This is a genomic window from Ensifer sp. SSB1, from assembly GCF_016652895.1.
In the GTDB taxonomy this organism is placed as follows: Bacteria; Pseudomonadota; Alphaproteobacteria; order Rhizobiales; family Rhizobiaceae; genus Ensifer.
The window spans coordinates 10,971-64,435 of the sequence record NZ_JAEPRP010000016.1 but is presented as its reverse complement, the minus strand read 5'-3'; the positions used below and the strand labels follow the sequence as shown (position 1 = coordinate 64,435).

Below are 53,465 nucleotides of genomic sequence, written 5' to 3'. Positions count from 1 at the left end.
AGCAACTGACGCATGGCGAATACACTGCTGGCCGGCACGAAGATGCCGCCGGCCAAGGCAAGATAGACGGCCTCTATGCACACATCAACGCTGACGGAGGAAGGGATGTAGCCCTTCGCGCCACATTCAAGCGCCTTCATGATTTGGCCAAGCTCGTCCGTGTCTGCCAGGACGATGACCGGCGCCGGCTCGAATTCCGACGACAATCTGCGAATTTCTTCGGCGACGGTCGGTTCAGATGCCTTTCTGCCGCCGATGTTCAAGAGGATCGCAGACAGTTTAGGCCAATGACTGTGTCGCTGCCGCCATTCCTCGATTGATCCAAGGGCCAGCACACGGATCTCCGCCTTGTGGGCGACAATGCTTTGTGCCAAGCATTGCCGGTCAAGCGCACGACCGTCGATGATAACCAGCAAGTGTTCCTGCTGTGCTGATGCCTCTTGGCGCACCCCGGCAGTTTGGAAATGTTCGCCGGACAAGTGCACGGTATCGTTAGATAATTGCTTTCCATTCGATTTTTTTAAGATCATAATTACATTACTCCCCGACCCGTAAATATTCAGGCCGCGCGCGACGATAATTCCCTCAGGGTTGCGCTACCAGGCCTTGAAAAATACTTCGGTTAATACTTGGAGAGCTTGCCGACGCATTAACTTGACGGAGACTCTCCGCTAAAAATCGTCTCAAAACACGCTTACTCTACAACAATCAATATATTAGAGACTACTACAAAGGGCGGCTGCGGAATACGATCAAATTGGGGTGTTGCGGATGAAAAAAGAAGTACGCCGCGGGCGTCGGCTGCTTTGAAATAGGTATCAGACATAGCAATTAAGTACTATGCGCTGGTCGCCTGCCCTTCCATCCAAGGGCGCCGCTCGATCGCGACACGATTACCGTTAGCACGTGCCGGTCGGAAAGCTCCGGTGCAAGCAAGTATGGCGAGCTCAGTGCCGCGTATTGCTTTTCGGAGCGAATTTCGTGCATGCCATGGCGGGTCGCAAGGGCGTGCGCATGGCCGCGACATACTCATCGGTCAATTCGAGCAAGGCCACGGCTATTTCGTCCCAGGACCATCCGGCATGCTCGGCAAACTCCGTCAGAATCCGGAATTGATCGCTCATTGCCAACTGACACTCGAAATCGCGTTCGGCACCGCCGACGACTTTGGTCTCGATCGTTTTCACCATTGTTCCTCCTGTTCGACAAGTAAACTCTGAGGAACGACCGCGGGTTCCGGCGAAGTTGACAGCTTTGCCCGCAATCCGTCGAATAGAACCCGTGACCAAAGTTCGGAAAAGCGAGAGATTTCTCGCCCGATAGGCAGCCGGGCCGGAACCTCTAAGAATAGATCACGCGCTGCCGTTATGACTTCTTCGGAACCATTCTCGCGATCAACGGTTGGGCTCCCACAAGTTAGGAGGCTTGATCATGAAGAAAATCATCCTGGCAAGTGTTATCGCGGGCCTGTCCTTCGGCGGTATCGCTGTAGCGCAGACAACCGTCGTCGTGCCCGGTGAAGTCAAAACCTATGTCCTTGAGCAGAGCGGCCCTTCCGTCGTCTATCAGGGCGACATTGTCGTGGGAACGCGCCTTCCAGATACCGTCGAGGTCCACACGATCCCGGATCAACCTACCTACGGCTACGTGGTTCTCAACGACCGGAGAGTGCTGATCAATCCGCAGACCCGCGAGGTCATCGAGGTCCTGAAGTGATCGTCAGCTCAAAACATAAATAGCGGAAGGACAGTAAGATGCTTGGAACCGTACTGCTGATCATCCTGATCCTGCTGTTGGTCGGTGCAATTCCCGCATGGCCCCATTCTTCGAATTGGGGCTACGGGCCATCCGGTCTTGTGGGCGTTCTGGTCGTCGTACTGTTGGTCCTCTTGTTGATGGGGCGGATCTAATTGGAAACAGGCCAGAGCGCGTCACCGGCTGAGCCCGACCTTGTCTACGTTTCAGACAAGGAGCCGGGCTACAGCCGGCGGCGTGTAGAAGGTGGTTTTTGCTATCGCCGTCCAAACGGCGCCACCTTGAAAGATCCTGGGATCATCGCCCGCATCGAAGCGCTTGGCTTGCCGCCAGCCTATGAGCGTGTCTGGATCTGCATGAACAAGAACGGCCACCTCCAGGCGACCGGCTTTGACGCGCGCGGGCGAAAACAATATCGCTATCACGAGGCGTGGCAGAATTTGCGAAGTCTCGCCAAGTTCGACCAGCTTCAAGCCTTTGCCAAAGTGCTGCCACGGATGCGCCGAACCGTGCGCAGACACATGGATGGGCCGATCGACGACCCGACCACGGTTCTTGCGACGCTGGCTGCCCTGCTGGACCAGGCGCCGCTTCGCATCGGGAATTCGAGCTACGTCGAACAGAACGGCAGCTACGGCGCCGCCACGCTTCTCAAACGACATCTCAGCATCCGCGACAACCGTATCGAACTGAACTTCAAGGGCAAGGGCGGGCAACGCATCCGCCGGCGGCTGCGCAGTCCCAGACTGCAACGGATGCTGGAGGAGATTGCCGAGCTTCCCGGACGCCAGCTCTTCGTGTCGGTGGGGCCTGACGGCAAGGCCCAGCCGATCGAGTCCGGCCGCTTTAATCGCTACCTTGCCGATGTTTCCGGCGCGCCGATTTCCGCCAAGACCTTCAGAACCTGGGCAGGAAGCGTCGCCGCCTTCGCGGTCGCGCGAGAAGCCCTGCAGGAAGGCCTGCGCCCAACAGTCAAGCAAATGTGCGAAGCCGCGGCGGACGTCCTCCACAACACGCCCGCCGTTTGCCGCAAGAGCTATGTCCATCCGGCCATTCTCGCCCTTTCCAAACCGGGCGGAGCAATTCCGCGTGGCAGCCGCAACGCAAAGGCGCCGAACGGCCTTCGCGCTGACGAAGCTGAGCTTGCCCGGTTTCTGAAAAGACACGGGGCAAAGACGTCGCGATAGGGCCGAGACGTCTCGCTCGAGCATCCCTTCGTTGGCGCTTCGCCGACTAACCGGTGGCTGGCTCAACGTCGCCCGTGACGGGAGCCCGCCGACATATCCCCACGACCGGCACCGGTCTTGGCCTATGAACCTGCAACCGCTCTCTCTCCCCTTCGATACTGTGATCCGGGGTGGAACAAAGTCACCGAGTGCGGGTTGGAGGAAGCTTTTCTCCAGGAGAAACCTTTGCACACCACCGGGCAAGATAGAAGCGCAGCCATACGCCCGCAGGAAATGGCGATGCTGCAGGACGTGCTCAATCAACTGTTGAGAGAGAAGAACATCTCGCCCGCGGACACGCGGGCGGAAACCCTTGCGGCGCGCATCATCGAACTGTTTCGATCGGGCGTCCGCGATCCGGAGGCTCTCAAGCTGATGGCCGGATAGAAAACGAAGCCCAAATGCAGCATGCCGGCTGCGCGCCGGCCCGGCGAAGCAAATACCGGCAACCAATGGCGCGCTAGCCGGTTCGGCTGCCGGAGGAGTGCACGGTGATGCGCAAGGAAACGCCAGCGCGCGATGATCCATACAACCCGCCTCTTGGCAATTCTGCTGCGGACAATCATCCGCTCGAAGGCCAATTGGCAACGTTGCGGCAAATGACGAGAGAACTCGAGCACGAGATCGACGACATCCTTGCGGATGCGCGTGAACTCGTTGGCTCAGCGCCCGGCGTAAACCGCGCGAAGGTGATCAAGGCGCTCGTTGCCGACAAGCGTAAGAAGCTTCTTCGCCTGCAATCCTACCTGGTGATGCTTGAGGAGCGCGTGAACCGCGAAGCGATCGGCTCCCACTGAACAGCCGACCCTTTGCCGAAGGCACCACCGCTCTTCCCTGGAGATGGAAATGCCCAGTCTATTGCGTTTTCTCATTTGGCATCTGTCGTCCGGTTTCCTGCTGGGCGCATTCACCGCTCTGGTGATTGCGGCTCAAAATCCCGAGATACTGGGCCACAGGGGCGCAATCGAGCCTCTCGCTCTTGCCATGCAGGTTTTCGCCTTTGGCGCCTCATTCGCCATGGGCAGTCTCGGCACGGCCTTGATGGGCAAAATCGATTGATCTCAACGAGCTGTAGCCGCGTGCTTGCAAGCGCTTGGTCGCGCCGCGCTCGCTGGGGATATCAATCCAAGCTCACTGGCAGCGTTTCCGACAGGGAACAAAAAACGGCTTCGAGCACTTGGGCACGCATACGCAGTACCCTGCGGATCGGCGTGGCCTGCGGAGGAAACACCAACATCACACGATATCAGGAGATCGAGATGGCACAGCACCAGCCCGCTTCCTACGAGAACAAACCGCGCGCACCTGCCAAACGAGGGCGCGCACGGATCATCAATCCGTCGGAGGCCGTTTATCACGGGCACTACGATCTTGCGGAATTTATCGCGATGTATAGTTTGACGCCGCTGGACGCGCGGGAGATCTTCGCGCGCATCGGCCCGGCCCGCAGCGACCTCGACAGATACATGAAAGCACACCGGCAAGATATGGCGGGGTGATTGCGAGAACTCCAGCGCACTATGGCTCCTCGGTCGCCGCCGGTGCGGCGGCCGCATGATAGGGCTCCAGGAAGCGATCGGCCGATCCTGCCAGCCGCCACCGTAGCATTCCATCGCCGCAGGCTACGTCGACCGTCGAGCTCAGCGCCTGCGCCGCGCTGCGCCTCAGCACCACCGCGCCGAACCCGGATTGCGGCATGCTCGGGCCTTCGGCTCCCGGCAGAACGCGCTCTTCCCAGGTGATCGAGAAACCGCGGATCGGTCCGCGTTCGGCAAGGGTCCACCGCACGGAGATCGCGCCGGCTCCCTCTTTCAGTACGCCGCTGCGCAACGAATTCAGCGCCAGTTCGTGGATCGCCATGCCAAGGTTCTCGATTGCGACCGGCACCAGCGCCAGAGAGGGCCCTTCGGCCTGGCATATGTCGCCCGGGTGAAACGGCGCCATCTGTGTCTCTACAAGGTCTCCGAGATCGGCGCCTTTCCAGTCGGCAGAGGCAATCAGATCGTGAGAGGCCGCCAGGGCCCAGATGCGTTCCTCGATACGCTTCTGGAACGTGGCGGCATTGGAAGCCTCGCTGCGGCTCTGCCTGATCATTGCAAGGATAATGGCGTACTGGTTCCTGACCCGGTGGTTGACCTCGCGCAGGAGAAGGCGAATGCGTCGTTCCTTTTCTTTGGTCGACGTGATGTCGCGCGCAACCATCGATGCCCCGACGATCTTGCCTGCACCGTTGGGAATAGGCGAGACGGTCAGCGAAACGGTAACGTAGCTTCCGTCCTTGCGTTGGCGCACCGTCTCGAACGGCTCGATCCGCTCCCCTCGCCTGAGGCGCTCGAGCAGTTTCATCTCTTCTTCGTGAAGGTGCGGCGGGATAATCGTGAGGATAGACTGCCCCATCATCTCATCGGCAAGGTAGCCGAAGAGCCGCTCCGCCGTCACGTTCCAGGTGCGGACCGTGCCGTCCAGATCCTTGCTGACGATAGCATCGAAAGACGATTCCACCATCGCAGCGAAACGCGCCCGAAGGACATCGTCGGCGACAGCGTCCTCATCAAATAGGCGTGACGGCATCGGTCTGCTCGCTTCCGGCCGGACATTCTTTGTGGGTTCGTATTGCCTGGCCCAGCTACTACGTCCCAAACTCCCAAATTGTTCCGCTGCATGGGAGTTCGGCGCCCACTTTCATGGAGCTCGGGCGCATCAGCGCGAACTGCGATCTTCTACCGACTTGCGTTGGGCGGCTGCCTTTTCTTGGAGCGAACCCGAGATCCTCTGCCACCCAATGATGGCTGGCTGCCAAAGTGGGGCATAGCAACGGGCCGCTTGGCAACCAGGCGGCCCGTTGCTTGCATGATCAGGCCAGGATCACGACAACTTCCAGCGATGAAGGGTCGACGATGACGATCCGGCCATCGGCCAGGACGAAGAACAGGTAACCTTCGTAGGCCGGGACAATCCTGACGATGCGGCCCGGCAGCGGTTGCAGCTTGACCTTGGTGGTCCGGGGCACGACGACGCCGACCGAGACATCGAAATCGACATCGATAGGCCTGACCTTCTCCTCCTTGATGACCTGAGTGATCTCGGTCTTTTGTTCGACCGTCACTTTGGTCGTGGACTTGGCGCTCTGTCCTTGGCCAGACGGCTTGGACTTGCTTTGGCCAGACTGCGTGGCTTCACCCTCCTTGGCGGGTTGCTCGTTGCCCGATTGCTGGCTTTTGCTTGCGTCGTTCTGCTTTGCCGCACCCTCTTGTTCCTGGGTTTGGTTCTCGGCGCCGACTTTCTTTCTGTCAGTCTTTTGCTGCTCAGTTGTCTGACCTTGCTGTGCTTTCCCTTTCCCCTGCATCTCAGGCTGTTGGCTCTGTTCCCCACCGCCCTTTGGGCATTCCGTACCAACGGGACATTTGCTCGACTGACCTTGGGCTGGCTGTTCGGCGGCCTGCCCCTGAGCGGGCTGTTCTGTCTGGGCGAAGGCCGGGACGCCCATGGTACCAAGGCTCAAGGCCAGGGCACTTTTGACAAGGATATTGGTCATTGGAACTCTCCAACTTGTTCATCAGCACTGGCGCCCAAACCATCATGCTTTCCTAATGTTCCGGAGGATCAAGACAGAGCAAGGGCCTGGAGAGAACCAATTCGGCATCTGCGAGTTGGGGTGGCGTCTCAAGATTGAGGAGGATCCATGAATGGACTGGAACCGTATCGAAGGGAATTGGAAGCAGGTCAAAGGCAAGATCAAGGAGCAGTGGGGCAGGCTCACCGACGACGATCTTGACCAGATCGCCGGCAACCGGGAGCAGCTCGAAGGCCGAATTCAGGAGCTCTACGGGATCGAAAGGGACCGCGCCCGCAGCGAGGTCGATGATTGGTACGGTCGCCAAACCTGGTAGGTCGTGGTTCATCTGGCATGGCCGCCCCGGAGCACACGCAACCCCAGTGCGGCCTGCCTAAAAGAATGAGCGCCTTAGTGGCCATCATTCAGCCTTCGGTCGTCATTGACCTTCCTCTCTGGAACTCCATGGGCCAGAGGGCTTGCCGCAGCCCCTTGTGCAGTGCATTCTTTCGTGGGTCCGCATTTCTCAAATCGGACCTTAGTCCTATAGGACTTGGCAAAGGTCTTACCCACTTGGCGCGCACTCAAATCTCAGAATATTCTAATGCAACTATAGCGTCACCCAGCACCGCGGCTGCGGTCCATTGGTGTTGGTGACTTCGGGACCAATTTGCGCCGTGGCACCAATTGGCACCCCGAATGCATCAATGGAGCCGTGAAGCTGCACATGCAGGAGCAATAACGACGAAAGGCGACTGCCATGGAGCCCATGCCACTGGCTCAGGTGTCGCTGGCCTAACAATGAGAATCTATACCGCTTTTGCTGCCGGAAAGTTTGTTTGCAGGGCGACAACGTCTAGTTCGAATCAATAGCTTACATTCCCGAACTGATATGCGGTGGGGCCGGTAGCGAGCCGGCATATATTTCGTACCTTTTTTTTGCGGTCAGAAGCGAGTGAAAATGAGCGAAATCCGTTCGCTTGAACGTGCGGACATTCCAGCGATTGCAGGCATGTTCCAGCGGGTGTTCCGTAATGACCAGGGCCGACCACCGCCGGCACTTGCCGATTACATGCAGCAGCTCTACCTCGACGCCCCCGGCTGCGATCCCGAGATACGCCCGCTTGTGCACGTCAACGACAACGGCGCCATCTCCGGTTTCGTCGGCGTCAACGTCCTGCCCATGCTCCTGAATGGCCGCCGGCTGCGGGCAGCGATCTGCGGCTCGCTGATGGTCGAGGATCACGAGAACGATCCCTTGGCCGGGGCGCGCATCCTCAAGGCCTTTCTCGCCGGCCCGCAGGATCTCTCTTTCAGCGAAACCGCAAGCGACGTCTCGGCCCAGATGTGGACGCGCCTTCGGGGTGTCGTCCTGCCGCAATACAGTCTCGATTGGGTGCGCGTCATCCAGCCCGCGTCCTTCAGCCTAAGCGTTGCGTCGAACCGCATCGGGCCGGCGCGGCTCGCAGCGCCCATTGCGCGTGCCGTTGACGGCGCTTACCGCAAGCGGATGGCGCCGGGCGAACAACGCTGGTCCGCCGTGTCAACCGCCGGCACAAGCCAGGCCGGCTTCACAGCTCAGGAAACCGATCGCAACGGCTTTGCCGCCGTGGTCGATCGCTTCATCGGACAGTTCCCGCTGCGCCCCGACTGGGCTGAAGGGCAACTCGACTACATTCTCGGCGATGCGGAGCAGAAGCCCGAACACGGCACACTTGTCTACGCGCTGGTCACGACACGCACCGGCACGCTCGTCGGTGCCTTCGCCTATTACGTTAGAGCCGGGGAAATCGGAAGGGTCCTGCAGGTGCTGGCGCTGCCCGGCCAGGCCGGACCGGTTATCGACTGCCTGGTCGGTCACGCCGCCAAACGCAACCTTCCGGGCCTCAGGGGTCGGACGCAGCCAGCACTGATGGAAGCCATGCTCGGACGCCGGATTGCGTTTGTCCATGTCTACTCAACCGTCCTCCACTCCCGTGATCCGGCCATCATCCAAGTATCCCGGGAAGGACAAGGGTTCTTCAACGGCATTGCCGGAGAACACTGGTGCCGCCTGATCTCCGGCACCTTCAGTTAACATGGCACTGCGGCACCGCTTGCTTCGAGTTCGTCCGCTATGCCGGACTCCATGGGGCAACTCCGTCATTGGTCAGTCTGGGCTCGGCTGCATATTCCAGCAGCGAGGCACCAGAAATGTATACGCAATCGGTATTCGTCAGCCCCCTGCAACATTGATGCGACATCGATCAAAGGGACGCTTTCTTGCTGCTTCGTCACGAGAACATTCGATGGGGGGGCTTAGCGAAGAGCAACCCAGCGTCACTGGCTTAATTCCATGAAGAGGTATAGATTGACCGGCCGGTCGTGGCCCCAGAGCCGACGGCCGGGAATGACTGCATGGGAGGTCGGGCGATTGAAGCTTGTCTCCTCCAAGAAGGTTCGTGGGTCGAGGCCGATATCGGCGATGTCCCGCGCGAAACTGAGAGCGTCAACTGGAAGATGGGCCGGAAATCGCGGCCTCCAGGGAGGTTTCAATGCAGCGGGCAGTCAATGATATCAACGGCCAATGGAATTCAACCGAGCTTGAAATGCTCCAGCGAACATTCGACCGCGTCTGCCTGTGGCAGAACATCCCGCCCAACAGTCTGCGTGCAGGACGGCTGGTTCGTTATCTCAACGATCAGCTTCGTGGCGGCATCTGCGACGAGGGCACCCTGTTTGAAAACGCCATGTTGCTGGAGCGAGCGCGTTCCGAGGCGACGTCCTTCCCCCGGCGCGGCGCACCGATGCGTGTACTCAACTAGCTCCGCGCCATCGCAGGGAGCGTGAGGCCTGTGTTTTGCGGGGCGAAGTGTTTCCGCCACCAACGGGCCGGCGCGACAAGTTGCCATGACCTCAATCGAAATCGTCCCGGCTTGCCAGGACATGAACCCGGCTAGCCGCGACATGTGAATGGGCGGGAACAAATCCGGCGCGCAGGCGATTGAGTGGTCATGAAAAAAATGATCCTGCCGACAGCGCTGTTGATGCTGTTTTCCGCCGGTGTGGCCTCAGCCCAAGCCCTTCTGCCGGATGCGATCAACACTGCTCCGATCGCACCTACTTCATTGGCACCGAAGACGGGCGCTTCGGATCAACCCGATCCCGCCATCGTTCGGCTTCAAGTTCTCCTGGACCGCGCGGGTGCATCACCGGGCGTGATAGACGGTTTTGACGGTGAGAACGTTCTCAAGGCGATTGCAGCCTTCGAGGCCATGCAGGGTCTGCCCGCAGACGGCAAACTCGATCCCGATGTCATCAGGCGCCTTACGGACGAGGCGCTCGTGGTGCAGCCCTACCTCGTTTCCGAAGCAGACACCAAGGGGCTCGTTGCCACGATCCCTGAAGACTATTCCGAGCAGGCGAAAATGGATCAGCTCGGATTTACGAGCGTCGCGGAGAAGCTCGCCGAGCGCTTTCACATGGACATCGATCTCCTCAAGGCGCTCAATGCCGCCTCGACGTTTTCGGTTGGCGACACGGTGTCCGTCGTGATCCCCGGTGCGCCAAGGAAAGGCACGGTCAAACGCATCGAAGCCCATCGGCGCTCCGGCCAACTCATGGCCTTCGCCAGTGACGGCAACCTGATCGCAGCCTATCCGGCCACAATCGGGAGCCGGGAGACCCCCTCGCCCTCCGGGACGCACAAGGTCAAGGGGGTCGCTCACATGCCTCCCTATGTCTACAATCCGAAGATCAACTTCCGGCAGGGCGACAACCGCAAGATCCTGACCTTGCCCGGCGGCCCGAACAACCCTGTCGGCAGCGTCTGGATCGATCTATCGAAGCCAACCTACGGTATCCACGGCACGCCAGAGCCATCGATGATCGACAAATCCGGATCGCACGGTTGCGTTCGCTTGACGAACTGGGATGCGGAGGAATTGGCAGGGATGGTCAAACCCGGCGTGATCGTCAAGTTCGTAGACTAGCCCCGCCGAGCGGGGCTGCTACGACACGCATGCGAATGAATAGATGAGAGAATGCAGCCGCCCGAACGGGCAGTTCGACCGTGTATGCCTGTGTCGAGCAATCAGCGTATGCGCGTCTGAGCGCGTACAATGTTCATCTGAAGCTCATGGCTCGTTGCATATCTGCCGAGCACCTTGATCAGGCGCTGCTCTTCGGTCCTGTGAATGCCGGTGCGCCGGCAATAGTCCGAAACGTCCCAGATATGCCTGGCCTGGGAGTTGTCGACTGTTCGGATATCGGCGTGTTTCATCCTGTGCCTCCCCTTGCAAACGAGTAACGTTGGGAGATCGCTTTGGTTCCGCCCGAGACGCTGAAATGCAAGGCGCCGGCGGCATTTGTTGCCTTCAAGGGAACGTAGTTTTCGCCCGCTGGTTTGGGGCGCGAAATCCCCCCCGAAACAGGAGACAGATGCAATGTTCAATAGACTTCTGATTGCGGCCGTCATGGCCACTTCTCTCACCGGCGCCGCCATGGCCCAGACAGACATGGCCTGCGATCAGGCCGGCATGACAAAACTGGAAACGGATGTGAACTCCATTACCGACGCAACCAAGAAGGAGATGGCCACCAAGGAGCTGGCCATGGCCAAGGAAGCCATGGCGGCAAAGGATACGGCGAAGTGCAAGACCCACATGGACAACGCCATGAAGGGTAAGGACGCCATGTAATCTAGAGCAGCCGTCGGCTAGGGTGTTTCACCGCTTTCCGTGTAGTTTGACACCCATGCCGGTGGCTCCTGCTCCTTACTGCCATCCACCTTGATGCCGCGCTCCCTGGCCCACCGATAGCCCCACATAGGCCCGTTTACGGTGGCAAAGTCAGGCTTTCGGTCACAAGGCACGATGCATCTGAGCCTCATCCAGAGAGACGAAGCGGTATCCCTCGCCTTCAAAGATCGCCGGCGCCGATCGATGACCGCGGCATTAATGCGATATTGACGTGAAGACGCATGATTGCCGGAGAAGAAACGGCCACGAGTGGCTTGCTGTCGTTCGGCGCACGACATGCTGCATGGATGGCTCCCACTATCTCGGCTGAACCGGGACGCAGAGCGTCACCGGCAATTTCCCAAGGTCGCGGGTATTCGGTTTTCGTTGCTGCAACATTGCACTGGCGATGCGAGGCCACGTTGTGGCGTTCGAAACGCCGGCCTCTAGCGTCGAGATCCGAATAACAGGGCGATCTTCGCCAGCTGACTAATCGATCTTCTGCAAGATGCGGCGGGCGCGTTCGATAATCGGCGCATCCACCATCCGATCACCGACCAGGAAAGCGCCCTTGCCCTTGGCCGCAGCACCTGCCGCCGCGTCGAGCACGGTGCGCGCCCAGGCGACCTTTTCTTCACTCGGCGAGAACGCGGCATTCATGATCGGCACGGCAGAGGGATGAATGCAGGTTGCGCCATCAAAGCCGTGGCGGCTCGCTTCGCGGGCGGCGGCTTCAAGGGCATCGCGCTGCTGATAGTCTGCAACGGTCGTCAGTGTCCCGAACGACAACTTGTCCTCCGCCTTGGCCGCGAGATGCACGAGCAACTTCGGCAGACGCAGAACCTCGGGCAGCGGCTCGGCCCCCATGCTGGTGGCGATATCCTCGCCGCCGGCCACGAGGCCCAGCACCCGCTTGCAGGCGGCAATCGGTCTTGCGTCCAACACCGCGCCGGCATCCTCCAACAATGCGACGAAGGCAAGCGGATCGCGCCCGAGTTCGCGCTCGGCCGCTTCCAGGTGTTCTGCGAGCTCGCGCACCTGCTCCGGCGAACTTGTCTTGGCAATGAACAGGCCGAAGGCACCGGCGCGGCAAGCGGCCTCCGCATCCGCCCTCTGCAGTTCCGGCGCGACATTGATGCGCACGAACACCTTGGCGCCACCTCGTCCCGCCAGGAGTACGGACTGCGGCAGTCCTGCGCGCGCCGCTTGCTTTTCACTGTGGGCGACGGAATCTTCGAGGTCGAGCACAATCGCATCGGCACCCCGCTCATGCGCTTTGGCGATGAAGCGTTCGGACGAGGCCGGCACATAGAGAAGAGACCGCAGTCTCATGCCTCCTCTCCTGCCAGAACGAGGTCGATTGCGGCTGCATCCAGTCCGGCTTCAGCAAGGACTTCAGCCGTGTGTTCTCCAAGCGTGGGCGCGGGCCGCCGCCAGACACCCGGCGTCTCAGACAGTCGTGGCACGATGTTGTGCATCGGGAGGCTGCCGAATTCGGCATCCTCCACATCGACGATGATTTCGCGTTCAGCGAAATGCGGGTCGGACGCAGCGTCTGCAATGTTGTAGATCGGCCCAACCGTAGCACCGGCCTCGCGCATGATCTTCAACGCCTCGTCATGATCGTGCCGGGCAAACCAACCGCCTACAGCCTCATCGACAAGGTCCCGGTTTCTGACGCGCTCGGAGTTGGTTGCGAAGCGCGCGTCCTGGTTCATGTCGGCGCGGTCGATGATCTCGAAAATGCGCCTTGCGACCTGGGGCGTCGAGCCTGACAACGCTACATATTTGCCGTCGCGGCAGCGGTAGACGTTGCGCGGGGCGGCCGTGTTGGAGGCGCTGCCGACTCGCTCCTTGATCTTGCCGGTCGTCTGGTAGATCGCCGCCTCGGGGCCGAGTACCGAAAACATCGGTTCCAGCAGGGACAGGTCGATCACCTGCCCCTTTGCGTAGCCGCGATCGCGTGCGAGCAGCGCCGTCACAGTGGCCGAACTGCCGTATACGCCGGCGATCATGTCGGCGAGCGCCAGCGGCGGGAGCACGGGCTCGCGGTCGGGGAACCCGGTGCGATAGGCAAATCCGCTCATGCCTTCGACGATCGTGCCGAAGCCGGGGAACTGCGCATAGGGACCTGTCTGGCCGAAACCCGAGATGCGCACAATGATCAGGTTGGGGTTTCGGGCATGCAGCGCTTCCGGTGAGAGCCCCATGCGCTCCAGCGTTCCCGGCCGAAAATTCTCGACGAAGACATCGGCCGTATCGATCAGCGCCCAGAGGGCCGTCATCCCCGCCTCTTGCCTCAGGTTCAGAACGACGGAGCGCTTGTTGCGACTATAGGTCTTCCAATAGAGCGAATGGCCGTCGTCCTTCCAGTCCCGAAGCGGATCGCCGGCCGGCGGTTCGATCTTGATGACGTCGGCACCGGCATCGGCGAGCTGCAGCGACAGCATGTTGCCGGCGACAAGGCGTGATAGATCCAGAACACGTGTACCAACAAGCGGCCCCTTGGCAGAGGCGTCGAACCGGCGCTTGGCAAACCCGCTCATCTGATGCGCTCCCCGGTGTCCTTGTCGAAGAGCAGAACCTTGTCGACATCGATCGTCAGGGTCACGTCCTGGCCAGCCGTAAGCAGCTTGCCGCCGTGAACGACGACCGAGATATCCTGGCCGCCCATGTCGACGACGATTTCCTGGTCCTCTCCGGTTGGCTCGACCAGGCTGATGCGGCCCCGCACACCCGTTGTGCCGAGCGTGATGTGTTGCGGGCGGATACCGCAGACGACCCGCTTGCCCGCCGGTACCTGCCGGCCGAGCGGCAGCGAGACGCCGCCGCGGGTCAAAGCCGTCTCGCCCTCGGAGATCGCCTCGATGAGGTTGATCTCCGGCGAGCCGATGAAGCCGGCGACGAAGAGATTGGCGGGATCGTTGTACAGTTCGAGCGGGGCGCCGGCCTGCTCGATCTTCCCGCCGTTCATTACGACGATCTTGTCGGCCATGGTCATGGCCTCGGTCTGGTCGTGGGTGACGTAGACCATCGTCCGGCGCAGTCGCTGGTGCAGCTTCTTGATTTCGCTGCGCATCTTCACGCGCAGCTTGGCATCGAGGTTGGAAAGCGGCTCGTCGAAGAGGAAGGCGCGCGGGTCGCGCACGATGGCGCGGCCCATGGCAACACGCTGACGCTGGCCGCCCGAGAGTTCCCGTGGCAGGCGGTCCAGCAGTTTTTCGAGACCAAGGATTTCGGCCGCTTCGGTCACGCGCTTCTGGATCTCCGCCTTCGGCGCGCCGGCGAGCTTCAGCGCGAAGCTCATGTTTTCCGCGACCTTCATGTGCGGATAGAGCGCGTAGGACTGGAAGACCATGGCGATGTCACGCTCTTTCGCCGGCATGTCGTTGACGACCTTGCCACCGATGGTGATCTCGCCGGCTGAAATATCCTCCAGCCCGGCGATCATCCGCAACAGCGTGGACTTGCCACAGCCCGAAGGGCCGACGAGCACGACGAATTCGCCATCGCCCATTTCCAGCGAGATGTCGTTAAGCACGGCGACGCTGCCGTAGCTCTTGCCGACGCTTCTGAGCTCTATCTCGGACATGTTTCCTCCTTTTCTTTCCGCGTCGCGCCGTTAGCGCTCGGCGACCTCGAGCCGACCGATCGACATGCGTCCGGCAGACGCCATGCGCAGGCCGGCCATGCCGTAGCGCAGCGTCGCATCGTCGGCCTGAAGCACCCGCTCGCCGTCAATGGAGAGCGTCAGCTTGCCGCCCTCGACCGTGAGATCGACCGCATAGCTCCGACCGTAGTCGATACGGAACGGGCAGCGTGCGAGGACCTTCGTGCCGTGGTTTTCCAGAAGGATCACGGCTTCGCCGTTCTCAAAGCCGGCCGCATAGAAGCGGCTCGCGCCTTGAGCGCGCGCCACCACCAGGTGCGAGGCACCCGAGTGCGGCTGAAGCTCGGCCTTGACGCTGACGTCGCGCAGATAGGCATTGCCCGTCCAGGCGTCCGCGTCGGTTGCCGTATGGGCATGGATGCGGCCCTGCTGCAGGCTCCAATGACCTCGGTTCCAGGTGAAGCGGGTAATGCCGCCCCATTCGTGCGCTTCCTTCGCCGGATCGATAACGACGCGGCCCTTGCCGGACACGGAGAAGTCCGCAAGGAACAGCCGGCCAAGGAACTTCAGGCGACCGAAATATTCGACCAGGATGCCGACTTCGTCGACCGCCTCGCCATTGCCATCGGGAATGGTGAACTCATAATCCTGCCAGCCATTCGCCGAAGGCACATGCCAGGCGCCGGTTTCCTGAATGGTGCCGCTCATGGCGCGGCGAACATAGGGTGCCACGCGCAAATTGCCGTCGCCGTTCCACGGGTCGAGCCAGAGTTTGAACTTCACTGTCTGGCCGTCATCGGCAAGCGGGGTGAACATCGGGCGGTAGCGCTCGTCGTCGAAGTCGGAGCGGCGATAGAAGGGCTTCCAGAAGATGCGTCCGCCATGCCCGCGCTCAAGACGGTCGAGGAGGATTTCCAGCGATCCCTTGGCATTGTCCGTGTGGCGCTCCGCCGATGCCTTGACCGCGATCTGGTTGAAGGGCTCGGTGCGGAAGCCATGGGTAGCGCCCGGAGCATCGAAATCAAAGCGCACACCGCGGCGCTCGAAATCCTCGACCCAGAGTGCTGGAACTTCACGTCCCTGCAGACGGAGCGCCAGCACGGTCAGTTCGCGGGCAAAGGAGGGAATGTCGACGACGTTGACCGTGCCGGTTACGCCGGAAGCGACGACGAAGTCGTTGATAGGCTTGCGGTACTTGTCCCAGCTTGGGCGCACCTGCTGCAGGGTGCCGACGATCGCACCGGCATTGCCGGCGTTGCAGTCCGTATCCCAGCCGGCCATGGTGGCAATCTCGACGGTGCGCGGCAGATCGCCCTGACCGTAGATCAGGCTCATGACGAGCACGCCGGCATTCGGAATGATGTGGCAGACGCCGGGATAGCGGTCATAGCCCCAATCCGCCGTCAGCATGTCGCGGCAGGCGCGCCAGTCATTGGGGTTGCTGTCGTAGAAACGCAGCACCGCGCGCGAGACCTTGGCATAAAGCGAGTCGCCCGGGATTGTCTCAAGACCCGTTTCGATCACGTCCTCGATGCTCCTGGCAACGAAGGCCTGGGCGATGGCCGCGGCACAGAAGCGGGCGCCATGCAGGCCCTCGCCGTCATGGGCGACACTTGCCGCAAGTGCTGAGGCTTCGGCAGCCTTCTTCGGGTCGGCCGGATGCACCCAGCCCCAGCTGTCGATAAAGATCTGGCCGCCGATCTGTTCGGCAACCGTCGTGCCGTTCTGGGCGATCGAGCCGGACTGCGGCGCCGGGATGCCGGCGCGAAGGTTCTGGTAGGCGGTATGCTCGGTCGAGTTGCCGAAGCCACCCCACCAGTACATGCCGTGTTCTTCGGCTGCATAGTTCAGCCATGTCTTGCCGACCTCTTCGGCCGTGGCACCGAGGCCGTAATCGCGCAGCGCCCGGATGAAATAGACCGGGCCGTTGGTGTCATCATCCGCTGCGAAATTCTTGAAATCGCGCAGATATTCCGTCACCTCGCCATAGGTGTCCCGGATGCGTTCATAGCTCCAGATCGTCGGCTCGACGGGTGCGCCCAAGCGCACGCCGATCGCCTTGCCGATGAAACCGGAATAGATACGCTCGAAGATTTCTGTGGTGCTGAGCATCGGATACTTTCAAATTCTAGAGACTGGAAACCTGGGTGAGTTCGGGGGCGGGAAAGAGCCCCGCGCGCGCCTGCGCCCGCGCTGTTTCGCGTGTGCGGTCCGCCGCCTGGATTGCGGTCACCGTAGCGGTAAAGGCATCGGCCGATCGGAAGAGATCGAGCCTGTTGACGCGGTCGAGCTGGGAGGCCATCGCCCGGTCTATGATGCTTTCGCCGTACATGGCGCCAAGGATCGCACCCGCCATGACGCCGATGGAGTCCGTGTCGCGGCCGGAATTGATGCCGTCGACGATCGTCTTGTAGAAATCGCCGTCGTTGACGACGGCAAAGCCGAGCGCCAGCGGCAACTCCTCGATCGAATGGAGGCGCGACGGCTGGTAGGCGTCGGTTGCAATGCCTGCCTTCTGCGGCGTGTGCTGCACGTTGTCGCCCATGGGCGAATAGCGCGCGATGATGCGGTGGAATTCGGCGACGACAGTCGCATGATCCGCGCCCTTCAACGAGCGCGCAGCCTCGACGATAGCAGCGATCGCATCGCGCGTTCCGTCCTTGGCGACGGCCAGCGTTTCTTCGATGACGGTATCGAGCGTGGTCCCCGGCACGAATGCGGCAGCGACTGCTGCTGCCAGTACGCCGGCAGCCTCCAGGCCGAAACTCTGCTGATGGCCGGAGGCAAAGGCGATCGCCTCATCATAGGCAGCCTTCGGATCGCAGGCATTGGCAACACCGATCGGCGCGATGTACATCGCAGCACCACAGTTCACCATGTTGCCGACACCGCCCTGGCGCGGGTCGCAGCCCGAAAGCTGATGGCGCTGGAAGATCCACTTCTCCGGGTAGAACAGACGTTCGATCAGCATCGTTTCGCGCTGCAGTTCGGGCACCCAGCGTGGCGTCCAGGCAATCTCGCGCACCATGCCCGAGGCCATGTCCCAGGCATCGAGATGACGCTTCACGTCGTCGTAGATCGACATGACGCAGAGTGTCATCAGCGTATCGTCGGTGACGATACCGCCGCCGCGGACACGGCCGTTGCGGGCCGCTTCGCTCTGCTTCATGCGGTGCCACTCGGTATCGAGCGACGCCACCCGGCCATAGCGCTCGCGAATTTCCGCGGCGGAGAGTTTTTCGACCGGCGCCCCGATGGCGTCGCCGTAAGCGACGCCAAAGAGAAGCGCCCGAACCCGTCCCTTGAGGGAGAGCCCTTGAGCATCATTTGTCATTGAGAACCGTCCTTGCATATTCGGTCATTTTCTCGCCGCCGGCAGCATTCCATTCGGAAACGAACTGGTCCCACTGGTCCATCTTGGCTTCACCGGAGACGAACTTGTAGACCCAGGCCCGGTAGACGTTTTCCGTGGCGTCGATGTCGGTGGCGTATTCGGCAGGCCAGACGAAGGCGTTGTCCGGCTTGAAGTCGGCTGAGATCGTCTTCAGCGATTGCTGCGCAGCCTCGCTCAGCCACTGCACCGGCGGCTGCCAGTTGGCGGCAACGAGGAAGCGGGCGTACCAGGTTGCGAGCTTGTCGGTCGGCTTGATGGTCTCGCCGTCCTTGGTGTACTGCTCACCTTCGAAGCCGAGCCGTTCGATCGCCTGGCCCTCGGGGCTGGCGATGAAATCGAGCAGCTTGACCACCTCTTCCTTGTGTTCGGAGGTCGTCGCGATCGCGAGTCCACGCGCTTCCTTGGAGACGTCGAGCGCCATCAGGCCTTGGCCGGCCGGACCCTTGGGCGGCGAAAGCAGGCTCAGCGTCACGTCAGGATGGGCCTGGCGCATCTTGCCGCCATAGATGTCGATGACTTCCGCTGAAGAACCGAAGATCACGCCGGCACGGCCGGAATAGAACTTGTCTTCCTTGACGTCCCACTTGGTGGTGATGAATTCCGGATCATAGAGGCCTTGCTCACGCAGCGACGCATAGAAGGCGATCTTCGCCTTTTCCGCTGCCGAGACTCGGGCATGGATCCATTCGCCAGCATCGTTCTTCAACCAGGTGCCGGTCACGCCGAAAGCCTGGTTGAAGATGGCGTCAAGCTCCTGGGTGTTGTCGGCAGTGGTGACGCCGTAGCTGTCGGCCTTGCCGTTGCCGTCGAGGTCGCCGTCCTTGATCGCCTTGAAGAGGGTGACGTAGTCGTCGGTCGTCTTGGGTGCCGCAACACCCGACTTTTCGAGCCAATCCGTACGGATCACCGGCTGCGGCATACGCGGCGGGTAGACATAAAGAAGATAGGGATAGTTCTTCAGCCGCTCGACATTGTGCGGGAAGAGCGCGTCCTTCAGATAGGTCGTCTTCGGCAGCCAGTTGTTCCAGTCCTCGAGTACGCCCTGCTCGGCCATCTTGGCATCGCCGCCCTGGAAATAGATCAGATCCGGGATATCGCCGGACAGAAGCATGGCGCTCAGCTTGTCGGCGTAGCCCGAGGACGGCAGGTCGATGACCTGGATGTGGATGTCGGTGCCCTTGGCTTTCAGCGCCTCCTCATAGGCTTTCATGAGCTTCACATCGTCTGGATTGCTCGTCGTGAGGTCCTTAGAGACGACGCGGATCGTCACCGGGTCAGCGAAGGCGGGCATCGCGACGCTCGCCATCAGAGCGACGGCGGTGGTTGCGCCCAGGATCAGTTTTCCAAGCATGTTTGTTCCTCCCAATATGCTTTGGCCTTTATGTTTCGGTTCTGCATCGTCAGCCCTTCAGCGCACCGCTCATGGTGCCCTTGGTGAAGAACTTCAGGATGAGTGGGTAAATCGCGAGGATCGGCGCGATGGTCAGCAGGATCATGCCTGCCTTCAGCGCGCGAATATTGATCTGGCTCGCACCGGTGTAATTGTTGCTGTCGACGACCCCGACCATCGCGAGCTTGTCGCCTTCGACCACGAACTGGCGGAGAACGACCTGCAGCGGCCACTTCGACTGGTCGTTGAGATAGATCATCGCCCGGAAAAACTCGTTCCAGTGGAAGACGAAATAGAAGAGAGCGATGGTCGCAAGCGCCGACTTGGCAAGCGGCAGCGCCACGTACCAGAAGATCTGGAAGGGATTGGCACCGTCGAGTTCTGAGGCTTCGATCAGTTCCTTCGGCACTTCCTCGAAGAAGCGCACCAGAATGATCAGGTACCAGGCGTTGACGACCTTGAAGAGGATCAGCGACCAGTAGCTGTCGAGCAGACCGAGGCGCTTGTTGATGAAATAGTCGGGGATGATGCCGGGCTCGAAGACGATCGTGACCAGCACGAAGACGAAGATGATGCGCCGGCCAGGCAGACCGGGACGCGAAAGCGCCCAGGCCATCAGCGCCGTCAACACGACACCAAGGAAGGTGCTGACCAGCGTGATGAAGATCGAGTTGAAGAGACCACGCTGAACGGCGGAGTTGTTGATCAGCAGGTTCCAGACTTCGGTCGAGAAGCCATTCGGGACGACAGTCAGGCCGCTCATCCCAGCTACCTTGCCCGGATCCGAAAACGAGATGGCGAGCAGGTTGAGGAGCGGCTGGACCGTCAGCACGACAAGGAACATGAGCGTCGAGACGATGATCGCATATTCGAGCCGCTCGAGCGGCGTTCTGCGGACGTTGTGGGCGGCCATCACCATACCCCCTTGCCAGTAAGACGTTTCGAGAGAAGGTGTGCAGCGACGATCATCAGCATGCCGAGCAGGGCCTTGAAGAGACCCGCGGCCGTTGCGAGCGAGTATTCGCCCGTCTGCAGGCCAATGCGATAGACATAGGTGTCGATGATATCGATCTTCGCGCGCACCACGTCGTTGGAGAAGTTGATCACCTGATTGAGGTCGGCATTCAGGAACATGCCGGCATTCAGAATGAAGAGTGTCGCAATGGTCGGCACGATGCCCGGAATGGTGACGTAGCGGATCTTCTGCCAGCGGTTAGCACCGTCGATCTCGGCCGCGTCATAAAGTTCCTGGTCGATGGCGATGATCGCGGCCAGATAAAGCAGGCTGTCCCAGCCGGCCGAGCGCCAGATCTCCGAGAAGACCAGTACCCAGCGGATGGAGCCGGTATCGGTCATGAAGGAGACCGGCTGCAGGCCGAAGAAACCGATGATATCGTTGACCGCGCCGTCGCTTGGCGAGAGCACGGCAATGAACACGCCGGCAATGACGACCCAGGACAGGAAGTGCGGCAGGTAGATCGCCGACTGGATGAATTTGCGAAAGGCGCCTCCCCTGATCTCGTTGAGCAAAAGCGCAACGATGATCGGGATCGGAAAGAAGAAGACGATTTTCATCGTCGAGATGATCAGCGTGTTCGCCAGAACCTGCCAGAAGATCGGCGATGAGAAGAGCGTCTGGAAATGCTTGATGCCGACCCAGATGTTCGGCGGGATGATGCGCAGCTGCTCGAAGGCGATCTTGGCTTCCCAGATCGGAAAGTAATGAAAGATCACGAAGAAGATCAGGCCGGGCGCCATCATCAGGTAATAGGGCCACCATTGCCGCACGCTTTTCGACAGGCTTTGGCGTCGAATTTTGGGAACGTTCCCATTTCGTGACATTGTTGCGTTCACCACAAGTTCGTTGCTTACCGCCATTACTTACCTCCCTGCCGCCATGCGTACGGATGCCGCCCCGGAAACATCGGCAACAGAGCCGCGCTCCACCAATCGGCACGGCAGATAGATCCGTTCGCGTTGGCGTCCACCGGCGATCTGGTCGATCAGACATTCGACCGCGCGAATGCCGATCTGCCGGCCGGGTTTCTCGATGGTCGTCAGGCCCGGCCACGAAAAGGCCCCGGCCGGAATGCCGTCGAAGCCAAGGATCGAGATATCCTCAGGGCACCGCAGCCCCGCTTCGCGAACGGCGATCATCGCTCCAAGCGCCATGAGGTCGTTTGCAACGAACACGGCGCGGTTTCCTTTCCAGGGTTTCGTAAGCAGGCGGGCCATCGCGCTATGCCCGCCCTCGACCGTATAGTCGGACTCTTCGACGAGCAGGACTTCGGGATCGACATCGCGGGCGATGCAGTGCTCGTGGACGGAACGCAGGAAGCGAGCGCGCGCCAGGCGCGACCTCGGCCCGAGCATCAAGGCCGGCGCCGGGTGACCGCGCTCGACGAGAATATCCATGCCGAGCCGAACCGCCTGCGCGATGTCGGAACCGACGCTCAAGGTATCGGGGAAACGCTCGGCGCTCGAACCGATGAAAACGAAGGGCATGCCGAAACGATCGAGATCGTCGAAATTGTCCGCGACGGGATTGATGATCGCGCCGTCGACGCGGGCACGACGCAGGGCCCGCAGGTGGGTCGCCTCCTTGTGCGCGTCCCAATCGGACGAGAAGATCAAAAGCGAAATGTCGTCCTTTGCCGCACGATCCTGCGCGCCGCGGGCAACTTCGGCCCAGAAAGGGTTGGTAATGTCAGGAATGACGATCCCGAGCAGACCGCTGCGGCCGGAGCGCATGCCGACGGCAAGCTGATTGGGCTCGTAGCCCGTTGCGGCGACAGCCTTCAGCACGCGATCGCGCGCTTCCTCGGAAATATTGGCGGAACCGCCCAGAACACGCGCGACGGTGCTCTTCGAAACGCCTGCGCGTTTGGCAACGTCTATGATGGTCGCCCTTCGACCGGTCGCGTTGTTCATGGACTTCCTCCCGAAGTTCAACGACACCTCTCCCGGGCCTCATTGAATTCTGTGGGAACGTTACCATGAGAGATTTCGTGTTGGCAAGAGGCAGGCGAAAATATCCGGATCTTTGCAATAGCCTGCCCCCGGCCTTGCGGGGATGCCTATGGTGGCGCGAAGTTACCCTCGTCCGTTCACGCGCTGTCGAAACGGGAATTGCGGCCGAGGGAACCGAGCTGCCTTTGATGGATATTCGGATGGCCGGCACATACCCCTGTTACTGTCAACCGTGCGGTTGCGCGATGAGGCCTGACATGAGCGCGTCTTCCGCATCCGAGGAGATGTCCCCGGACAGGCTTCCGGGACTGTGCCGTCACGAACGGACGACCTGCGTCAGCGTTTTCGCCGCCGAACACCAGGTTCGGCGGCCCCTTCGCAAGGTGATACCAGCCTAGGCGGCCAGATGTTCGAACAGTCGGGCGACGGCCTCGGCGCCCGGATCGACATGGCCTTCAAGCTGCTTTGCATTGATGTAGGCCGCACGGCCGGCCTTGGCGCGCGTCAAGGTCGAGGTGAAGTTCGCCCCCGATCGCGCGGCCGCCGCTGCCGCGATCACGCTGTCTTCGAGTGCATCGAGCGCCGGAGACAGCGCGTCGATCATCGTGCGGTCGCCGATCTTGGCGCCACCGATCTCCTGCATGCGCGCAAGCCCGGTGCGAAGCGCCTCGCGCATCGGTAGCCCGCTGGATGCTCCGTCGCCGGCGGCTGCGAAGAAAATGGCAAGCAGCACGCCGGAGGAACCACCCATGGTCTGGCTGAGCTCCTGGCCGATCGCCCGCAGGAGCTGAGTGTGATCCGAAAGCGGCAGTCGATCGATGGCATTGATCAGCGCCCGGGCGGCACCGGCGAGCGTCGAGCCGGTATCGCCATCGCCGGACTTTGCGTCGAGGGCATTGAGATCCTGTTCGGCGGCGATCAAGACCTTGCAGCAATCGATCAGGAACGCGCGCGTCGCGCGATGTTCGGATGCCATCGGCGTGATTGGGGTCAATCCATCCGGCAAGGCGGCAACGGCGACCGGCCGGACCTCTGACACGCCCGGCCAGGCGGCGATCGCCACCGGCGCCTTCAGAAGTTCCAGTTCCGCCTGGTCGGCCGCAAAGACCGAGACCGAGAAGCCCTGCATGTCGAGCGACGTCATCAGCGGCGCCGGGCCAATCGTGTGGGTGATCTTTTTTCCGAGCGGCAGGTGGATGAGGTCATGGGCAAGCACAGACATTTCGAGAACCGAGGTGCCGCCGAGATTGTTGATCAGGGCGACGTGCTGGCCTTCGCCCATGACGGCCGCCAGTCGCTCCGCCATGGTCGCCACCGACGCACGGGCGCCAGCAAAGTCGATCTGTTCCACACCGGCCTCACCGTGAATGCCGAGGCCAAGCTCCGCCTTGCCTTCCGGAATCCGCTCTTCCTTTGGCGAGCCCGGAACGCGGCAGGTATCCAGCGACATGCCGATGCTGTGCGTGCCGGCAATCACCTTCTTGGCGGCAGCCGTCACCGTTTCGAGGTCGGCGCCGCGTTCGGCGAGCGCACCGGCGATCTTGTGCACGAACAGGGTACCGGCAACGCCGCGGGCCTGCGGCAGGTCGGGAAGCGCGATGTCGTCACCGACGATCACCATACTGACCTTCAGCCCGAACGCGCGGGCGCGCTCGGCAGCAAGGCCGAAGTTCAGCCGGTCGCCGGTATAGTTCTTGACGACGAGCAGGCAGCCGGCCGGACCGGTCACGGCAAGGATGCCGGCCAGCACGGCGTCAACGCTCGGCGAGGCGAAGACATCGCCGCAGACGGCGGCCGTCAGCATGCCGCGCCCGACAAAACCGACATGGGCAGGCTCATGGCCGGATCCGCCGCCCGAGACGATCGCGACCTTGGACTTATCCCAGTCGGTGCGCAGCACGACCCGGATATGCGGATAGCCGTCAAGGCGGGTGAGCGCGCCGCCGGACAGTGCCAGAACGCCGTCGATCGCTTCCGTCACGACATCTTCCCGCTTGTTGATGAATTGCGCCATTTCGAGCTCCTTAAGCCAAACGCATGCCTGCCGCGTCGAAGTAGAGCGGCTTCGAAGGTTGAATCTTGATCGTTTCACCGCCCTTAAGCGGCGTGTGGGCGTCCGTGACTGTGATGAGGTCGTGTTTCCTGAAGGTCAGGTGCAGACGTGTCTGGTCGCCGAGATGCTCGACGCGCTTGACCAGCGCCTCCTCCCCTTCGCCCTGGCGGATGTGCTCCGGCCGGAGACCTATGCTTGCTGCGCCCGAGGGGGCGCCGGCGAAAATATCGGCCGGAAGCACGTTGATCCGAGGTTGTCCGAGGCGCGTGGCGGCATAGACGCTGACCGGGCGCTCATAGACTTCGCGCGGCGAGCCGAATTGCACGAGCCTGCCCTCATTCAGCACGCCGACATGGGTCGCCATCGTCATCGCCTCGATCTGATCGTGGGTGACATAGAGCAGCGTTGCCCCGGACCTTGCCTGAATGCGCTTGAGCTCGATGCGAAGGTCGGCCCTGAGCTTGGCGTCGAGCGAACTCAGCGGCTCGTCCATGAGGAAAATCTGCGGCTCACGAACGAGGGCACGGCCGATGGAAACGCGCTGCATCTCCCCGCCTGACAGCGCAGTTGCCTTGTTGTCGAGCTTGTGCGCGATCTGCAGAACCTCGGCAACTTCCCTCACCTTCCGGTCGATCTCGTCTCTCGGCGTCTTCAATTGGGGAGATTTCAGCGGAAACTCCAGATTCTGACGAACGGTGAGATGTGGATAGAGCGAATACTGCTGGAAGACCATGGCAACGTTGCGTTCGGCGGGCGCCAACCCACGCATCGACTGTCCATCGATGTAGACTTCGCCGCGATCGGGCGTGTCGAGGCCCGAAACCATTCTCAGCGTCGTCGTCTTTCCGGCACCGGTCGGCCCGAGCAGCACGACAAAGGAGCCGTCGGGTACAGTCAATGAGACATTGTCGAGAGCGACTGTGCCGGCAAACGACTTCGTCACGTTTTCCAGGACGACTTCAGCCATGTCTGAGCACTCCTTCATTGCCGTCGGATAGCAGCACCTTGCCGGTCTCCGCGTCGAAAATCGAAAGCGTCCTCGCGTCGAACTCGAGGCCCACCTGCTCGCCCTCCTTAACCCCGTGACCCGATGGGATGCGCGCCTTCAGTTCGCCGTGGCTCGTTGCGAGCGTTACGATCTGCGTGGTCCCGAGGTATTCGACCGCACTCACCCGTCCCCGGTAGGTGCCATCGCTGACGAACTTCACGTGCTCCGGGCGAACGCCGAGCGTCAACCTTCCGGCGCGGCCTTCCCGTGACGTTGGCACCTTGACCTCGATGCCGCCGAGATCGATGGAACCGCCGCCGACACCGATCATCCCTTCGAAGTCGAGGAAGTTCATCGGCGGCGAGCCGATGAACTGAGCCACAAATTTCGTCGCGGGCCAGTCGTAGATCTGCTGCGGCTTGCCGAACTGTTCGACGACGCCGTGGTTCATGACGACAATCTTGTCGCCCATCTGCATAGCTTCGAGCTGGTCATGGGTCACATAGACGGTGGTCGCGCCCATGCGATCATGCAGCGCCCGCAACTCTTCGGCCATGTGCTCGCGGAACTCGGCGTCGAGCGCGCCCAGCGGTTCGTCCATGAAGAAGGCCTTCGGACGCCGCACGATCGCGCGCCCGAGCGCGACGCGCTGCCGGTCGCCACCCGAGAGCCCACCGACGGGCTTGTCGAGAATGTTCTCGATCTTGAGAATGCGGGCAACTTCGGCGACGCGCGACCTGACCTCCTCGCCGCGCAAGCCTTGGCTCACCAGCGGATAGGAGATGTTCTTGCGGACATTCATATGCGGATAGAGCGCGAACATCTGGAAGACGAAGGCGATGTCGCGCTTGCTGGCGGGTTTCATCCCGACCTCTTCACCGTCGATGAAGATCTCGCCGCTCGTCGGCAGTTCCAGGCCCGCCATCATGCGCAAGGTCGTCGTCTTGCCGCAGCCGGATGGGCCGAGCAGCATGAAGAACTCACCATCCTCGATGGTAAAGCTCGAAGAGCGCACCGCGGTAAAGGCGCCGAACTCCTTTCGCACGTTCTGAATTCTGATCTGCGCCATCGGCTTACTCCGGAAAATGGCTGACGATGATGAACATCACCGTGCCCAGCAAGGTTATGACGAAGGACCATGAGTAGAGGACGAGCGCGAAGGGCTGCATGAGCATGAAGACGCCAGTGGCAATCAGCGCCGACGCCACCATTTCCCAGGCGCCGCGGCGCAAATGCAGCAATCCGTTGAAAAATCTTGTCATTTGCGTACGGCTCCGAAGGTGATGCCGCGCAGCAGGTGTTTGCGCAGAAGAATGGTGAAGACCATAACCGGGACAAGGAACAGGGTCGCTCCGGCCGCAACGGCCGGCCAATCCTGGCCGCTGACACCGATGATGGTCGGGATGAAAGGCGGCGCCGTCTGGGCGTTGCCCGAGGTCAGAAGCACCGCGAAGGCGTACTCGTTCCAGGCAAAGATCAGGCAGAAGATCGCCGTGGAGGCGATGCCGGTCGCCGCCTGCGGCAACACCACCTTGTAGAACGCCTGGAAGCGGGTGTAGCCATCGATGAGAGCCGCCTCCTCGTATTCGACCGGGATCTCGTCGATGAAGCCCTTGAGCAGCCAGACCGACAACGAAAGATTGACGGCGGTGTAAAGTAAGATCATGCCCGCATGCGTGTCGTTCAAGCCCAAGGACCGGAACATCAGGAAGATCGGGATGGCAACGGCGATCGGCGGCATCATGCGCGTGGAAAGGATGAAGAACAGCAGATCGTCCTTCAGTGGAACCTTGAAACGCGAAAAGGCGTAGGCGGCGGCCGTGCCGAGCACGATGCAGAGCACCGTCGAGCCGAAGCCGATGATCACCGAGTTGGTGAACCGCTCGGAAAAGCGCGACGGACCGGAGATGACCAGGCCATCCTTGCGAACCAGCTTGTCATACCAGGTCTGCGGCTCGCCGACGGCCTTCAGTTGCTCCTCGCTGAGCCGGGTGCGTGTCGTGAAGACGTTGACATAGCCTTCCACCGTCGGCGTGAAGAAGGTCTTCGGCGGATAGGCGATCGCGTCGGACGGCGACTTGAAGCTCGTCGCGATGATCCAGACAAGCGGCAGGATCGTGATCAGGGCGTAGCCAACGACCAGGATCCCGGCGCACCATTTCTGCCGCCGCGACGGCTCGGTAACGGAATAGCTCATCGTTGTTTGACCTTGTTCAGGGCTTTGACGTAGATCGACGCCAAGCCGAAGACGGTAACGAAGAGGATGACGGCATAGGCAGAGGCGTAGCCCGTGCGCCACTTCTCGAAGGCCTCACGTTTCAGGTTGATCGAGGTGAGCTCGGTGATCGATCCCGGCCCCCCACCGGTCAACTGCACCACCAGGTCGAACATCTTGAAATTCTCGATGCCGCGGAAAAGCACGGCGAGCATCAGGAACGGCAGCACCAGCGGAATGGTGATCGTCCAGAATTGCCGCCATTTGCTGGCGCGATCGCATTCGGCCGCCTCATAAATACTGCTCGGTATGGAGCGCAGCCCCGCAAGGCAGATCAACATCACGAAAGGCGTCCACATCCAGGTGTCGACGATGACGATTGCCCAAGGCGCGAGCGACACGTCGCCGATCATCGAAAAGCTCGACGGATCGGCACCGGTGAGAAAGCCGACCGCGTAGTTGAAGAGACCGATCTGCGGTTGATAGAGAAATGTCCAGAAATTGCCGACGACCGCCGGGCTCAGCATCATCGGCAGCACGATGATCGTCGTCCATAGATCGTTGCCACGGAACTTCTTGTTGATCAGATAGGCGAGAGAAAAGCCGATCAGCACCTGAAGGACGATCGTCCAGATCAGGAAGTGGGCCGTCGCCTGCATTGTCAACCAGATGTCCTTGTCAGACAAGATGCTCAAGTAATTCTTGAGCCCGACGAATTCGACCTCGGCATTGGGCCGATTGACGCGAAAGTTCGTAAAGCTCAGCCGGACCGTCCAGATCAGCGGGAAGATGTTGACCGCCAGAAGCAGGACGATCGAAGGAGCCACGAACAACCAGGCCAACGAGCGATCCGACAGACCTCGCACCCGTTTGGCAATGGCATGCGGCGTCGCTCCGGCGACCCGGTCCACTGTGGATTTCAGCATTGGTATTCCCTCAGTTGACTGCAGCGCCGGGCTTCTCGTTGAACGCGCGAAGGTCGCTGCAACACTTTGAATTGCTGCATGTTTTGTCCTTCAAGCGGCAACGATTGGAGGAAACATGCAAGTTGCGGCGACAGAACCGGGGAAAATCCCCGGCTCCGTGTCGCGCCATGACGCGCTGGGAGGTGCGCAGCCACGGCCTTGATGGCGTCAGTACTTGCCTTCGTCGTCGAAGATCTGCGTCCAATCCTTGGCAAGACCGTCGAGCGCATCCTGGGCAGAGCCCTGGCCGGCAACCACATAGTCGTGGAAGCGCTTCTGCGTCGCCTGGAGCAGCGAGGCATAGGAGGGCTCGGCCCAGAAGTCCTTCACGATCGCCATGGAGTCGAGGAAGGTCTGAGCATAGGGCTGGCTCGTTGCAAAGCCCGGATCTTCGACCACCTTACGCAGCGCCGAATAGCCGCCCATCTGCCACCATTTCTGCTGGATTTCCGGTTGGGCGAACCACTTGATGTAGGCGAGCGCATCGTCCTGCTTTTCGGACGCCGCGACCACGGAGATGCCCTGGCCGCCGAGCTGTGCAAAGGCGACGCCATCCGGACCGGCCGGGTTCGGGAAATAGCCAGACTTGGCGCCACCGACATTGGCGTCGGCATTGATGCCGGGCCAGGTAAAGGCGAAGTTCATGTGCAGCGCGACCTGGCCGGATTTATAGGCGTCGATGTCCTCGGACATGTAAGCGTCGGAATGCCCGGGCGGGGTGCAGCAGTCGTAGAGCGTCTTATAGAACTCCAACCCTTGCACCGCCTCGGCGGAATTCACATATCCCTCGAGCTCGTAGGGCTTGTTCGGGTTCTGATACTCGAAGCCGAAGCTGTAGAGCACGTCCATCGCACCCATGGTGATGCCTTCGGACCCGCGCTCGGTATAGATCGCAGCACCGTAGACCGTCTTTCCGTCGATCTCCCGCTTCTGGAAGAATTCGGCGATGTCCTTGAGTTCGGCAAAGGTCTTCGGCACAGCGAGGTCGCGGCCATATTTGCCCTTGAACTCGGCCTGCAGCTCGGGACGGGCGAACCAGTCCTTGCGGTAGCTCCAGCCGACGACGTCGCCAAACGCCGGCAGCGCCCAGTAGTTCGGCGAGTTCTTCGGCCATTCGGCATAACCGACCACGGTTGCCGGGATGAAGTCGCTCATCTTGATCCCTTCCTTGTCGAAGAAATCGTTGAGCTTGACGTATTGACCGTTTTCCGCGGCGCCGCCGATCCACTGGCTGTCGCCGATCATCAGGTCGCACAGTTTGCCGCCGGAGTTCAGCTCGTTGAGCATGCGGTCAGCGAAGTTCGGCCACGGCACGAACTCATATTTCATCTTGATGCCGCTCTTGGCCTCAAAGTCCTTGCTGAGTTCGACAAGAGCGTTTGCCGGATCCCAGGCCGCCCAGCAGAGGGTCAGCTCGGCTGCGCTTGCGTGGCCGGTATTTGCGGCACTTGCAGCGAGCAACGCGCCAAATGCAGCCAGTGATTTGAAATGACGAAGTTCCATAGCTGGGGCCTCCTCCCCGTTCCTTCCGACCTCCATCGGAAGCTGAAAACGCCTGTGGCGAATAGCAGCCGCGAAGCGACGTTCCCGCATGGGTTCGGCTTCCGCGTACCGCTTCGTGGCCTCACGCACTCCTCAGGTGGCCACAGCATGATTCATATTGAGGTGCGCACCTCAATGCAAGCAAATTTTGAGGTGCGCACATCAATTCTTGATTTTCGGTTGCTTTTGTTGGAGGAATCGCCCTGAAGGACCGAGAGCAAAGAGAAGCGATAGAATGCGTCCTACCGCGAAAGACCTGGCAGAGGCCGCCGGCGTAAGCCTGGCCACCGTCGACCGTGTGCTGAACGACCGCCCGAATGTCAGCAAGAAGGCTTTTCGCAAGGTCAACGATGCCATCGAGCGCATCGGCTTTGTCAGGAATCCGGCCGCCGTTGCACTGGCGCGCAACAAGACCTACCGGTTTCGCTTCGTCCTTCCCGTGTCGGGCGATCAATATCTGAGCGAGCTCATCGGGCGCGTCACCGAGGCACGCGATGCGCTACGCGCCGATTCCACCGAGGTGGAAGTCGTGCAGATACCGATGACAGATCCGCACCACGTCGCAAAGTATCTGAGCCTCATCGACCACGAAGCCGTCGATGGCGTCGCGGTGATGGCACCGGAATCGCCGCAGGTCCGCGACGCGCTCGTGCGGCTCGTGGAGCGGGGCGTAAAGGTCGTGCAGTTCCTGTCGGGCCAGGAACGGCTGGAAAGCGCCGACTATGTCGGCATCGACAATTTTGCGGCAGGCGCCACGGCCGGCAAGATCGCAGGCCGCTTCATCGGCAACCGGTCCGGCAAGATCATGATCGTGGCGGAAACCATGATGGCGCTCGACAGCATTCAGCGCCGCCTCGGCTTCGACAGCATCATCAACGCGCAGTTCCCGCATCTCCAATGCCTGCCCTCACTCGAAACCTATGCCGACGAGAAGCGCGCCGAACTGATCATTCACCGGACACTGGAGCACAATCCGGATACCCTCGCCGTCTACGTCTTAAGTTCCGAGGCGCGGGCGCCATTGACGGCGGTCGGGAATGCGCAGGGCTCCCGTCAACTCACCGTCGTTGCCCACGAACGCACGCCCTTCAGCGAGCGGGCGCTGATGGATGACCGCATCGATGCCCTGATCGCCCAGGATCCCGGCCATGCGGTGCGAAGCGCGCTGCGCATCATGCGCGCCCGTGCCGACCACCGCGAGCTCCTGGCTTCGCAGGAGAGGATCCGCATCGAGATCCTTCTTAAAGAAAATCTTCTGCTGCAGGGACCTTAAAGCGGCATCAGCCGCCATAAATCACATTACGCCTGTGTCCGTTGCGGCCTCGACGTCGCGGTAGGGCCTGCAAACCGCACCTGAAAAGCTGCTTCAAAACATCTGAGCAAGCGTCTCGACGACGCGCGGCGTCGAGACGCCTTGATTGCATTGGCGCGCTGGGAGAAGTGTGCGGCATTGCCGCACCAATGCCGCTTGGGCCGCCCCGTTCAACCGGCCGTCAAGTGGCCCGACACGCACGCCGCTTTGGCGCAGCCGTATCTCGATCACATAGGCAAAAAGCTGGGGCTTCGTCCTCGACAAGTCACGCACGACCCGCTGACGTTCCGGTTGGGTGAGGGTCGTGAACCTGTTGCTGAGGGCCTCAAACGCGCTTTCTTTTGCCGTCGAGGCATCCAAAAGGAAGGTCTGAATGCTCATCTCGGGGCCGGAAAGCAGGTCTGCCGAAGCGGCCAGGGCGGACTTCGCTTTGGCGCTGTCCTTGCGTACAAGTTGCGTCCGACCGTCACGCTTGCCGTCGCGATAGGCCTCGATCAAATCGATCGCTGCAATCCGATCACCCTCTTTCGCGGCCTTCTGCAGCACCGACACAGCCTCCTTGCTGCTGCGTGCCGCGCCCTGCCCGTAGAAGAGGGCCTCGGCGACGGCTGATGATGCACCGACCACGTTTTCTTCAACGGAACGTCGCAGCAGGACGACGCCTGCCGCCGCGGCCTTTCTGGTCTTCGAAGAAGCATTGAAACGCCCCAGTGCTAAGGCGGCACCCGGGTTCCCCGTTTCGAAAGCCATTTTGTAGTATTTCTCAGCTTCCTTTACGTTGCGCGCAGCGAGACGACCGCTGTTATAAGCGTCACCGAGCCTGAGCATTGCTGAGACGCTGCCCTTCGCCGCGGCGTCCCGATAATATGTCAGGGCCAACTTCGGATCGAGCGCGGTTACTTGCCCCCCGCCGTAAAGATCGCCGAGCGAAAGCAAGGCTGACGCCGACCCGTCTGCTGCCAGTGCTGTTAACGTATGGACTGCCGAAGCGACGTCCTTGTTCATGCCTTGGCCTCGTGCCTGCATCTCGGCAAGACGTATCTTGGCGTCGACATCGCCCTGTTCTGTGGCCTGACGATAATGCTCGAGCGCAACGCTGTAGTCCGCTTTCACGTCCTGCCCCTCGGCATAAAGATCGCCAAGGCGCAAATGCGCCCGAATGGATCCGAACTGCGTTGCCTTTTCGAGTGCCGCCACAGCGAGGCTCGGCTGCAAGGGTATGCGACCGGAAAGGTAGAGCTCGGCGAGTGCGACCAGGATATCCGGACTTGCACTGGTCCCGAGCGCACGCAGTTGCGCCATCCCGCCGGAGACGTCGCGTCCTGTGCCTTCGCCCCGTATCGTCAGCTCGGCGACGCGGAGCCGGCCCTCCATGTTGCCCTGATCCGCGGCTGCGCCGTAGGACGCGAATGCCTTGGCCGGATCGTCCGCCCGATAGCCGTCGCCAAGCCGCAACATGGCTCGCACGCTGCCTTGGCCGGCAGCTTGTTGGTAGTATTGTCGCGCGCGCCCAGGATCAACGGGCACCGTTTGGCCCTTGGTATAGAGGTCTCCCAGCGAAAAAGCGGCACCTGCTTCACCTTGCGCGGCGAGCATCGCCAATTCGCCCGTAGCAGACCCGGCGTCCGGAGCCATGCCGCGACCGAGCGCCTTCATCTCCGCCAGCCGGACCTTCGCCTCAAGGTTCCCTTGTCCCGCCGCCTGCCGATAGTGCTCGAGCGCAAGCGAATAGTTGAGTGCCACCGCGTCTCCGGCGGCGTATAGATCGCCAAGCCGCACATGCGCATCGACAGAACCGACATTTGCCGCACGCTCCAAGGCCGCAACGCCAAGTTCCGGCTGCATTGGCACGCGACCGGACAAACAGAGGTCGGCCAGTGCTTCAAGCACGCTCGGGCTGTCACTTTTTGCGAGCAAACGCAAATTCGCGACGCCTTGCGATACATCCTGTACTGTCCCCTCGCCACGGATCGTCAGCTCCGCAACCCGCAGGCTCCCATCCAGACTGCCCTGCTTTGCGGCTGCGCTATAAGCGGCGAAGGCCTTGGTTGGTTCGTGCGCTCGATAGGCGTCGCCGAGCCGCAGCAGTGCAGTCAAGCTTCCCTGTTTTGCTGCCTGTTCGTAGTAGCGGATTGCCTGGCTCGCATCGACGGGGATTGCGCCTGCGCTTCCATAGAGATCGCCTAAGGCGAGCGCAGCGCTCGCTTCACCTCGGTCAGCAAGCGCGGCCAACTCGGACTTGGCTGCGTCCGCGTTCTGCTCACCGCCTTGCCCTCTGGCCTGCATCTCTGCAAGCCGTATCTTTGCCGCGACATTCCCCTGTTCTGCAGCGCGACGATAGTAGCTTTGTGCGAGCGTGAAGTCTGTCGTGGCCGCCTGACCTTCCGAATAGAAGTCGCCGAGCCGCAGCAGGGCCGCGACGTTGCCTTGCGCTGCCGCCTGTCGGTAATAGTCCGCGGCTCGGGCGCGGTCCGCCGGCACGGCTTCGCCCTTGCTGTAAAGATCGCCGACGGCAAGCGACGCCTCTGCCCCACCGCGCGTGGCAAGGTTGTCGAGCTCAATTTTCGCAGCGGAGAGATCCTGTGGGATCCCTTTACCCTGCGCCCGCATTTCCGCGAGCCGAACCTTTGCCTCCAAATTCCCGCGCTCGGCTGCACGGCGATAGTGGTCGAAGGCAGTCGCAAAGTCTGTCGCCACCCCTTTGCCGGCGAAATAGAGATCCCCCATTCGAACATTCGCCGTCGTGCTGCCCTGAGACGCTGCCTGGCGGAAATACTCTAATGCCTGGGCAGGATCAGCCGGGACGACCTTGCCGTCGCTGTAGAGATCACCCAACGCCAGCGAAGCCTCCTGTCGGCCGGTCGCAGCAAGGCTCTTGAGTTCGGCTTGAGCGGATGCGAGGTCTTGCGTGACGCCAAGACCGCGCGCCTTCATTTCCGCAAGCCGGACCTTCGCCTCCACGCTACCCTGGCCTGCGGCCTGGCGGTAAAAGTCCCGCGCACGGGCATAATCGGTCATCGTCGTCTCGCTCATGGAATAGAGCTCGCCGAGCCGTAGCAGTGCCGTGAGGCTGCCTCGGCCGGCCGCCTGCCGATAATAGTCGACTGTGCGAACCGGGTCGGCCTGCACCACCTCCCCCTTGCGGTAGAATTCACCCAGGGAAAGGGCGGCCGCCGCTTCCCCCCGTTCGGCCAGAGCAGCCAACTCTTTTGTCGCCGAAGACACGTCTCGAGACACGCCCTGTCCACGGGCCTTCATTTCTGCCAGCCGGACTACGGCCTCAGCGTTCCCCTGCCCGGCAGCCTGGCGATAATAGTTTTGCGCCAAGGCAAAATCCGCTACTGGCGATTCGCTTTCGGAATAGTATCCGCCCAGTCGCAGCAACGCGCTAACGCTGCCTTCTTCGGCCGCCTGCCGATAATAATGCAGCGCTCTTACCGGATCAGACGGCACCACCTCTCCCGCACCGTAAAGATCCCCCAGCGAGATCGCTGCGGCCGTGTCGCCACTGTCGGCAAGCGCCGTCAACGCACGCGTCGCCGACACGACGTCCTGGGTCGCGCCTTGGCCCCGCGCTGTCATTTCTGCAAGCCGGATCTTTGCCTCGTTGCTACCCCGCTCTGCCGCCTGACGATATTGGTCGAACGCTTCCGCGTAGTTCGTCGCGAACAGACCGCCGGCGGAGTAGAGATTGCCCAACCGAAGATGCGCGGTTGAGCTACCCTGTGAGATCGCCTGCCGATAATATTTCAGGGCGACAGGCGGATCGGACGGAACGATCCTTCCCTCGGCATAGAGATCACCAAGGGTGAGGGACGCGCTGGCCTCTCCTGCCTTGGCAAGTGCGGCAAGTTCTGCGGTAGCAGCGGTCACATTTTGCGCGACGCCCTGTCCTCTTGCCTTCATCTCCGCGAGCCGGACTTTCGCCTCGACGCTGCCAAGCTCCGCGGCCTGGCGGTAATAACCGGCCGCGAGGGTCGGATCGAGAGAGACGACCTGGCCGTTGCTATAAAGCTCGCCCAATGCGACTGCTGCGGCCTTTTCTCCTGCGTCTGCCAGGGCGGTCAACTCGCTTGTCGCAGACGCGACATCCTGCGCCACGCCCTGTCCTCGCGCCTTCATTTCCGCGAGCCGGACCTTTGCCACCATATTTCCTCGGCCGGCAGCCCGCCGATAGTGATCGAGCGCTGCGGCATAGTCCGTTGTCGATGTCCTGCCGGCAGAATAGACGTCGCCCAGTCGCAGATACGCCGTCATGCTGCCTTGCGTGGCCGCCTGACGATAGTATTGCAGACCTTGTGTTGGATCCGCAGATACGGCCTCTCCCCTACCGTAAAGATCACCCAACGCGAGAGCCGCCGCAGTCTCGCCCCGCTGCGCAAGCTCGGCCAGTTCCCGGGTCGCGGTCGCCACATCGCCAGCAACGCCCTGCCCACGCGCCTGCATTTCAGCGAGCCGGATCTTGGCATTCACGCTCCCCCGACCGACCGCCTGACGATAAAACTCCTGCGCAAGCCCATAGTTGATTATCGTTGGCTGCCCTTGGGAATATAGGTCACCAAGCCGCAACAGGGCGGTCACGCTGCCCACATCTGCGGCCTGACGATACCAGTGCAGGGCCTTGTGCGGATCGACGGCAACGACCTCGCCTCTGCCGTAGAGATCGCCAAGGGCCAAGGACGCATCTGCATCACCCCCCGCCGCAAGCTGCTCGAGATCTACCTTCGCGGAGGCGATGTCCTGGCGAACTCCGCGCCCACGCGCCTTCATTTCAGCGATCCGCACCTTTGCGCCGACGTTTCCAGTCTCTGCGGCCTTTTGAAAGAATTCCATCGCGCGCCCGTAGTCAGCAGCGGACCGCTCACCGTCGGAATAGAACTCGCCGAGCCGAAGAAGCGCCGACACACTGCCCTGTGCCACAGCCCTTTGAAAGTAAGTCAAAGCCTGCGCCGGCTCGGCCGGTATCGCCTGTCCGTCGCTATAGAGATTGCCGAGAGCCAGAGAGGCACCAGCCTCCCCCGCCGCGGCCAAAGCATCCAATTCGGCCTTCGCGGTTGATATGTCCTGTGCAGTACCGCGTCCCCTTGCCTTCATTTCCGAAAGGCGCACCTTCGCGCCGGCATTGCCCCTGGCCGCCGCCTGTTCATAGCTTACGATTGCAGTCCCGTAGTCGCCCGTCAGTGCGCCCTGGGCGGCGTAAATATCGCCCAGCCGAACCAAAGCCGTTGTGCTTCCGAGCGCGGCAGCTTGCTGGTAGTAACCGATTGCGCGTGCCGGATCAGCCCGCACGACCTCTCCGCCGTAGTAGAGGTTCCCCAAGGTGAGGGCCGCGGCCGGTTCCCCGCGCTCAGCGAGTGCCATCAACGTACGGGTTGCCAATGATACGTTTTGAACGGTTCCCTGTCCGTGAGCCTCCATTTCCGCAAGCCGCACTTGCGCATTTGCGCTGCCCCTGCCAACGGCGCGGCGGTAATAGTCCTGCGCGAGCGTGTAGTCAGGCTTGGAGGTGTCATTCGAGGAGTAGAGATCCCCAAGCCGTGTCAGCGCCGGCACACTCCCCTGATCGGCAGCGCGCCGATAATGAAGCCAGGCTTGGGCAGCATCGACCGGCATGAGATCCCCTCGCGCGTAGAGATCGCCCAGGATAAGTGACGCCTCCCCCTCGCCCTGTGCCGCCAAGCCTTCCAGTTCGGCCTTGGCAGAGGCAACGTCCTGCGCCACGCCACGCCCCCTTGCTTCCATTTCGGCTAGGCGCACCTTTGCGCTGGCACTACCTCTCTCGATTGCTGCTCGATAGTATTCGAGCGCCCGCCCATATTCAGGCCGTGACAATTCACCTTCCGAATGAAATTCGCCGAGCCTTATCAAGGCCGTTACGCTGCCTTGAGCGGCTGCCTGACGATAGTAGATTAGCGCCTTGGCGGGCTCGATCGCGAGTGCCCGACCGTCCGCATAGAGGTCACCGAGCGCCAAAGAGGCAGCGGCTTCTCCTGTACTGGCAAGCGAGATCAACTCTGTTGTCGCACTGGCGAGATCCCGCGACATGCCGCGTCCCCTCGCCTTCATCTCGGCAAGCCGCACTCTTGCACCGACATTGCCGGTCGCCGCAGCCTGGCGGTAACTTGCAACAGCTGGACCATAATCACCATTCACCGCCGCTTGATCCGCGTACAGATCGCCAAGCTGCATCAGCGCCGTCGTGCTGCCGTGGGCGGCGGCCTGACGGTAATATTCCACCGCGCGGTGCCAATCCGCCGGGATGACATCGCCTTTCAGATAGAAACTTCCAAGTGAGAGGTCGGCAATTGGCGCACCGAGATCGGCCAGGGCCTGCAGTTCACCGATCGCTTGCTTCACATTGCGTGCCATGCCTTGACCGCGCGCCTGCATTTCCGCAAGCCGGACCTTAGCGTCCACGTTTCCTTGCTCGGCAGCCGGGCGATAATGAACGACCGCCGCGGCGTAGTCGGTCGCCAGGACCGTTCCGGAATAGTAGAGGTCTCCCAGCCTGACGTGCGCCCTCGTCGAGCCAAGCGCTGCGGCCTTGCGAAGCGCGGCAACGGCGATCTCCCCCTGCTCCGGAACGCGCCCGGATAGACAAAGATCAGCCAGTTGCTCGAGCACGGCTGGATTGTCGGAACCGCCGACCGAGCGCAGGTTTGCCGCTCCTGCCGCGACGTCGCGTTGCGTGCCTTCACCGCGGATCAACAACTCCGCGACCCGCAACTGCCCAGCGACGACCCCTTGGTTTGCCGCCTTCGTGTACGCGGCGAACGCCTTTGTCGGATCATGCGCCACGAGTTCGCCACGACTGTAGAGATCTCCCAGGCCGATCAGCGCACCGCGATACCCATAGGCTGCCGCCCGTGAGTAGAGCTTGAGGACGCGGGCGCCGTCGGGAGTATCATTGACAACCGCACCTCCGGTTTTCGGCTCCGACACGGCTACGATCGCATCGGGCCCGGCGTTGCGCAGCAAGTCTTCATACTCCACGAGCAACCGGTCGACGGTCGGAGCGTCGATCCGGCGTGCGAGGTAGAGATCAGCCAGTTGTGAGAGTGCTCGACCGAGGTTGGGCTGGAAAACCTGGTCTCCATCAGGCAGGTCGGTTTGTGAATTAGGGCGATTTGCGGAGGTTTGTGGCGTAGTGGCAGACGCCGACCCCGCCCAAAGGAAGCCAACCGCGACCAGGCCGATCCATCCCGCTGAACGCATCACCCCCCACTTTCTGACCCGGCCACCTGGCGTCGTGGAAACACCGACCGGTGCAAGGCGCGCATGCGTCTTGCCGCACGCCATCCAGTACCAATGAGCCGGTCGACCGGTGGCGCGACGGGCAGTTGCGGCATCTCGATCAGATCCAAGAGCGCGTCCGGTGTCACCTCGCTGGTGACAACAATGCGAGACAGCGCGAAGAGATCCTCCGTCTGGCTACTCAGCGCGTGGCGAACGCGGCAAGCCGCAAGGTATCCGGCCTCTTGCGCAATGCGGCGCGTTTCGCTTGACGCGTAACCGTGGGGGTAGGCAAATGTGGTGACGGGAGCACCCAAACCGTCTTCCAGGGCTTTCTTGCTATCTCGAAGCTCCGCTGTCGCTTTTGCCCTCGAAAGCGTGTCAAGTTCCGGATGGCTCACAGAATGCGCGCCAATTTCGACTCCTGCGCGTTGCAGATCACGCAACGCGCCCCAGTCGAGCATCGGACGATTTCCCTCGCCAAGATCTGAAAGCCATCGAGCGGTCTTGCCTACAAATCCAGTGGCGACGTAGAGGGTAGCGGCGAATTTGCGGGCGGCCAGAACAGGCAGCGCGGCTTCGGAAAAATCCCGAAGACCATCGTCGAAGGTGATCAAGCAGGTGCGCGGAGGAACCAATTGTCCGCGGCTTCTCAACAACGCGAGGTCGGCAACCGTAATCGAACGGTAGCCGCGCTGCGACAAGGCACGAAGATGCGCGTCCAACTCCCGCTCGGTCACAATCCAGCGTCGATATGCCGGGGCATAATCACGACCGACACTGTGATAGACCAAAATCGGGATAGATTGCATATCACACCTCTTTTTGGGCTGGTCGCGTTGCGTCGAGGCCGCTGCGCGGCCGGTCGTCGCGCCTGCGCTTTGCGAGACTTCTAAAGTAGCCCGGGATTCCTGCGAGGATGCCGAGACGCTCCATCCAAATCAGCCGCAGCGGATAATCACTGGGTAACCGAGTGGTCTTCTGCGAGGTTGGCCCCGCCATGTGGAGGATGCCCGCCGGAAATGCCTTGGCAAGTCGGAAAGCCCGACGCGGTTCGTCGACAATGATCTTCGTCAGGTAGGCACCGAGCCCCATGCCGTAACAAAAGGCCTGGCGGCGCATGCCTTCTTCGCCGCGGCGATGGTAATGCCAGACGATGCCCCGTGGTTGGTATACCAGCTGGAAACCGCCGCTTATGATCGCGAAGAATGCGGCGAGGTCATCGCCACCGCGCGCCAGCGTTCCAGCACCAAGCGCCGCATCGAAACCACCAACTCGACGCAACGCACTGGCTCGGAAAGCCATGTTCGCACCGGAGCCGAACTGGCCGGCCGTGAAGGGAAAAAGCATGCCTTTTGGCCGGTTCGCCTCCAAATCATAGACGCGGCGCTGAAAGCCCTTGCCGAAACCGCCGTGCCGTTCCGTCCAGACTTGCGCCCGGGTTTCGAGTTCGGCCGGCAGGATCAAGCCGGTCACGCAACCGACTGCTTTGTCCTCCTCCATCGGCCCGGCCATCGCTTCGATCCAATGCTGGTCGAGTACAACGTCGTCATCGGTGAAAAGGACGATGTCACTCGACACATAGCGCAGGCCGGTATTGTGCGCTCGGCCGAGCCCCGGGGTCGGCTCAAGCACATAATGCACCCGTCCCCGGTAACGCGCCGAAATCAGATCCACTGTTGCCGTCGATGCCGGTGCGTTGTCTACGACATGCACCTCGTCGGGTGCACGGGTTTGATTAAAAAGAGACGCGAGGCAGCGATCCAGGCTTTCAGCGCGGTCGCGTGTCGCTATCACAACAGCCACTTTTTCGCGCACGGAGACAGGACCGGCTGCGGTCGCCGGCAAAGAGCGCTCGGAACCTATACGCGATAGTATGTCAGCGGGTTCAATGACGGGACCAGAATGCTGCAGCTCGACAATCCTGAGCGGATCTGCCCCGGAGCGAACCAAACAGAAGATACCGCCATATGACCCGTCACTCGGCCGCCGGAGATCGATCGCCGGAAGGGGTTTTGTATGATCTACGCTGACAACCTTGATGGGGTGGAACGGGTTCACACGTCTGGAGAGTTTTGCCCCGAGATACGCTGCTGTCGTAAACACGAGCCCCGCAGCAATGGCGAAAGCTCTGGCCGGTCCAAAGGGATCAAGCCGGGTCACCATATCACTCACGCCGCGCAGGACGCCTGCCGGCAACGTTCGGGTGACATAGGCACGCTCGGTGCCAAGCTCCGCGCTCGCCCCTTCGGTGCCGACCACGGCATTTTTCGAGCGCCCCTCGGCCTGGCATCGCTTTCGGAAGTAGCCCCACCGCGTTCTTTCTGCGGTGACGTGGTGGTGAACAACCGCTTGGGGATCATAAAGGATCACAGCGTCGGGGAGATGCCGGCGCGCGCGAATACACAGTTCGGTTTCTTCGCATCCGGCGGCATCCTGTCCGCTGCGACCGAGCCCCTCAAGAAAGCCGCCAACGACATCGAAAACGCTCCGCCGAAACGACATATTGCAGCCGATCGGGTTGCGGACCGGGCTTAGCCTTGTCGGCAAGCCATCATAACTGCAACCAACGACCCACAGGAATTCTTCCGGGAACCACCGTGGTCGCCCGACTTGCCAAAGTGGCAAAACCTTGCCGCCGACACCGATTACCTTCGGATCAGCATAATGTACCGTAAGCCGTTCCAGCCAGTCAGCCTCAGCAATGGCGTCGTCGTCAAGAAATGCAACGACATCACTCGGGAAGGCGGCGCGCACACCGGTGTTTCGCGCACCCGAAAGGCCGCGCGCGCCATCATTAGCAATTACCTCGATTTCAGGGTAAGACGCCCGCATCGCACACAACAAGTCGTCATTGTGGTCGATGACGATGACAAGCCGGTCGGCCTGCCGTGTCTGATTGAGTATCGAGTTGATAGCGTCGCCAAGTTGGAGGCGGCGCTCATCGGAATAAGCGCAGATCACAACCGCAATCGAATTCATAACGGGCCTCAACCTGCCCGCTGTGTACGGACGGCTTCGCCAGCACGGCTGCGCTCGCTGAGGCCCAGCCGAGCGATTGTTTTTAGCACGCGCCACCCATCGGGTATTGTGCGTAAATTGCTGACACCATGGATGCGCGCATATTCGCGGCTTGGAAGTTCTGCAAAAGCGAGACCGGCCAGCAGTGCACGGATGTTAATTTGCGTTTCGATTTCGAAACCTGTAGCGGACTCGACACGCAGATGAGGCAGCACGTCACGCCAAAAGGCGTTATACCCGTAGCAAAGATCACTGTATCGACCGCCGAAACGCAGGCGCACCAATTGCAATAAGCCCCAATTTCCGAGGCGTCGATACCATTCCATGTCACGCGTGTCGCCACCCTGCAGGAAACGCGACCCCTTGACAAAATCGGCTCCGGCAAGCAGCGCGCCCACGAAACCGGTCATCTCCTCCGGGTCCGCCGAGCCATCGGCGTCGAGGGTAATAAGGATGTCTCCACGGGCCGCCGCGAAACCAGCGGCAAGCGCAACACCTTTTCCGAGGCGCGCTTGCTCGATCACGACGATGTCGGGCATAAGCTCTCGCGCAATCGCGACCGTTCCGTCGGAGGAATTGCCGTCGACAAGAATTACTTCATCGATCCAGGCGGGAATACGCGGCAATACGTGTGGAAGGTTTTGCGCCTCATTTACCGTTGGGACGATAACACTAACCCTCGGCACTAAAATGGCCTTGTCCATAGCGGACGGGCGGAGGGCTGCTCTTAATGACTCGTGAAATTGTTCGCCCATTTCGCTTCAAATTCCTCCACTCAAAAAAATGAAAGCAAAAAAATACGGGTCCCCAGCCATGTATATGACCGTGGAAGGGAAAAGCTTGAATTACTTGTACGCGATTAGCTTTATTACAATATTCTAACTTTGTAAACCATCATATGCTTTTCTTGAAATCGGTCAGACTGCGAAGCAAGTCGTTATTATTATTGATATATTCGAATATTTACTCCGCGCGAAACTTTTGTTTCAGAATTATATCAAAGTATATCATGCGACATTTGCCGATTTCGGAAAATTTCCGGCAAACAATCCTGAGGGGAGACGTAAATTCTCCGGAGACTTTATATTCGTACGCTTCTCTTTATTCTTGAAGGCGATCAAGTTTCCGCAAACAGAAACATAAATGACAATACCGTGAATAGCTTAGATACAGAGGATTTCAGGCGATTGATGGGAGCGAACGCCCCCACAAGAAGCGTGCTTTCTTCACACGTTCTCGTGACCTCAATCGTGCGGTTTGGAGGCGACGGATTGGATGTATCGTGTTCGCGACGAGGAGAGCGCCTCCAATCTAACTGATCGAAATCGCATCGCTCCGAATGCGTGATGGTTCTTTGTGACCAACCGCAGCTGTAAGATTGATGGCGTAGGAAGAGGGAATCGCGTAGTATCCGGACTGAAGCAGTATGTTGAGATTACGACGCAAATCAAAGGCAAGCGATGCCGATGCAATCGGAAGAACATACCGCAAAGGCTCCCAAAACGGACCCCGTTCAGCGGTGGATGAAACTAATGACAGAGTGGAACGCGCTCACTGCTCAAGTGAAAGAAGTGCGGCGCGCCATCGCGACATCGGTTGGCGATAAATCTGAATTAATCCAGACCGAGGCGGCCCTCGTCGCCAAAGGTCACGCGCTCAAGGAAGAAATCGATGCGGTTCTCGCCGAGGCCGCCAGTCAACGCCAACCGATCACGGGGCCACTGATTGTTGGAACCCTTATTCCGTCGCCCAAAGGCGACCGGTAGAGACTGTGTAAGGCACGCCCCTCAAGCGAGGAAGCTTGCGAGCCGCAGGGTGGCCAGAACTGCAAATACAAACAAGGAAGCGGTCGTGACCCAAATTAGTGGGCGCAGGCGAGATCGGACAATGCCAGCCTGCGTTCCGACCTGTACCAAAAGAAGACCTGCCATCGCGACGAGGCCACTTCCAACGTCGATTGGGTCTGTATGACGGAGCGCTTCGAGATTTGCAGGCGCTTCACGGATCCGAACATCAATCGGGAGCAGTCCGTCTTGGTCTTTGCCGATGGCGATGTTTACTGACTTCACCGTCTGAAGAGCTTCAAGGTTGCGGCGCAATTCTTCGACGCGTGAGGCACTGTATCGTTCGCCCGGCTGAAAAGGAACGAGGCGCTGGAGTTCGGACTGCATGCGGAGCGCACCGCTAAACTGGACGGACCCGAAGCGAGATCGGGGACCCAAATCAACACCAATGACGGCGGACACCATACCCGTGCCCTTGCGAACCCACTCCGTTTTGTAACCCTGTGCATGCGCGAAATCCTCCGCACTGACAGTTTGGAGAATGCGCCGCGTGAATGTCTCAGCGACAAAAGTCGTTGCGGGCTGCCCGACGAACTCTTCGATGATCGCGGCCAGTCTATCTACGACCTCGCGCTCCAGTTCCGACTGTCGGATTCCCTTCAATTCGACGGATGTCACCCTGTAGAGATCACCAAGCTTCGGCCGAAGAACTATTTTTCCAGCCTGATGCTCTTCAATGATATCTCCATCTAAGTAGCCGAAATCTGCGATCACACCTCGCAACCGCGCTTTCTCGATTGCCAGCGCCTCTTGGCGTTTGGACGCTGTGGATTTTGCGTCAATCAGAAGCGGCAGTTGGTAAGCCTGTTGAAGCACGCTCCCCAGATGAGGCAACGATATCCCGTCCGTGTCCAGAACCACAGACTGGGCTGCCGCTGGCAAGACGGCGGCCATCCATACGGCCGCAACGATCAGCACACGAGCCCTGCGCAAGCTCATTCTTTCGAGTTTGCATGCCGTTTCGGATAGGTATCTTCGCAATCGGTGAGGCATTCGCGGGCTCCAAGCATGGCCTGCCACTTCACTTATTCGCGCCCAGTAAAGCACAAAATTGTGAGATTGCACGCCCCCCGACAGATCAATCTGGGGCATTTCATTTCCTGCTTAATCGTCCTATGCTTGCGAAAGCTATCGATAATGGACCAGAAGGAAGTGCTGGATCGACAGTATGATTTCGGAGACGGCATTGACGCAACCGATCGGTCCAAACGCCTTTGGACACCTCATTCATTCCAGTGGGCCGGCTTCAGATGCCATGTGGCTCAATCTCTATCAACACGACCAGGCGGCAGTCCCCAGCCAATCCCCGCGATGGGGACAGGCGGTCGCGGCCGCCGGCAACTACCGGTGTAACCCGCAAGACTTCCATTTCGCCGACGGCAGCCATGCCGTGTTGCCTCTGTTTACCAGGGGTGTCGCTTCTTTGCGCTATGCTTGGTCTCCGCCGCCGGCCTGGGGGTTTGGCGGGCTGTTATCGGATGAGGAAATCTCGGGTACGAAGTTGCGCTCCGTGCTCGCTCATCTGGAGACGTTGCCCTATGTCGGAGTAAAGGTTCGACCAAACCCTCTCAAAGCGCACGTTTGGACAGAGGCAATGCGACCGGGTTGGGCATCCATTCCTCGCCTGGCGCATGTCGTCGATCTGACCGGCGGCTTTGAAGCCGTAGCAGCGCGGTTCCGGTCCAACGCAGGAACCAACATCAGGCGTGCGCAAAAATATGGCGTAGAGGTGGAAGCTGGCAACAGTGATCGATTGATCGACGAATTCCACGGCCTGCTCGAACTCTCCTTTGTGCGCTGGGCACGCAAACAGCATGAACCGGCGGCACTTGCACGCTTCCGTGGGCTGCGCCGCGATCCTCGCTCGAAATTCGCTACAATGGCTGCCCACCTGGGCGAGGGCTTTCGCCTCTATGTCGCCCGACTTGGGGGCCGCCCCGTTGCTGCAATATTGGTGCTCATGCATCATCAAGCACATTATACGCGCGGCGCGATCGACGAGGGGCTCGCAGGCGAATGCCGCGCCACGTATCTGCTGCAGGCCACCGCCATTGAAGATGCCTGCCGGCTCGGCAGTACGCATTATCACATGGGTGAGACAGGGAATTCGGCCTCTCTCGCACAATTTAAATCTCGCTTCGGTGCAGTCGCCATTCCCTATGCAGAGTATCGATATGAGCGCGTTCCGCTCGCAAAGATCGATAGTTTCGCCCGAAGTACCGTTAAACGCGTGGTAGGGTTTCGTGATGCGTCTTAGCCGATCGGTCGCCATCGCCGGCATCTTTCTGTCCATCTTTCTGCCGTTTTCGGCGGCACGTGCCGACGAGCCAGTTCCGATCGCCGAAAAGGGCTCATGGCGGCTCGTGTTCGGGGATGATTTCGACGGCAGCCAGCTTGACCGGGACAAGTGGACGACTTGTTATTGGTGGAACAAGGACGGCTGCACCAATCTCGGCAATGCCGAACTGCAATGGTACCGACCCGAAAACGTCTCCATTTCCGACGGGCATCTGCGCCTGACTGCCCGACGACAAAAGGCCACGGGAATTGAAGGGCGCACATTCGATTACACCTCCGGTATCGTCACCACTGGGCGTGACTACGACGAGTTGCCTCGGCCATCGCGCGTGCGGTTTCGCTATGGACACGTGGAGGTCAAAGCGAAAGTCCCAGCGGGTAAGGGATTCTGGGCTGCGATATGGCTCCTGCCTGAGAGCCGAGAATCCCGACCAGAGATTGACCTCATGGAGGTACTTGGAGATTCTGCCTCCACGCTGCGAATGCACTATCATTACGTCGACGCAGCCTCGGAGAAAAAAAGCGTCGGAAAGGATGTCGAGACGCCAGACTTGTCGGCGGGTTGGCACGTCTACAGCCTCACCTGGGATCCGGATAAGATCATCTGGTACCTCGACGGCAAGGAGGTTTGGCGCCACACCGACGCCGCAACGATATCCAGCGAAGAGATGTATCTGCTCCTAAACTTGGCGGTTGGGGGTGAGTGGGCAGGATCCCCACCCAAGTCTACGAAGTTCCCCTCGCAATACCTCATCGACTACGTACGAATCTGGCAACGGGACGACGGCTGATGTTGCAACGCAAAGACCACAACACAGCTAACTTCATGTCGCGAATTTCACGTGCGTATCCGGCGATAGCGGCCCTCGCGCACTCGCCGCTTTTGAAAAACGGTTACGCGCTGGTCGCGAGCGCCGGGCTGACATCGGCACTTGGACTCGTTTTCTGGGGGCTGGCATCACGCTTTTATACCCCCGAACAAGTGGGCCTCGGCGCCGCGCTTATCTCTACCATGCTGGCGCTTGGGAATATTTCGCAGCTCAACATGGGCAATTTTTTGAACCGCTACCTGCCCGCCACCGGACAGAATGGCGCTGCTCGTCTGGTGCTTTGGGCCTATACGTTGGCCGCCGCAGCGGCGGCTCTTCTTTCCACGCTCGCCATTTTGTTCATCTCCCGCCTCACCCCAGAGCTGGGTTTCCTGAGCGAGCAACCCATCGCGGCTGCAGCCTTCGTGGTCGCAACGGTCGCCTGGACGCTCTTTGCCCTCCAAGACAGTGTACTCGCCGGCTTGCGTCGCGCGATCGTTGTCCCCGTTGAAAACGCGGTGTTCGCTGTTGCCAAGCTGCTGCTGCTGACGCTTTTTGCGGGTTCCTCCATCTTAGGCGCGGGGCTCTACGCAGCGTGGGTATTGCCACTTCCGCTCTTGTTGGCCGGCATCAATTGGCTGATTTTTTTTCGCTTTCTTCCCCAACACCGCATCAATGGTGACACCGAGAGAGCTGACCGCCAGGCACTCACCCGCTATTTTGGTTGGGACTATCTGGGGACCCTCGCTTCGATGACGGCAATGGGAACAGCGCCACTCGTGGTCCTCCACTATGGCGGCTCGGCCCATCTGGCGGTCTATTATATTTGCTGGGAGATTGTTTACGGGGTCTACCTCATCAGCCGTTCGATGGGCATCTCCCTCTTGGCAGAGATCGCATTCGACAAGACGAAACTGCACCGCCTCGCGGTCGATGCACTCATTTATACCATTGCACCGTTGGCGGGCGTTGTATTCTTGCTCATTCTTGCTGCGCCGCTGCTGTTGTCCATGCTTGGAATGGAAGTTTCAGCTGCAAATTCTACGCTGCTGCGGCTGCTTGCCATCTCATGCCTGCCTTGGAGCCTTGTCACGCTTATGCTTGCCGTCGCCCGTGCGACAGGTCGAACGCAGATCGTTGCACTAGCTCAAGTGATAACGTTGGCCATTGTGCTTGGCCTTGGCACTCCGCTTGTCGCCATCCATGGCGCGGTCGGGATGGCAACTGCGTGGCTCATTGCCCATAGCATCACCGCCGCGGGCCTGTTGGCTGACCTTTCGCGCCGGCTCGGGCCAGCCGGCAGGATTGATCTCACGTTGCGCTTGCTGTCATCGCTGGCGCGGCTATCGAGCAATCTCCGACCTCGACGCCATTCCTCGCCGCCGCTTCAGGCGTCAATTGCAAGCTTTTGTGCTGCGACCGGGCTCGAAATGCCGGATCCGCAAACGGTGCAAGAATTCTACCGGGAGAGCGATGTGCGGACAGGCATGTTCCGTACGGCCCGCCCGCCCGCCGAACTCCTTGTTTTCAAGGCGTCGACCTCACCCGAGGGACATAGAGCGGTCACTCGACACATCAAAAGGAGCCAGGAGTTAGCCGCCAACCCAGCACTTGCTCAACTTGATTTCGCGGTATCCACAATCGTTGCGAGTTCCATTGATTCATCGGGAGCCAGGCTCGCAGAACGCGCCCTGCCCGGCGAAGATGGACGTTCGATTTTTGCCAAGTCCGAACTGTACATCCCGGCTCTCGCCCAGTCGATAAACGCCATGCACGTCATGCACTCGCGTACAGCGGCAAAGCGGATTATCAACGACGATTGGCTAGAACGCTGGCTCGATTTTGGGGCCGAAACCGTATGCGCGTCGCGCTCACCTTTGCTGGGCGAGCCAGCACGCGCTGATGCGCTCGCCATTTTCCGACAACAGCAATACCAATTCTGGCACGGCCGCTCCCTGTCTCTCGGCCTCGGGCATGGTGACTTCGCTCCTGGAAACTTGCTTTTTACAAACGGTCCAGGTGATGCAGATATTCGCCTGAGCGCAGTCATTGACTGGGAGACCGCCAACCAGGACACCCCTCCAGGCCTTGACGCCATGTTCTTATTGCTGACGGCACGCGCAGCGCGCAGTGGCGAGGATCTGGGATTTGTCGTCCGCCGGATTTTGGAAACACCGCTACTGTCGCCCGATGAAATGACTGGAATGGCGCCGTTGAATGCCGCACTGGAGGAGAGCTACGGTGCGCTCTCGGACCCAGCGGTGTTGCGCGCATTGTGCGGGCTGGCCTGGTGGCATCATATTGCAACCAATCTCACCAAATCAGCCTGCTTTGCCGACAAGGCGTTGTGGCTCGCAGTTAACATCGACCTTGTCTTGGCCTGGTACGGCGGAAAGGTGACCGCAGCACCGCACTCACTTGCGATCGGTTGCCTCCGGCGACAAAGGGGCCGCCAAAGTGTGACGAGCTCCGAACCAGCCTCCGTCGTAGCAAGGAAGGGCTAGAAGTATGACCGTCCTTGCTCACGTGGAAGACATTGCCTCCAACACAGGAGTGGAAGCAGTATCGCGACGGCCCGCCGGGCGATACGATGTGGCCCTGGCCGCTATACTCTCTGCGACACTCCTTCTCTGGGCAGTGTCGCTGCCTGCGATAGACCCCGACCGCATGACCGACATCGGGTTGGTATCGGTTCTGCCACGAAGCTTTTTTCTTTCACTAACGTTGCTTGCAGCCGGTTTTGCCTGGTTGGTTTGCGGGGGACGAACGCGCGGCCCGTTGCCCATTCTCTATCTGGTCACGCTGATTATTATCCTGCACGGTACGCCGCCGTTCGTGTACGGAACGTTGCGTTATTCCTGGGCCTGGAAGCACCTGGGCGTTATCGATTACATACAACGTTATGAAGCCGTTGACCGAAATGCGTCATTTCTTGCAGCCTATCACAATTGGCCCGGGCTTTTCGCGGCGACAGCTTGGCTTGCCGACCGCTTCGGCCTGAGATCAGTCGATCTCGCGCCAATTGTGAGTTTTACCCCACCCGTCCTGACGCTCGGCCTTGTCGGAGCGTTCCTGCAAGTGGTCAAAAGACTGTCGGCGGACCGCCGCCTTCAACTGACGGCCTGCTGGTTATTCGTCGCAGCCAACTGGGTCGGCCAGGATTATTTCTCGCCCCAAGGCGTCACATTTCTTTGCTACCTCATTCTCATCGGTCTGTTTCTCGGTCCACTGCGCAAAAGGGAAACAACATGGGCGGCGCAAAGACCTCGTTTTCTGAATGTGCTTGGCCCGCCCGCATTGCCCGGCGGCCTGCCGTCTTGGACGGGTGGTCGGTTAGCCCGTACGCTTTCGGCCGTGCTCGCCATGACACTTATTTCGGTCATCGTGGTCACGCATCAGTTGACGCCTCTCATGATTATCCTTGCCGCGGCCGCTTTAACCGTGCTCGGATGGCTTTCGCCCGCCTATCTGATCTTTGCAATCATCACTGAAGTCTTGTGGCTTCTCTGGCCCGCGGCCCCTTTCGTCTACGAACAAATCTTGAGCGAACTGGCCAGCATGGGTACCCTTGCTGAAGCAACGAGCAAGCTGGCGAACGTGGCTGACGTGAGTGCCGACCGTGCTTGGGTCGTCCTGTTCGGGCGTGCGCTGTCGGCAGGTGTCATTGTCCTTGCGCTCCTGGGCGGATTGCGCCGGCTGCTGAATGGTCACTGGGACCTCACTGCCGCGGCACTCCTGCTCTCACCAATGCCGCTTATCGCCGTGGCGTATGGCGGAGAGTCGATTTTCCGTGTTTATCTCTTCGCATCGCCCTTCCTCGCCTTCTTCGCCGCCACGGCGTTCTTTCCGTCAGTGCGGGCGGGGGCCCCGGCTTATGTCTTTGCACCACTTGCCGCTATTTTATTGCTTTCAACCATCGGCTTCCTGTTTGCGAACAACGGCAAGGATCGCGAGTACCGCTTCGCTGAAGATGAGGTCGCGGTGGCTGAATGGCTCTACAGTTCGGCTCCGGAGGATACACTGCTCATCGAAGGCTCGCGTAGCTACCCCTCGCAGTTCATGAACTACGAAAACTTCTACTATCTGGCGATCGCACTGGAATCCGAAGCCACTCGAAAAGAAGTCGTCGCCAACCCGTCCAGTGTTTTCTTGCGTTGGATGGACAATCCACGCTGGCGCGACGCCTATGTAATCTTGACGCGCAGCCAGAAGGCCTCCCTCGAGGCTAACGGGCAAATGCGGCCGGGTGACTTCGATCGCATCGAGCAGGATTTACTGATGTCGTCTCGTTTCAAGCTGGTGCGGGCATCCGCGAATGCGAAAGTTTTTCGGCTCCTGCCCGCGACGGCCGATGGTAGTGCCCTTGGTAACCGGTATCACTAGCCGCCGGACGGAGAGGTCCCGGTTACAGCCAGCCCACTGGCACTCAGTTCAATGGGGGGCTCTGCGCACGCAGTGACGTCACCGCACGCTATCGCCGATCCGGCGCCAGCAACTGTGCCAACCCAACGCGAAGATCTGTTCGGCATTGATAGTCGAGCGCCTCTTGAAATGCCCGCACGCAACCCTGGGATCGCCTAACTTCGCCGAGCAGGCCGTCGACGTGGTCGATACCGCAATCAGATTTCGTCTCTTCGATCATTATTCGTGCGAGATCATTGATCGACGTCTCAACACCTCTGCAAACGTTCAAGACCCGGGCACCAACCGCAGGGCGCTCCACCGAGCGGATAAGCGCTTCAACCACATCTTCGACGTAAACGAAATCGCGTGTCTGCGTGCCGTCGCCATAGATCACGATATTTTCGTTTCTGCTCAGCCTTTGCGCGAACTTGGTGATCACCCCGGAATAGGGTGACCGCGGATCCTGGCCCGGCCCGAAGACGTTGAAGAAACGAAGGCCTGTCGTCGAAATGCCGTAGACTTCATAGGCAGCGCGGGCGTGCAATTCGCATGAGAGTTTGTCGGCACCATAGGGTGACAGAGGAACGCACCTTCCCTCTTCAGAAAGCGGCAGGCTTTGGCTGGCCCCATAGACGGCGGCTGAAGAGGCGTAGACAAGCGGCTGCTTGGTACCGGAATTCGCAATTGCCTCAACGAGGTTTAAGAACCCGGTTATGTTGATCGCATGAGAAGACGTTAGTTGCCGGTTGCACCTCTCGACCGAAGCGACCGCCGCCAAGTGGATGCAGCCATGAACCAAGGAAAGCGCCTCTCGAACAACCTCCCTATCCAGAACAGAGCCTTTGATGAAGGTGGCGGCCGGGGATACATTTTCCGGCTTTCCTGAGCTTAGATCGTCTAGGACCACAACTTGACGACCAGTTTCCAACAATCGCCGCACGAGATGCGCGCCAATGAAACCGGCTCCGCCGGTCACCAAGATCGTTTCGAAACCGTTTCCACTCATGACATTTCGTCCCGGCGAGAGTTGTCCTGACACAATGCAAAGCAAGCGCACACAACGAGCCAATGGAAACGGCCAGCTCCGCTGCTGGCCGCCAGGTGACCGAAACTCGTTACACGTCAGCTCAATCCTTTATTCTCGCGGTCATGCAGTCAAGCCACTGAAGTCCATAGGCGTTCGGGCATCTGTGAGAAAACAAAACCGCCGGCAAGGTCGAGCCTAAATAATGGCGGGCGCCTCGAAGCATCAGTCCATATGCCTTCGCTCAACGAGGCAACGCCCCTCGAAGGGGAGAAGCCCTTAGCGCTGCGCCCATACCGTGCACCTGTTTGCAAGTCCGTTTCCCCCCGGGCGACGCCCCTTGAGTGGTGAGCATCAGCTTGAAAAATCCCTCCCGCGCACGTCGGGCGATACACGCGCCGTGGCACGGCCCCTTGAGTTCCCAAGGAGTCGATCGACGGCGCGCAAGATTATGGGCTGAGGGGCCTTTTCATAAATTAAAACATGCGTAATATATATAATGTGAAAGCTTGCCCAACCGTAAAGACTTCTGCGCTGTTAGTTTATTCGCGGCCACTCCTCTAAGTCAGGCCTCGCATCAAATATTTGCATTGTTTGAATTTCTGGCTCTTAAGAGCCTAATTTTCTTGAGTGGGGCCAATGCAATACACTCCTGACGATCGGATTACGTCGACTATTTGCTACCGGGTCACCAGCCCTGCGCCGCGTGACGCTTGGAAGCAATTGATGACGCGTGACCACGAGGCGATGCCGTATCAATCGCCGGAGTGGAACAACGCGATTTGCGCTGAGGGCAAGTTCAAAGATATCAGCCGCTACTACATATTCGAAGACGGGTGCCAGGTTATAGTTCCGCTCGTGACCACGACGGCCATCGGCCCGGTGGACCTTGTTGCGGGTTCTTACCCCGATGGCTGCGGAATGGGAGGGGCGGTGTGCTGCGACAACACGGCCATCCGCCACCTCAGGGAGGTACTGAAGGATCTCATGGCATTGCGTTTCCTCAGCATCCGGGTCAGGCCGAACCCTTTGCAGGGTAAACGGTGGTCCGAAGCGGCGCACGGCCTGGGTCTGATGATGAAACCGCGCCGTGCCCATGTGATCGATCTGAAGGAAGGGTTCGACCACGTCTACGGCAAAC

46 protein-coding genes are annotated in these 53,465 nt (G+C 60.3%); 19 read left to right on the top strand and 27 right to left on the bottom strand.

The annotated features are described in order from the left end of the window. Both I8N66_RS06445 and I8N66_RS06440 read right to left on the bottom strand, forming a co-directional pair. Positions 1 to 530, bottom strand: a 530-nt coding sequence (locus tag I8N66_RS06445) for a DNA-binding response regulator (protein ID WP_291151111.1), incomplete at its 3' end; no start/stop codon positions are given. Between the two features lie 417 nt (positions 531 to 947). Continuing rightward, positions 948 to 1,190, bottom strand: a complete 243-nt coding sequence (locus I8N66_RS06440) for a hypothetical protein (RefSeq protein ID WP_291151108.1) — start codon at positions 1,188 to 1,190, stop codon at positions 948 to 950. Positions 1,191 to 1,431: 241 nt separating this feature from the next. Between I8N66_RS06440 and I8N66_RS06435 the strand changes: the two genes are divergently transcribed. From I8N66_RS06435 to I8N66_RS06405, 7 genes are all read left to right on the top strand, one after another. Next, entirely contained in the window at positions 1,432 to 1,716 is a 285-nt protein-coding gene (locus tag I8N66_RS06435; RefSeq protein ID WP_291151105.1) for a DUF1236 domain-containing protein, read from the top strand. Positions 1,717 to 1,754: 38 nt separating this feature from the next. After that, positions 1,755 to 1,910 carry a DUF3309 family protein gene (locus tag I8N66_RS06430; protein ID WP_113539590.1) on the top strand — a complete coding sequence of 52 codons (156 nt, stop codon included), beginning with the start codon at positions 1,755 to 1,757 and terminating at the stop codon, positions 1,908 to 1,910. Continuing rightward, positions 1,911 to 2,942: a DNA topoisomerase IB gene (locus I8N66_RS06425; RefSeq protein ID WP_365886900.1), complete on the top strand. Its 1,032-nt coding sequence runs from the start codon at positions 1,911 to 1,913 to the stop codon at positions 2,940 to 2,942. A 279-nt stretch (positions 2,943 to 3,221) separates the two neighbouring features. After that, positions 3,222 to 3,368, top strand: a complete 147-nt coding sequence (locus I8N66_RS06420) for a hypothetical protein (protein WP_291151098.1) — start codon at positions 3,222 to 3,224, stop codon at positions 3,366 to 3,368. A 107-nt stretch (positions 3,369 to 3,475) separates the two neighbouring features. Beyond that, on the top strand, positions 3,476 to 3,778 hold the full coding sequence (locus I8N66_RS06415) for a hypothetical protein (protein ID WP_291151096.1): 303 nt from the start codon (positions 3,476 to 3,478) through the stop codon (positions 3,776 to 3,778). 49 nt (positions 3,779 to 3,827) lie between these two features. After that, positions 3,828 to 4,040: a hypothetical protein gene (locus I8N66_RS06410; RefSeq protein ID WP_291151093.1), complete on the top strand. Its 213-nt coding sequence runs from the start codon at positions 3,828 to 3,830 to the stop codon at positions 4,038 to 4,040. 200 nt (positions 4,041 to 4,240) lie between these two features. Further along, entirely contained in the window at positions 4,241 to 4,480 is a 240-nt protein-coding gene (locus tag I8N66_RS06405) for a hypothetical protein (RefSeq protein WP_291151090.1), read from the top strand. Positions 4,481 to 4,499: 19 nt separating this feature from the next. Here I8N66_RS06405 and I8N66_RS06400 read toward each other — a convergent pair whose 3' ends face one another. Together I8N66_RS06400 and I8N66_RS06395 are read right to left on the bottom strand one after the other, a co-directional pair. Continuing rightward, the gene (locus I8N66_RS06400; protein WP_291151087.1) at positions 4,500 to 5,552 is read right to left on the bottom strand and encodes a PAS domain S-box protein; all 1,053 of its coding nucleotides are present in this window, start codon (positions 5,550 to 5,552) and stop codon (positions 4,500 to 4,502) included. Between the two features lie 283 nt (positions 5,553 to 5,835). Further along, a complete protein-coding gene (locus I8N66_RS06395; RefSeq protein WP_291151084.1) occupies positions 5,836 to 6,516 on the bottom strand; it encodes a DUF1236 domain-containing protein in 681 nt (226 codons plus the stop codon). 151 nt (positions 6,517 to 6,667) lie between these two features. Here I8N66_RS06395 and I8N66_RS06390 point away from each other — a divergent pair, with 151 nt between their 5' ends. The 4 genes from I8N66_RS06390 to I8N66_RS06375 all read left to right on the top strand — a co-directional run bounded on the left by I8N66_RS06390 (position 6,668) and on the right by I8N66_RS06375 (position 10,505). Next, the gene (locus tag I8N66_RS06390) at positions 6,668 to 6,871 is read left to right on the top strand and encodes a CsbD family protein (RefSeq protein ID WP_291151081.1); all 204 of its coding nucleotides are present in this window, start codon (positions 6,668 to 6,670) and stop codon (positions 6,869 to 6,871) included. 624 nt (positions 6,872 to 7,495) lie between these two features. Further along, positions 7,496 to 8,611 carry a hypothetical protein gene (locus I8N66_RS06385; protein WP_291151078.1) on the top strand — a complete coding sequence of 372 codons (1,116 nt, stop codon included), beginning with the start codon at positions 7,496 to 7,498 and terminating at the stop codon, positions 8,609 to 8,611. Positions 8,612 to 9,068: 457 nt separating this feature from the next. Beyond that, on the top strand, positions 9,069 to 9,338 hold the full coding sequence (locus I8N66_RS06380) for a hypothetical protein (protein WP_113538226.1): 270 nt from the start codon (positions 9,069 to 9,071) through the stop codon (positions 9,336 to 9,338). Positions 9,339 to 9,527: 189 nt separating this feature from the next. After that, the gene (locus I8N66_RS06375) at positions 9,528 to 10,505 is read left to right on the top strand and encodes a L,D-transpeptidase (protein WP_291151070.1); all 978 of its coding nucleotides are present in this window, start codon (positions 9,528 to 9,530) and stop codon (positions 10,503 to 10,505) included. A 101-nt stretch (positions 10,506 to 10,606) separates the two neighbouring features. Here the strand turns inward: I8N66_RS06375 and I8N66_RS06370 are convergent, their stop codons facing one another. Continuing rightward, positions 10,607 to 10,795, bottom strand: a complete 189-nt coding sequence (locus I8N66_RS06370) for a hypothetical protein (RefSeq protein WP_291151067.1) — start codon at positions 10,793 to 10,795, stop codon at positions 10,607 to 10,609. 163 nt (positions 10,796 to 10,958) lie between these two features. Here I8N66_RS06370 and I8N66_RS06365 point away from each other — a divergent pair, with 163 nt between their 5' ends. Next, a complete protein-coding gene (locus tag I8N66_RS06365) occupies positions 10,959 to 11,213 on the top strand; it encodes a hypothetical protein (protein ID WP_291151064.1) in 255 nt (84 codons plus the stop codon). A gap of 528 nt (positions 11,214 to 11,741) precedes the next feature. Here I8N66_RS06365 and I8N66_RS06360 read toward each other — a convergent pair. The 16 genes from I8N66_RS06360 to I8N66_RS06285 form a co-directional block, all read right to left on the bottom strand. After that, positions 11,742 to 12,584, bottom strand: coding sequence for a CoA ester lyase (locus tag I8N66_RS06360; protein ID WP_291151061.1), 843 nt, complete (start codon positions 12,582 to 12,584; stop codon positions 11,742 to 11,744). Further along, entirely contained in the window at positions 12,581 to 13,798 is a 1,218-nt protein-coding gene (locus tag I8N66_RS06355) for a CoA transferase (RefSeq protein WP_291151058.1), read from the bottom strand. Before I8N66_RS06355 ends, I8N66_RS06360 begins: the two co-directional genes overlap by 4 nt. After that, positions 13,795 to 14,844, bottom strand: a complete 1,050-nt coding sequence (ugpC, locus tag I8N66_RS06350) for a sn-glycerol-3-phosphate ABC transporter ATP-binding protein UgpC (protein WP_291151054.1) — start codon at positions 14,842 to 14,844, stop codon at positions 13,795 to 13,797. The genes I8N66_RS06355 and ugpC overlap by 4 nt, the downstream gene beginning before the upstream one ends. Before the next feature lie 30 nt (positions 14,845 to 14,874). Next, positions 14,875 to 16,974, bottom strand: coding sequence for an ADP-ribosylglycohydrolase family protein (locus tag I8N66_RS06345; RefSeq protein ID WP_291151052.1), 2,100 nt, complete (start codon positions 16,972 to 16,974; stop codon positions 14,875 to 14,877). Between the two features lie 16 nt (positions 16,975 to 16,990). Then, a complete protein-coding gene (locus I8N66_RS06340) occupies positions 16,991 to 18,196 on the bottom strand; it encodes an ADP-ribosylglycohydrolase family protein (protein ID WP_291151049.1) in 1,206 nt (401 codons plus the stop codon). Further along, complete coding sequence (locus I8N66_RS06335; RefSeq protein ID WP_291151046.1) at positions 18,186 to 19,607, bottom strand: extracellular solute-binding protein; 1,422 nt, start codon at positions 19,605 to 19,607, stop codon at positions 18,186 to 18,188. Before I8N66_RS06335 ends, I8N66_RS06340 begins: the two co-directional genes overlap by 11 nt. 49 nt (positions 19,608 to 19,656) lie before the next feature. Further along, on the bottom strand, positions 19,657 to 20,559 hold the full coding sequence (locus I8N66_RS06330; protein WP_291151043.1) for a carbohydrate ABC transporter permease: 903 nt from the start codon (positions 20,557 to 20,559) through the stop codon (positions 19,657 to 19,659). Continuing rightward, positions 20,559 to 21,524 (bottom strand): ABC transporter permease subunit, encoded by a 966-nt coding sequence (locus tag I8N66_RS06325; protein WP_291151040.1) that lies wholly within the window; start codon positions 21,522 to 21,524, stop codon positions 20,559 to 20,561. The genes I8N66_RS06330 and I8N66_RS06325 overlap by 1 nt, the downstream gene beginning before the upstream one ends. A gap of 3 nt (positions 21,525 to 21,527) precedes the next feature. After that, positions 21,528 to 22,577: a LacI family DNA-binding transcriptional regulator gene (locus I8N66_RS06320; RefSeq protein ID WP_291151037.1), complete on the bottom strand. Its 1,050-nt coding sequence runs from the start codon at positions 22,575 to 22,577 to the stop codon at positions 21,528 to 21,530. A gap of 433 nt (positions 22,578 to 23,010) precedes the next feature. Next, positions 23,011 to 24,630, bottom strand: a complete 1,620-nt coding sequence (locus I8N66_RS06315; RefSeq protein WP_291151034.1) for a dihydroxyacetone kinase subunit DhaK — start codon at positions 24,628 to 24,630, stop codon at positions 23,011 to 23,013. A gap of 10 nt (positions 24,631 to 24,640) precedes the next feature. Then, positions 24,641 to 25,636, bottom strand: coding sequence for an ABC transporter ATP-binding protein (locus tag I8N66_RS06310; protein WP_291151031.1), 996 nt, complete (start codon positions 25,634 to 25,636; stop codon positions 24,641 to 24,643). After that, on the bottom strand, positions 25,629 to 26,726 hold the full coding sequence (locus I8N66_RS06305; RefSeq protein ID WP_291151028.1) for an ABC transporter ATP-binding protein: 1,098 nt from the start codon (positions 26,724 to 26,726) through the stop codon (positions 25,629 to 25,631). Before I8N66_RS06305 ends, I8N66_RS06310 begins: the two co-directional genes overlap by 8 nt. Before the next feature lie 4 nt (positions 26,727 to 26,730). After that, positions 26,731 to 26,919 carry a hypothetical protein gene (locus I8N66_RS06300; RefSeq protein ID WP_291151025.1) on the bottom strand — a complete coding sequence of 63 codons (189 nt, stop codon included), beginning with the start codon at positions 26,917 to 26,919 and terminating at the stop codon, positions 26,731 to 26,733. Beyond that, a complete protein-coding gene (locus I8N66_RS06295) occupies positions 26,916 to 27,854 on the bottom strand; it encodes a carbohydrate ABC transporter permease (RefSeq protein ID WP_291151022.1) in 939 nt (312 codons plus the stop codon). Before I8N66_RS06295 ends, I8N66_RS06300 begins: the two co-directional genes overlap by 4 nt. After that, positions 27,851 to 28,798 carry a sugar ABC transporter permease gene (locus tag I8N66_RS06290; RefSeq protein WP_291151019.1) on the bottom strand — a complete coding sequence of 316 codons (948 nt, stop codon included), beginning with the start codon at positions 28,796 to 28,798 and terminating at the stop codon, positions 27,851 to 27,853. Before I8N66_RS06290 ends, I8N66_RS06295 begins: the two co-directional genes overlap by 4 nt. A 207-nt stretch (positions 28,799 to 29,005) precedes the next feature. Continuing rightward, the gene (locus I8N66_RS06285; protein ID WP_291151017.1) at positions 29,006 to 30,340 is read right to left on the bottom strand and encodes an extracellular solute-binding protein; all 1,335 of its coding nucleotides are present in this window, start codon (positions 30,338 to 30,340) and stop codon (positions 29,006 to 29,008) included. A 274-nt stretch (positions 30,341 to 30,614) separates the two neighbouring features. Between I8N66_RS06285 and I8N66_RS06280 the strand changes: the two genes are divergently transcribed. Next, positions 30,615 to 31,652, top strand: coding sequence for a LacI family DNA-binding transcriptional regulator (locus I8N66_RS06280; protein ID WP_291151015.1), 1,038 nt, complete (start codon positions 30,615 to 30,617; stop codon positions 31,650 to 31,652). Positions 31,653 to 31,745: 93 nt separating this feature from the next. Here the strand turns inward: I8N66_RS06280 and I8N66_RS06275 are convergent, their stop codons facing one another. The 4 genes from I8N66_RS06275 to I8N66_RS06260 are packed head-to-tail and all read right to left on the bottom strand — an operon-like array spanning position 31,746 to position 42,700. Beyond that, positions 31,746 to 38,906: a tetratricopeptide repeat protein gene (locus I8N66_RS06275; protein ID WP_291151013.1), complete on the bottom strand. Its 7,161-nt coding sequence runs from the start codon at positions 38,904 to 38,906 to the stop codon at positions 31,746 to 31,748. Further along, the gene (locus I8N66_RS06270) at positions 38,906 to 39,736 is read right to left on the bottom strand and encodes a polysaccharide deacetylase family protein (protein ID WP_291151011.1); all 831 of its coding nucleotides are present in this window, start codon (positions 39,734 to 39,736) and stop codon (positions 38,906 to 38,908) included. Before I8N66_RS06270 ends, I8N66_RS06275 begins: the two co-directional genes overlap by 1 nt. A gap of 1 nt (position 39,737) precedes the next feature. Next, positions 39,738 to 41,906, bottom strand: coding sequence for a glycosyltransferase (locus I8N66_RS06265; RefSeq protein ID WP_291151008.1), 2,169 nt, complete (start codon positions 41,904 to 41,906; stop codon positions 39,738 to 39,740). Between the two features lie 8 nt (positions 41,907 to 41,914). Beyond that, positions 41,915 to 42,700, bottom strand: a complete 786-nt coding sequence (locus I8N66_RS06260) for a glycosyltransferase family 2 protein (protein ID WP_291151006.1) — start codon at positions 42,698 to 42,700, stop codon at positions 41,915 to 41,917. A gap of 777 nt (positions 42,701 to 43,477) precedes the next feature. Between I8N66_RS06260 and I8N66_RS06255 the strand changes: the two genes are divergently transcribed. Next, positions 43,478 to 43,711: a hypothetical protein gene (locus I8N66_RS06255; RefSeq protein WP_291151004.1), complete on the top strand. Its 234-nt coding sequence runs from the start codon at positions 43,478 to 43,480 to the stop codon at positions 43,709 to 43,711. 21 nt (positions 43,712 to 43,732) lie between these two features. Here the strand turns inward: I8N66_RS06255 and I8N66_RS06250 are convergent, their stop codons facing one another. Further along, positions 43,733 to 44,881: a POTRA domain-containing protein gene (locus tag I8N66_RS06250; RefSeq protein WP_291151001.1), complete on the bottom strand. Its 1,149-nt coding sequence runs from the start codon at positions 44,879 to 44,881 to the stop codon at positions 43,733 to 43,735. Between the two features lie 94 nt (positions 44,882 to 44,975). Here I8N66_RS06250 and I8N66_RS06245 point away from each other — a divergent pair, with 94 nt between their 5' ends. The 4 genes from I8N66_RS06245 to I8N66_RS06230 are packed head-to-tail and all read left to right on the top strand — an operon-like array spanning position 44,976 to position 51,279. Next, the gene (locus I8N66_RS06245; RefSeq protein ID WP_291150998.1) at positions 44,976 to 46,046 is read left to right on the top strand and encodes a GNAT family N-acetyltransferase; all 1,071 of its coding nucleotides are present in this window, start codon (positions 44,976 to 44,978) and stop codon (positions 46,044 to 46,046) included. Then, positions 46,036 to 46,878, top strand: a complete 843-nt coding sequence (locus I8N66_RS06240) for a glycoside hydrolase family 16 protein (RefSeq protein ID WP_291151113.1) — start codon at positions 46,036 to 46,038, stop codon at positions 46,876 to 46,878. Before I8N66_RS06245 ends, I8N66_RS06240 begins: the two co-directional genes overlap by 11 nt. Continuing rightward, positions 46,878 to 49,400 (top strand): phosphotransferase, encoded by a 2,523-nt coding sequence (locus I8N66_RS06235; RefSeq protein WP_291150995.1) that lies wholly within the window; start codon positions 46,878 to 46,880, stop codon positions 49,398 to 49,400. Before I8N66_RS06240 ends, I8N66_RS06235 begins: the two co-directional genes overlap by 1 nt. Before the next feature lie 4 nt (positions 49,401 to 49,404). After that, positions 49,405 to 51,279, top strand: coding sequence for a hypothetical protein (locus tag I8N66_RS06230; RefSeq protein WP_291150992.1), 1,875 nt, complete (start codon positions 49,405 to 49,407; stop codon positions 51,277 to 51,279). An 88-nt stretch (positions 51,280 to 51,367) separates the two neighbouring features. Here the strand turns inward: I8N66_RS06230 and I8N66_RS06225 are convergent, their stop codons facing one another. Further along, positions 51,368 to 52,306, bottom strand: a complete 939-nt coding sequence (locus I8N66_RS06225) for an NAD-dependent epimerase/dehydratase family protein (RefSeq protein WP_291150989.1) — start codon at positions 52,304 to 52,306, stop codon at positions 51,368 to 51,370. 744 nt (positions 52,307 to 53,050) lie between these two features. Here I8N66_RS06225 and I8N66_RS06220 point away from each other — a divergent pair. Continuing rightward, on the top strand, positions 53,051 to 53,465 hold a 415-nt coding region (locus tag I8N66_RS06220; protein ID WP_291150986.1), incomplete at its 3' end, for a hypothetical protein.

Excerpts from the sequence above, each read along its gene's own strand:
- I8N66_RS06325 (WP_291151040.1), bottom strand. The coding sequence starts at position 21,524 with ATGGCGGTAAGCAACGAACTTGTGGTGAACGCAACAATGTCACGAAAT.
- I8N66_RS06330 (WP_291151043.1), bottom strand. The coding sequence starts at position 20,559 with ATGGCCGCCCACAACGTCCGCAGAACGCCGCTCGAGCGGCTCGAATAT.
- I8N66_RS06265 (WP_291151008.1), bottom strand. The coding sequence starts at position 41,906 with ATGAATTCGATTGCGGTTGTGATCTGCGCTTATTCCGATGAGCGCCGC.
- I8N66_RS06415 (WP_291151096.1), top strand. The coding sequence starts at position 3,476 with ATGCGCAAGGAAACGCCAGCGCGCGATGATCCATACAACCCGCCTCTT.
- I8N66_RS06385 (WP_291151078.1), top strand. The coding sequence starts at position 7,496 with ATGAGCGAAATCCGTTCGCTTGAACGTGCGGACATTCCAGCGATTGCA.
- I8N66_RS06310 (WP_291151031.1), bottom strand. The coding sequence starts at position 25,636 with ATGGCTGAAGTCGTCCTGGAAAACGTGACGAAGTCGTTTGCCGGCACA.
- I8N66_RS06290 (WP_291151019.1), bottom strand. The coding sequence starts at position 28,798 with ATGCTGAAATCCACAGTGGACCGGGTCGCCGGAGCGACGCCGCATGCC.
- I8N66_RS06375 (WP_291151070.1), top strand. The coding sequence starts at position 9,528 with ATGAAAAAAATGATCCTGCCGACAGCGCTGTTGATGCTGTTTTCCGCC.
- I8N66_RS06235 (WP_291150995.1), top strand. The coding sequence starts at position 46,878 with ATGTTGCAACGCAAAGACCACAACACAGCTAACTTCATGTCGCGAATT.
- I8N66_RS06395 (WP_291151084.1), bottom strand. The coding sequence starts at position 6,516 with ATGACCAATATCCTTGTCAAAAGTGCCCTGGCCTTGAGCCTTGGTACC.
- I8N66_RS06275 (WP_291151013.1), bottom strand. The coding sequence starts at position 38,906 with ATGCGTTCAGCGGGATGGATCGGCCTGGTCGCGGTTGGCTTCCTTTGG.
- I8N66_RS06335 (WP_291151046.1), bottom strand. The coding sequence starts at position 19,607 with ATGCTTGGAAAACTGATCCTGGGCGCAACCACCGCCGTCGCTCTGATG.
- I8N66_RS06270 (WP_291151011.1), bottom strand. The coding sequence starts at position 39,736 with ATGCAATCTATCCCGATTTTGGTCTATCACAGTGTCGGTCGTGATTAT.
- ugpC (WP_291151054.1), bottom strand. The coding sequence starts at position 14,844 with ATGTCCGAGATAGAGCTCAGAAGCGTCGGCAAGAGCTACGGCAGCGTC.
- I8N66_RS06420 (WP_291151098.1), top strand. The coding sequence starts at position 3,222 with ATGCTGCAGGACGTGCTCAATCAACTGTTGAGAGAGAAGAACATCTCG.
- I8N66_RS06280 (WP_291151015.1), top strand. The coding sequence starts at position 30,615 with ATGCGTCCTACCGCGAAAGACCTGGCAGAGGCCGCCGGCGTAAGCCTG.
- I8N66_RS06305 (WP_291151028.1), bottom strand. The coding sequence starts at position 26,726 with ATGGCGCAGATCAGAATTCAGAACGTGCGAAAGGAGTTCGGCGCCTTT.
- I8N66_RS06320 (WP_291151037.1), bottom strand. The coding sequence starts at position 22,577 with ATGAACAACGCGACCGGTCGAAGGGCGACCATCATAGACGTTGCCAAA.
- I8N66_RS06345 (WP_291151052.1), bottom strand. The coding sequence starts at position 16,974 with ATGCTCAGCACCACAGAAATCTTCGAGCGTATCTATTCCGGTTTCATC.
- I8N66_RS06260 (WP_291151006.1), bottom strand. The coding sequence starts at position 42,700 with ATGGGCGAACAATTTCACGAGTCATTAAGAGCAGCCCTCCGCCCGTCC.
- I8N66_RS06435 (WP_291151105.1), top strand. The coding sequence starts at position 1,432 with ATGAAGAAAATCATCCTGGCAAGTGTTATCGCGGGCCTGTCCTTCGGC.
- I8N66_RS06285 (WP_291151017.1), bottom strand. The coding sequence starts at position 30,340 with ATGGAACTTCGTCATTTCAAATCACTGGCTGCATTTGGCGCGTTGCTC.
- I8N66_RS06225 (WP_291150989.1), bottom strand. The coding sequence starts at position 52,306 with ATGAGTGGAAACGGTTTCGAAACGATCTTGGTGACCGGCGGAGCCGGT.
- I8N66_RS06405 (WP_291151090.1), top strand. The coding sequence starts at position 4,241 with ATGGCACAGCACCAGCCCGCTTCCTACGAGAACAAACCGCGCGCACCT.
- I8N66_RS06360 (WP_291151061.1), bottom strand. The coding sequence starts at position 12,584 with ATGAGACTGCGGTCTCTTCTCTATGTGCCGGCCTCGTCCGAACGCTTC.
- I8N66_RS06300 (WP_291151025.1), bottom strand. The coding sequence starts at position 26,919 with ATGACAAGATTTTTCAACGGATTGCTGCATTTGCGCCGCGGCGCCTGG.
- I8N66_RS06315 (WP_291151034.1), bottom strand. The coding sequence starts at position 24,630 with ATGGCGCAATTCATCAACAAGCGGGAAGATGTCGTGACGGAAGCGATC.
- I8N66_RS06440 (WP_291151108.1), bottom strand. The coding sequence starts at position 1,190 with ATGGTGAAAACGATCGAGACCAAAGTCGTCGGCGGTGCCGAACGCGAT.
- I8N66_RS06355 (WP_291151058.1), bottom strand. The coding sequence starts at position 13,798 with ATGAGCGGGTTTGCCAAGCGCCGGTTCGACGCCTCTGCCAAGGGGCCG.
- I8N66_RS06230 (WP_291150992.1), top strand. The coding sequence starts at position 49,405 with ATGACCGTCCTTGCTCACGTGGAAGACATTGCCTCCAACACAGGAGTG.
- I8N66_RS06250 (WP_291151001.1), bottom strand. The coding sequence starts at position 44,881 with ATGCCCCAGATTGATCTGTCGGGGGGCGTGCAATCTCACAATTTTGTG.
- I8N66_RS06370 (WP_291151067.1), bottom strand. The coding sequence starts at position 10,795 with ATGAAACACGCCGATATCCGAACAGTCGACAACTCCCAGGCCAGGCAT.
- I8N66_RS06430 (WP_113539590.1), top strand. The coding sequence starts at position 1,755 with ATGCTTGGAACCGTACTGCTGATCATCCTGATCCTGCTGTTGGTCGGT.
- I8N66_RS06365 (WP_291151064.1), top strand. The coding sequence starts at position 10,959 with ATGTTCAATAGACTTCTGATTGCGGCCGTCATGGCCACTTCTCTCACC.
- I8N66_RS06255 (WP_291151004.1), top strand. The coding sequence starts at position 43,478 with ATGACAGAGTGGAACGCGCTCACTGCTCAAGTGAAAGAAGTGCGGCGC.
- I8N66_RS06295 (WP_291151022.1), bottom strand. The coding sequence starts at position 27,854 with ATGAGCTATTCCGTTACCGAGCCGTCGCGGCGGCAGAAATGGTGCGCC.
- I8N66_RS06240 (WP_291151113.1), top strand. The coding sequence starts at position 46,036 with ATGCGTCTTAGCCGATCGGTCGCCATCGCCGGCATCTTTCTGTCCATC.
- I8N66_RS06380 (WP_113538226.1), top strand. The coding sequence starts at position 9,069 with ATGCAGCGGGCAGTCAATGATATCAACGGCCAATGGAATTCAACCGAG.
- I8N66_RS06400 (WP_291151087.1), bottom strand. The coding sequence starts at position 5,552 with ATGCCGTCACGCCTATTTGATGAGGACGCTGTCGCCGACGATGTCCTT.
- I8N66_RS06390 (WP_291151081.1), top strand. The coding sequence starts at position 6,668 with ATGGACTGGAACCGTATCGAAGGGAATTGGAAGCAGGTCAAAGGCAAG.
- I8N66_RS06340 (WP_291151049.1), bottom strand. The coding sequence starts at position 18,196 with ATGACAAATGATGCTCAAGGGCTCTCCCTCAAGGGACGGGTTCGGGCG.
- I8N66_RS06410 (WP_291151093.1), top strand. The coding sequence starts at position 3,828 with ATGCCCAGTCTATTGCGTTTTCTCATTTGGCATCTGTCGTCCGGTTTC.